The sequence below is a fragment of the Perlucidibaca sp. genome, assembly GCF_057084925.1.
Genome location: NZ_JBXMRC010000028.1, coordinates 1 through 57671 on the forward strand (window position 1 = coordinate 1; position 57671 = coordinate 57671).

The following is a 57671-nucleotide window of genomic DNA, read 5'->3' on the forward strand; positions in this document are numbered from 1 at the left end:
CTGCCGATGCCCGGCTTCATCATCTTGTCCAGCGGACCGCGTTCGGTGTGCTCCGGGGCAATCTTCAGGTAGCCGCCGACGTGGTGGGTGACCAGCTCCTTGACGTACTCCGGCGACTCCACCGCGAGGTCGTAGCGCAGGCCCGAGGCGATCAGGATCTTCTTCACCCCCGGCAGGGCGCGGGCCTTGCGGTACAGTTCGATCAACGAGCTGTGGTCGGTATTGAGGTTCTCGCAGATGCCGGGGAACACGCAGGACGGCTTGCGGCAGTGCTTCTCGATCTCCGGGCTCTTGCAGGCGATGCGGTACATGTTGGCGGTCGGCCCGCCGAGGTCGGAGACCACGCCGGTGAAGCCCGGCACCTTGTCGCGCATCTCCTCGATCTCGTGGAGAATCGATTCGTGGGAGCGGTTCTGGATGATCCGCCCCTCGTGCTCGGTGATCGAGCAGAAGGTACAGCCGCCGAAGCAGCCACGCATGATGTTGACCGAGAAGCGGATCATCTCATAGGCCGGAATGCGCGCATCGCCATAGGCGGGATGTGGCACGCGGGCGTATTCGAGGTCGAAGACATAGTCCATTTCTTCCGTGGTCAGCGGAATCGGCGGCGGGTTCAGCCAGACATCGCTGTCGCCGTGACGCTGCACCAGCGCGCGGGCATTGCCCGGATTCGTCTCCAAATGCAGAACGCGGTTGGCGTGGGCATAGAGTACCGGGTCGGCTTTGACCTTCTCGTAGGACGGCAGGCGGATCACGGTTTTGTCGCGCGGCGGCATCTTGAACTTGGCAGGCTGCAGCGTGACCACGGTGGTGTCTTCCGGCAGCGCGGTCAGCTCGCCCCAGGCACCCGGCGTGACTTCAATCGGCGCGCCAATGTCTTTCGCGGCTGGCATGGTCAGCCCCGTGCTGCTGCCATCCGAGAAACTGGCGCCGGCAAAGCTGGCACCGCCGACATATTCGGTAGGGCCTTTTTTCTGCTCGATCTCGCAGGCGTCGAGATCGGCCGTGTTCACATACGGATTAAGGATGCGGTCGACCTTGCCCGGCGCATCAACGCGCGTCGAGTCCAGCTCGAACATGCCCTCGGGCGTGTCGCGGCGCAGGAAGACGGTGCCACGGACATCGGTGATGTCGCGAATGTTCTCGCCACGCGCCAGACGGTGCGCGATCTCGACGATGGCGCGCTCGGCATTGCCGTAGAGCAGGATGTCGGACTTGGCATCGAGCAGGATGGAACGGCGCACCTTGTCCTGCCAGTAGTCGTAATGCGCGATGCGTCGTAGTGACGCTTCGATGCCGCCGAGCACCTGCGGTACGTCCGGATAGGCTTCGCGCGCGCGCTGGGCGTAGACCAGACTGGCACGATCCGGGCGACGGCCGCCCTCGTCATTGGGCGAATAGGCATCGTCGGAGCGGATTTTGCGATCGGCCGTGTAGCGGTTGATCATCGAGTCCATGTTGCCGGCGGCGATGCCGAAGAACAGGTTGGGCTTGCCCAGCGCCTTGAACGGCTCGGCCGACTGCCAGTCCGGCTGCGCGATGATGCCGACGCGGAAACCCTGGGCTTCGAGCAGGCGGCCGATGATGGCCATGCCGAAGCTGGGGTGATCGACATAGGCATCGCCGGTAATGATGATGATGTCGCAGCTGTCCCAGCCGAGCTGGTCCATTTCATCGCGCGACATCGGCAGAAACGGAGCTGTGCCATAGCACTCCGCCCAGTAACGGTCGTAGCCGAACAGCAGGGGCGCTTCCTGCGTGCCGACGGTGACTTTTTCTGAAGGCAGACTCATGACAGTTCTCCGGGGTTGCTTGGCTTACAGGCCTAGCAGGGGCATCAGTGCCAGAACAACTTCAGTGCTCATACCTGTTCGACTACCGATGCTAGCGGCTAGGCCAGTTTTCAGGTTGACTAAAGAATTATTGCGCAACACGGTGGCTGACTTCACGGCGGCTTGATCGGCAGCGGTTAGTTTTTTGCCGAGGCTGCTCTCAATTTTGGCAACCACTGCATTTTCGCTTAAAGGCTTGCCCGCCTCTGGAAAAAGTGCCGCAAGGATGGCGCCATCGAGCCCGACCTGAGCACCTACTTTGTTGAGGAAGTTGTTTTGAGCATTATTCAGACCAACCTTGGCAGTCCCAGTAAGGCCTTGAACCTGCAAGCGCTCTGCAAGGGTTAACGCACTGCCGCGCTTGGCTTCCATGGCTGCCAAAAACGATTGCGTTTGCGTAGGCGTTGCAGTGTTGCTAGCCGCGGGTGCTGTGCCATTACCGGCAGGTACTGTTGCGCAAGCTGCTAGCAAAAGGGTCAAAGTCAGTATCGATAAAACACGCATGAACAACTCCTTGATTAGTTAATGCGAGCGCGGGCGCGCTCAACGGCGGCACGGACTTGAGCCGGTGCAGTGCCGCCAAAATGGTTTCGGGCGCTGACTGAGCCTTCCAGTGTCAGTACCGTAAATACATCATCGGCAATGATGGACGAGAACTGTTGTAGCTCGGTCAGCGTCATTTCCGCTAAGTCTTTGCCGGTCTGCACGCCATACCCCACGGCTTTGCCGACAACTTCATGGGCATCACGGAAAGCAACGCCGCGCTTGACCAAGTAATCGGCCAAGTCGGTCGCCGTGGCGAAGCCACGACGGGCGGCTTCACGCATGATGTCGCGACGCGGTTGCAGTGCAGGCACCATGTCGGCAAAGGCGCGCAGCGAGCCACGCACGGTGTCGATCGCATCGAATAACGGTTCTTTGTCTTCTTGGTTGTCTTTGTTGTAGGCCAAAGGCTGGCCTTTCATTAAGGTCAGCAGCGCCATGAGATGCCCAAAGACGCGCCCGGCCTTGCCGCGAACCAGCTCGGGGACATCCGGGTTTTTCTTCTGAGGCATGATGGAAGAGCCGGTGCAGAAGCGATCTGGCAGATCAACAAACTGAAACTGTGCCGACGCCCACAGCACTAGCTCTTCGCTGAAGCGCGACAGATGCATCATGATTAGTGCGGCGGCGGAACTGAACTCAATCGCGAAGTCTCGGTCCGACACGGCGTCCAGCGAGTTTTCGCAGACGGCATCAAAACCCAGTAGCTCGGCAGTGTAATGACGATCAATCGGGTAAGTCGTGCCGGCCAGGGCAGCAGCGCCCAACGGCAGGCGATTAACGCGTTGGCGCAGATCCACGAGGCGCTCGTCGTCACGCTTGAGGTTTTCGAACCAGGCCAGCAGGTGGTGGCCAAAGGTCACCGGCTGCGCCGTCTGTAGATGCGTAAAGCCGGGCATGATGGTGTCGGCTTCTCGTTCGGCAAGGTCAATTAAGCCGGTCAACAGGCGCTTGAGTTCCGCGCGGATGGCATCGATTTCATCGCGCACATACAAACGAATGTCCGTGGCGACCTGGTCGTTGCGGCTGCGGCCGGTGTGCAGGCGCTTGCCAGCAATGCCGATGCGCTCAGTGAGCCGGTGCTCGATGTTCATGTGCACATCTTCGAGATCGACACGCCATTCAAATTGTCCGGCTTCAATTTCGCCGAGAATCTGTTCGAGACCCGCAATGATCAGATCACGGTCGGCCACGCTGAGTACGCCGACTTTGGCGAGCATGGTGGCGTGTGCGATAGAGCCGCGAATATCTTGGCGATACATGCGCTGGTCAAAGCGCACAGAGGCCGTAAATTCGGCGACAAACTGGTCGGTGGCCTCAGAAAAACGGCCGCCCCACATGGATGAGGATGTATTGCTCATGAAATAACCCGATGTTTCGCTAGCCTGCAGTTCAGCTAGCGGGTCAAAAAGTGCGCGCATTATAGCAGCTCGACAAGGCTTGCCGCGCTGCTCGTGTCCGTGCAGACTCGCGATATGTCAATAAAAACAACAAACCCACCCGTCGCAGCGACCAGCAGCGGACAAAAGAGTGACGAACTAAACGATTTTTGGCTGCCCGACTTTTGCTCGACGGCAGCGGCGCGTCGTTTAGCCAGTTTGGCCATCCTTATTGCACTCATTCTGTTAGTGGCTCAGGCGCCGAGTCTCTGGCCTCTCCCGCTGTGGGACTTTTTTCTGCTAGCAACGCTCTCCGGCGCGGTCATTGCCATTAGTTTTGCTCTGATTTGTCGTTGGCGCGTGGCTATGGCGTCTTGGTCGCACCTGACTATCGGCGTGGCGTCCGTTGCGCTCATTATGTTCAATTTGGTGTGGCTGAGTGTGCTGGGGATTTATCTGCTGGACTGGCTGCAGCTGCCCCTGATGTCGTTTGTCAGTAACGAATACAGCACGCTGGCCCGGCATTTAATTATTGTCGCGCTGTTTGCCAGTTTATTTTTGCGCTACTTAGCCCTGCAGGCGCAACTCAGAATACGTGAGAAAACGGCATTGCAAGCGCGATTGGAAGCGTTGCAGGCGCGTATTCAGCCGCATTTCTTATTTAACTCGATGAATATTATCGCCAGCTTAATTGCGGTTGACCCCGACAAGGCGGAGCAGGCAGTAGAGGACCTAGCTACGCTGTTTCGCGCCAGTTTGCGCGATACCGTCGATGTCAGTTTGGCAGAAGAAATTGCCTTATGCCGGCGATATGCCAATATCGAAGAATTGCGCTTGGGTGATAGATTGGCGATTGATTGGCAGGTGGGCGCGGGCGTGGAGTCATTACGAATACCCCACCTTTCTTTACAACCGCTTTTAGAAAATGCGATTAGACATGGTGTTGAACTTTCCGCCGTTCGCTGCGACATTACGCTAAAGGTGGTTTGTGGCCCTGAATGGGTTGATATTAAACTGACCAATCCAGTGGCTCAAGGCGCAACGCGCAGCGGCAATCAAATGTCATTGCGTAATGTGACGGAGCGGTTGAAAGCGCGTTTCGGTGAGCAGGCTAGTCTGCAAGCCAGCGCGAGCAACGGGATGTTTGTGACGCATTTGCGTTATCCGCACGGACAAAGTCCGGCACAACAAAAGAGCCGACGATAGGAAAACATCGGACATAAAAATAAAAACAGAGGGTAAGGCAGATGAAACCAAGAGTCATTATTTGTGACGATGAACGTTTAGCCCGCGAACGTTTAGTGCGGCTACTGGAAGACATTGGTGGCTATGAACTCGTGGGGTTGGCTGAGCACGGCGAAGCTGCCTTGAAGCTCGTACAAGACTATCAGCCAGACATAATCCTGATGGATATGCGTATGCCGGTGATGGACGGCCTGACCTGCGCCCGTCAACTCGGACTGATGGACGCTCCGCCCGCCATTATTTTCTGCACGGCTTTCGATGAGCACGCACTGGAGGCATTCTCGGTGCAAGCCTCGGGTTATGTGTTAAAGCCCGTGAGCCGTGAAAGTCTCCGCGAAGCACTGGCCCGAGCCTGCCGAGTAAACCAGCTGCAATTGGAAAGCATGCGCCAACAGCCGGTGGCAGCCGAGCAAGCGGCTTCGTGCCGCAGCCACATTACGGCGCGCACGCATCGCGGCATTGAATTGATTCCAATCGATGAAATTCGTTATTTCCTTGCGGATCACAAGTACGTCACGGTGCGTCATGAGCATGGTGAGGTCTTGATTGATGAAACGCTGAAAGAGCTCGAGGAAGAGTTTGGCGATCGTTTCATTCGTATTCACCGCAATGCCTTGCTGTCGCTTACCTATCTCGAAGGCTTAGAGCTGATTGCGACGGGTCAGTATCGCGTGCGTATTCGCGGCTTGGACGAGCGCCTCGTGGTGAGCCGCCGGCATTTGCCCGAATTGCGTGAGACGCTGCATCGCGTTTGATGCGCTTCTCGCGTTACACAAACCTCAGGGCTGGTTACACTGCGCGCAGTGGCCGGCCCTGAGGTTTTTATGACATCTTCTGCTTCTTCCCTTCCCGATCTTGACACCCTGCGAATTGCCACACGACAAAGCCCTTTAGCGCTTTGGCAGGCGCATTACGTGGCAGATGCCTTGCGTGCACATCATCCTGGCCTGAACGTCGAATTACTCACCATGGTGACTCGTGGCGATAAAATTCTCGACACGCCGTTGGCGAAAATTGGTGGCAAAGGCCTCTTCGTTAAAGAGCTGGAAGTGGCCATGCTCGAAGGCCGCGCGGACCTTGCAGTGCATTCCATGAAGGACGTGCCCATGGCCTTTCCCGAGGGCCTAGGCCTAACGGCCATCTGTGTGCGGGAAGATCCACGCGATGCTTTTGTCAGTAATCATTTTGCCAGTTTGGATGACTTGCCCCAGGGTGCCGTGGTCGGTACTTCCAGTCTGCGTCGCCAATGTCAGCTCCGCCGCCATCGCCCGGATTTAGTCATTAAAGATTTGCGCGGCAACGTGAACACGCGTTTGGCGAAATTAGACAACGGTGAGTACGACGCGCTGATTTTGGCGAGTGCCGGGTTGATACGACTGGGCATGCCTGAACGCATTCGTGCTGCGCTTAAAGAGGCCGTATTGTTGCCAGCGGTTGGCCAGGGTGCTGTTGGAATAGAGTGCCGCCTCGATGATGCTCGCACGCGCGCCTTGTTGGCGCCTTTAAATGATGCCGATACCGCGCTGTGTGTGACCGCTGAGCGCGCCATGAATACGCGATTGCAGGGTGGCTGTCAGGTACCTATCGCAGGTTTTGCCACCTTAAGTCAGGGGCAGTTATTCCTGCAGGGACGCGTCGGCAGTCTCGATGGCAGTCAGTTACTGGAAGCCAGCAGTGTCGCTCCGATTGGCGAAGCCGTCGCTCTAGGTGAGCGGGTTGCTGAGCAATTATTGACGGCCGGTGCAGCCGATATTCTGGCCGCCGTGTATGGTGAGCATGGGCATGTCACTCCCTAAGCCAGCACCGAGTCTATCGGGGGTTTGTGTGCTAAACCCACGGCCCGCGCGTCAGGCAGCGGCGCTGTCGCAGGCGCTCATCAGTGCCGGTGCTAACGTCTTAGCGTTGCCCTTATTGGAAATAGTACCGCTGGCGTTAGACGCCACAGCTAAACACTGTTTAATGGATCTTGATCGTTACCAAACGGTCGTGTTTGTTAGTGCCAATGCCGCGCGATTAGGTTTGGAAGCGGTCGCCGATTACTGGCCGCAGTGGCCAGTGGGTGTATCGGTCGTTGCCGTGGGCCCCGCCACGCAATCTTTGTTGAATGACGCCGGTTTGAATGCCATTGCGCCGGAACAAGAAGACAGTGAAGGTATGCTGGCATTGCCCGCATTAAGCCACGTCGCGGGCCATCGCGTGTTATTGTTTCGGGGCGATGCTGGACGAGAATTGCTCTCCGATACGCTGCGTGCACGAGGCGCTCACGTGGATGTGATGCCGCTCTATACGCGCAGGCTGCCTGAAGGCACCGATGCCATCTGGCGAAACCAAAGCCAGCGACCGGATGTGGTGCTGCTCTCCAGCACACTGATATGGCAGCATTGGCAGCAAGTAGCAGGTGACTTTGCCATTAAGCCCGTGTTAATTGCCGTTAGTCAGCGTTTGGCATCACATGTGCGTGCGGCCGGTGCAACTCGGGTGTTATGTAGTCACGGGGCTACACCAGACGCCTGGTTGCAGGCATTGCAGCAATGGCAGAATACAGCGGTGGAATTCAGGGCGTCATCTGAGTGTTAGGACGTTTAGTAGCCAACATAGGGAATGCACATGGTGGGTAGCAACAGTCGGCAATCGTTAGTGACGGCGGTGTCTATTAAGCGACCGTTAACGCCGGGCTTTAAGGTATTGCTCAGCATCGTAGCGATTTTGGCGATTGCAGCCGCAGCGGTGGCCTGGCATAGCGAAAAACAACACCGCCGCGCCAAGCAAGCGGTAAAAGTACTGAGCGCCGAGCATGGCGAGCTCAGTAAGCAAATGTCGGTGTTGCGGACCGAGGCCGGGCTTAATAAAGAAATGCTCAAGCTCCAACAAGCACGTTTGGATAGCCTGTTGGCACAGGGCCCGCAAGTACGTCAGCGCTGGCTCACCAGTCGCGTAGCAGACAGTGTGGCGGTGGCCGAGCAAGCGCTGATCATTAATCATGATGCGGCACAGGCTCAACAAGCCTTGTTAGCAGCGGACCGACTCCTGGCGGGTCAGGCAGACGTTTCATTGATGCCGTTACGACGCGCCTTACAGCAAGACTTGAGTGTGCTCTCCGGACTGCCGCGTGTGGATGTGGCCGGTATTTATCTGCGTCTGCAAAACTTAGATCGCCGCGTCACCACATTGGCGCTGCCTCGCGAGGCTGGGCGCCAAGTGCCGCAGGCAGTGAATGCTCAGGATCAAATGGAAAATCTGTGGCAGCAGGGCTTAGCCAAGTTTCGTGCCCTGATTGTGATTCGCCAGTATGACGAGCCCTTGCAGCCGCTTTTGGACGCCTCGCGACTCCAGCTGTTGCGCGATCAACTGAGCCTGCTGATCAATCAAGCCGAACTGGCCCTGTTGCGTGGCGATGGCGTGGTTTATCGCGCCGCCTTAGAAACGTTGAGTTTGCGTGTGCAGCAACAACTGTCGGCACTACCCAGCGCGACCCTCGTGCCACTCTTGGATGAACTGGCCGCCTTACAGGCTCTGCAAGTGCAGCTATCTTTGCCCTCTCTGAGCACACGCGCCGCGTTAGATTCGCTCATGCAGACAGCGGAGACGCGACTGTGAGCCGGCATTTGGGTGCGCTCTTCAGTATCTCCGTGCTGCTGATCTTAATGGCAGTCGCACTGCGACAAGATCCCGGTTATGTCTTAGTCAGTTGGGGCACGACCTCGGTTGAGCTGAGCCTCACGCTGGCGGCTTTATGCTGGTTTGCCAGTCTGTGGTTTGTTGTACAGTTAGTGCTCATTGAGCGCTGGTTGCTTCGCCTGTGGCGGCGTAATTGGCCAGGTTTCCCCGGCGCCTCTGCCTTAAAGAAGGTAAAAACTTCAGAAAAACCTACGCAACCCTCCACCAAGGCTTGACGCATCCACTTTGCCCCGCTTTAATACGCCCCTCCCGTGGCCGGGTAGCTCAGTTGGTAGAGCAGCGGATTGAAAATCCGCGTGTCGGCGGTTCGATTCCGCCCCCGGCCACCATTTATTTTTGTGCATAGAGCCTCAGCGAAAGCTGGGGCTTTTTGCATTCTGGGCCGGATGAATTTCAGCGCTGGGCTTCGGCCGTTTTGCAGGGTATATTTTCCGCGAAATCGGTCATTGGAGGCCAGTGGCAATGACCACGGCACGCAGGTTAACGGAAGAAACACTGTCGGCCCACTATCTCTTGCTGCTGTGTCAGCATTTGCACACGCGCGGTATTAGTTCTGAGCAGGTCTTGGCAGGTACGGAGCTAGGCTTAGCAGAGTTGGAGCAGCCTAATCGTCAAGTGCCTTTAGCGCTTTGCCTAAAGGTCTTTGCCAATACTCAGCGACTGCTGCCCGACCCAGGACTCGGGCTGCACCTGGGGCAGATGTTAAATATTCGCAGTCACGGCTTTTTAGGTTATGCCGTGTTGTCCAGTCGCACCATCGGTGAGGCGACCGATCTAGCGGTGCGTTACTTCCGCACACGCACTAGCTTGTTAGAAATTCGGCTGTTTCGCGAGGGCGAAATGGCGGTCATTCAGCTGGATGAGCGGGTGCCCTTAGGGTCCATCAAAGTCATGGTCCTCGATGCGATTATTAGTCTGTTTATGGTGTGCGGACAGCAAGTGACTGGTCGAAAGTTTAATGCGGAAATTCGCTTGAGCTACCCAGAGCAAGCTCATCACGCCGAGTTACGTGCCCAGTTGGGTGATCGCCTAAGTTTCGACTGTGCGTTTACGCAGGTGCGCTTTCCTCGTGCTGGTTTGCAGATTCCCTTAGGCCTGCCGGATCCTCAGTTGCTGGCGATGGCGAAGGTGCAATGCGAGGCAGAGTTACAGCGCCTCCATGATGAAGGCGGCCTGTTGCCGGATGTTCGCCGTATTATCAAGCTGCGTTTAGCTGAAACCGCTACGCTGGAGTCTGTGGCCAATGATCTGCATCTGTCGCCGCGCACCTTACGCAGACGCTTGGCCGAGTTAGGGACCAGCTTTCAAATGATTCTGGAGCAGTTACGGCGAGGCCGCGCCGTCGAGCTTTTGCTGCACAGCGGCTTGTCGGTCGATCAGATAGCCACGGAGTTGGGCTATCTTGATCCATCCAATTTTGGACGTGCCTTTCGCCGCTGGACGGGTCAGTCACCGCGCGCGTACCGCACTGCGCGACTGTTAAGCCCCAGTAACCCCAAGGCACCCGCCAGCGCGATGTAAGCGCCAACAGCCATCAGCCCCCAATGGGTAGCCAGCCATGTGGCGGTAAAGGGGGCAATGGATGCGCCCAGAATACCCGCGAGATTGAAGGCCAGTGATGAGCCGGTGTAACGCACATGGGTAGGAAATAAATCGCTGAGCAGAGTGCCCAAGGGGCCGTAGGTAAGGCCCATGCAGGTGAAGCCTAAGGCCAGAGTGGCGAGCACGCCGGCGATATGGCCCGATCCAAAGAGCACCGAGAAGCTGGCACCAAAGAGAATGATGATGATGGCGACCCAGCGCATGGTCACGGGCCAGCCAAAACGGTCGGCACAATACGCAGAAACCGGAATGGCTAGGGCAAAGAACACCACGCCAAAGAGCTGAAATTTTAGAAATTCCTCGCGGCTGTAACCGAGCTGACTGGTGCCCCAGCTCAGCGTAAACACCGTCATCAGGTAGAAAATTACAAAGGCGCTAATGGCGATGAGCGTGCCAGCGAGCATGGCGACTTTGTGATCTTTGAACACCTTGACCAAGGGCACGCCCACGGCCTCTTGCGTCTCTTTTGCCGCTAGAAAGGCTGGCGTTTCGGTGATGCGTAAGCGCACATAGAGACCGACCAAGACCAGCAAGCTACTGGCAAGGAAAGGAATACGCCAACCCCACGACATAAAGTCCTCGCTACTGAGCAGGCTAGTCAGCAGTAAGAACAGGCTGGTCGAGAGAATAAAACCAATGGGCGCGCCGAGCTGTGGAAACATGCCATACCAAGCGCGTTGGCCGGGTGGTGCGTTTTCGGTGGCCAGCAGAACGGCTCCGCCCCACTCCCCGCCAAGGCCGAGGCCTTGCCCAAAACGGCACAGGGCCAGCAGCAATGGTGCCCAGACTCCTATCAGCGCATAGGTGGGCAAGAGACCAATGGCAACGGTAGATAGGCCCATGGTTAACAGCGCAGCCACGAGAGTGGCTTTACGGCCTAACTTGTCGCCGTAATGACCAAAGACGGCAGACCCTAGTGGGCGAGCAAAAAAGGCGATGGCAAACGTGGCCAGCGACTGTAGCGTCGCCGCCGCAGGGTCATCGGCCGGGAAAAATAAAATGGGAAAAACCAGAACGGCGGCCGTGGCATAAATGTAGAAATCAAAAAACTCGATGGTGGTGCCAATCAAGCTGGCAAAAAGCACCCGATTTTTTGGGGTAACTTCTTGTGTTGATGGAAGCGTTTGCATGATGACCTGCCGTAAACTGTTCGTTCTGCATTATGGCATTTGGGGTTTCTTGTGGCGCTATCGAACGCACGAAAGGCCGACATCTTATTGATCTTGGTAACACTACTCGCGGCCATGAGTTGGCTTTTCTCGAAAGAAGCCATTGGGTTAATGCCGCCCTTTTTATTTATGGCCGTCCGCTTCTTATTGGCCGGGCTGTTTCTAGCACTTTGGGGCTTACCGCAGCTGCGTCGATTGAATGCCTTGCAGTGGCGCCGGAGCTTGCGCGTCGGCTTGTGCTTTGCTGCGGGGATGAGCGTGTGGATTTTGGGCTTGTTTCACGGCACGCATGTAGGGGAAGGCGCATTCCTGACCAGCTTAGGGGTAGTGCTGGTGCCCGTCATTGGTCGCTGGGTGTTTGCTGAGCAGGTGCCGATGAGTACCTGGGTCGCCTTGCCTATTGCGGCCGCAGGCCTTGCTTTGCTGTCCTTGCACGATGGCTTCACGCTGGCGTCGGGGCAGTGGTATTTCGTGCTGGCAGCGGCGCTCTTTGCGCTCTATTACACTCTCAACACGCGCGCGGCCAATCATCGAGCGAGTCATGCGGAAGGTGCGGTGACTAAAGTGCCTGCTTTAGCACTGACCACCATTGTCATGCTCACGGTGGGTGTGGTGACCGCCGTCTTGTCAGCAGTTTATGAACCTTGGCTGCCAACGCTCAGCACGGTGAGTGGCACGTTGGTGATGTGGGTACTGGCCAGTGCTTTGCTAGGCTCGGCTGCCCGCTTCTTGATTCAAACCTACGCGCAAAGCCTGTCCTCACACAGTCATGGCGTGGTCATCATGATTGTAGAACCGGTCTGGACGGCTTCGCTGGCGGCAATTTGGTTAGGTGAGCGCATGACATCGCAGCAGCTCGCCGGCTGCGTCGTCATCTTGCTGGCCTTGTTAGTGAGCCGCGCGTGGCCGTCGGCTTCGGCATCTGCATAAACGAAAAAACCGGCACAAAGGCCGGTTCTTTCGAGTTTTGCAAGGCTACTTAGGGCGGCATTAGCCCTTGGCGCGGCACTTGAACGTGGCATCGCGCGTATCAATTTCGATGCGCTCGCCAGATTCGATGAAGGCGGCAACCTGCAGTTCGAAGCCGTTGTTCAGCTTGGCCATTTTCATGACCTTGCCGGAGGTGTCGCCACGAGCAGACGGCTCGGTGTAAGCCACTTCACGGACGATGGTAGTGGGCAGTTCTACGGAAATGGCCTTGCCCTGATAGAGCACGACTTCGCAAACATCATCCATGCCTTCTTCGATGAAGTTGATGGTGTCGCCCAGGTTTTCTTTTTCCACTTCGTACTGGTTGAACTCTTCGTCCATGAACACGTACATGGGGTCAGCGAAATATGAGTAGGTGGCCTTCTTCTGTTCCAAGATGATTTGGTCAAACTTGTCGTCGGCTTTGTAAACCGATTCCTGCGCCTGCGCAGTGAGCAGATTTTTCATTTTCATCTTAACGACGGCAGCATTGCGGCCGGACTTGTTGTACTCGGTCTTGATGACGATCATGGGCTGACCATTGATGTCGATCACGTTGCCGGCGCGGAATTCCATTGCGGTTTTCATCGTGTGCTTCCGAAAATAGTGGAGTGCGGGATTATTTTGGCCGCGATTCTACCTGATCTGCATAAAAACGCATCAGCTGCGTAGCAAGATCGGGCTGCGTCAATAAATGGTCTCGCCAACTTCGCATGGCGTTACGGACGGCGGGTAAGTCGGCCAGCAACTGTGCCCAGTGATTTTCGGGTGGAGCGCTAGCGGTCTCGGCGTGGCAATTCCATGCCGCTAACGCCTGTGACCAACTGGGCGGCAGTGGCGTGCCGGACGCTGCAGCGACGCGCTCTACCCGTGCTTGCCAGGCAGCCAGTTTGATTAAATGCGCTCCATCTTCCTGCGGATATATATGCCAAAGCATGGGCGCACCCGCCCACTGGGCGCGCACAAAGGAGTCTTCACCGCGCACCAAATTCAAGTCGCTGCATGCCAGGAGGTGATCGTAATCGGCGTGATTGAGCAGGGGTAAAACATGGATGCTGAGCGCGCCGCGCTGGGCGGTATCGCCAATGACGAGCGGCTGACCTAGCCAGGCGCTGACGTCGGTCAGTGCGCGGCCGGAGAACACAGAGAGGGTGGTTGCAATGGAGTCGCTAGCCAGCGCCGTTAATAGCCCGGCAATAGCCTGGTTCTCATAGCTAAATAATGAAATATGACGACCGACTTTTGGCTGCTCATGAACCTTAGCGAACAGTTGCATTTCAAGCGGACTACGCAACAGCCCGCCGGTTGCTGGCGAAAAACCGGGGAACCAGAAAACCTTTTCCAGTCCCGTATGCGGATGCGTAGACGCCATGCCATGACACCCTTCGACCCAGTCTTCCGCGCTGAGATACTCCAGATTGATCCAGATGGGTGGCGGCGAACAGGCCGCCATGGCGAGGATGTAGCTATCAGGCAAGTGACAGGCAAAGCCCTCAATGACGAGGTCGGCCGGCGCAGCTGCGGGAAAGTCCGAAGACCAATGCTGGATGGTGATATCGCCCAAGCGTTGCACTGGCCGCTTGGGGTCAAGCGCGGGTGCAAGGTGTTGGAAGCTGTTCAGGTCATCCACAAATAGCGTCACGGCTGCAGCGTGCACTTGCGCTAAGTGCCGCGCTAAGCGCCAGCAAACACCGAGGTCACCATAGTTGTCGATGACGGTGCAAAAGATATGGCAGCGTAAGGGCTGGCCGCTGACCGTAGTCACACGCTTTTAGCTCGATGACCGTGCGGACTGCCGTTAATCGCGCTCATACACCACAAAGCTAAACCAGAGATCACTGGCTTCATCGTGATGCCGTTCGCGGCTGGTTTCGCGCCATTGGCTACGGTCAAAGTCGGGGAAAAAGGCATCGCCGTCTACCGTCGTTTCAACTTCCGTGATGTACATACGCGAGACCTGGCTCAGTGTCTGTGCGTAGATTTCCGCTCCACCAATAATCAATGCTTCGTCTTGGGCGTTGACCACGGCTACGGCTTCAGCCAATGCGAGAGCGGCTTCTAAGGAATGCACTAAACGGATACCGATGGGGCCATCCCAGGTTGGGTTGCGTGTGACCACGATATTCGTGCGATTCGGCAGCGGTCGCTCCAGAGAGTCATAGGTGGTGCGACCCATAACAATGGCTTTGCCACTGGTGATGCGCTTGAAATATTGCAGGTCAGCGGGCAGGCGCCAGGGCAAATTATTGCCTACCCCAATGCAGCGATTTTCAGCCATGGCAACAATCAGTGCTAGACGTACCGTATCGTCCGGTAGCGTGGCGTAATCATCTCCGGCAGTGCCGGTCAGCATGTGATCACTGGGCTGGCTCATACGGCCACCTTGGCAGCAATGTGTGGTTGGGGGTCATAACCTTCCAGCGTGAAGTCCTCAAAACGGAAAGCAAACAAATCGGTGATCTCGGGGTTGATGCGCATGACCGGCAAGGTACCGGGCTGACGTGTGAGCTGTAAATCGGCTTGTTCGAGATGGTTGCTATAGAGGTGGCAGTCGCCGCCGGTCCACACAAAATCACCGGGCTGTAAGCCGCAGACTTGCGCCACCATGAGGGTTAAGAGCGCGTAGGAGGCGATATTGAAGGGCACGCCGAGGAAAATATCGGCACTGCGCTGGTAGAGCTGGCAGCTGAGCTTGCCAGGCTCGCCCGGCACGGCCGAAGGAGCAACATAGAATTGAAACAGGGCATGGCAGGGAGGCAGCGCCATTTCATCGACCAAGGCCGGATTCCACGCACTGACAATGAGTCGGCGGGAGTCGGGGGTGCGCTTAATCATGTCCACGACGTTGGCGATTTGATCAATATGGCGGCCATCCGGTGCCGGCCAAGAGCGCCACTGGTAGCCATAGACGGGGCCTAAGTTGCCCTGCTCGTCGGCCCATTCATCCCAAATGCGTACGCCGTTTTCTTTCAGGTAACGGATGTTGGTGTCACCACTCAAGAACCACAGCAGCTCATGGACGATGGATTTCAAGTGCAGCTTTTTGGTGGTCAGCATGGGAAAGCCGTCAGCCAAATTAAAGCGCATCTGATGGCCGAATACGGAGTAAGTGCCGGTGCCCGTGCGGTCGCTTTTGAAGCTGCCTTCATGGCGCGCTCGCGCCAAAAGATCGAGATACTCTTGCATCTTATTTCACCATCGCCGCTTTGCGATAAGCCACTAGCATCAACAGAACACCGGCCACAATCATCGGCGCGGTGAGCATTTGCCCTTTGGTCATCCAATCAAATAAAACGAAACCTTGATCGGCGTCGGGCTCACGGAAGAATTCGACCGTAAAGCGAGCGCAGCCATAGCCGATGAGGAAGAGTGCTGAGGCTGCCATGCGGGGTCGTGGCTTCAGCGTAAACCAAATCATAACGATAAATAGGACTAAGCCTTCCAAGACGGCCTCGTAGAGCTGTGAGGGATGACGTGCCAGCGCATCAACATGAGGAAATACCATGCCCCAAGCGAAGTCGGGATCGGTGACGGGGCGGCCCCAAAGTTCGCCGCCGATAAAATTGCCGATGCGACCAAAAAATAGTCCCGGTGGCGTAATCACCGCCAGCAAATCGGTGATTTCTAACCAAGGCGTTTTGTACTGACGAGCAAATACAACGCCAGCAACCAGAACGCCCAAGAAGCCGCCGTGGAAGCTCATGCCGCCTTCCCAAATACGGAATAGCCAGAGCGGATCGTTGAGGAAGCGATCAAAACCGTAGAAAAATACGTAGCCGATGCGGCCGCCAAGAATCACGCCCATGGCGCCGTAAAAAATTAGGTCGGCGACTTGGTCCTGCGACCAGCCCATGCGTTTGGCGCGCCACAGGGCTAGGCCGTAGGCCGACGCAAAACCGAACAGGTACATGAGGCCGTACCAATGGATTTTCAGAGGCCCTAAGGCAAGAGCAACGGGGTCAATGTGGGGGTAGATCAACATAGTAGGCTCATAGATTCAGCATCACGAAGTTGAAAAGCGCTGACGCATCATAGCTGTGTCGGGCATGATCAGCGAGCCTCTTGGGAGATGACACATGTGCCTTTTAGCTTTTCATTGGCAACCACAATCCGACCTGCCGCTTCAGGTATGGGCTAATCGCGACGAATTTTTGGCGCGCCCGGCGCAGGCAACGCACCTCTGGCCTGAGGCACAGACCGTGCTGGCTGGGCGTGATTTACAAGGCGGCGGTACGTGGATGGGCGTCACGCTGCACGGCCGATTTGCGGCGCTGACCAATGTTCGAGATCCGAACATGCCGGCGGCTGCGCGTTCGCGGGGCGAGTTGGCGGCAGCGTATCTGTGTGGTGACCTGCCTGCAGCTGCGTTCGCACAGCAAGTCCACGCCGAACGCGAACGTTATGGCGGATTTAACCTGTTATTGGCAGATGCCGATACGCTGTGGTGCGTCGGGAGCCATCAGTCCGAGCCAATGGAAGTCGCCGCCGGCTGGCATGGGCTGTCCAATGCCACGCTCGATGCCCCTTGGCCGAAACTGATGCGCCTGTTGGGCGGCGCGCAGGCGCTCACTGAGCAGCAAGTGAATGTACCGGAAGCCCACCTCGCTCTGCTAGCGGACATAACGCCCGCGCCAGACACTGAGCTACCGAACACCGGCGTGGGATTGGCGATGGAGCGCGTGTTATCGCCCATTTGTATTCGTACGCCCGCCTATGGTACGCGCAATTCCACTTGGCTGCGGATTGCGCGCGACGGCGTGTATTGGCACGAACAGGACTATAACGAAGAGCGGCATCATCGGTTCGAGCTGACGCGCCTTAGCTAGTGCGCGCCCCTTGCGGCCGAATCAAATCGATCAGTCCCAGCGAGGTTAATTTCGCTTCAACGGTGGCCCGAATCTGCGCGGGGTTGTCGTAGGCCAGCACTTCATCGAGCAGTAATTTGGCTTCGGTGAGAGGTGTCATGCACACGGTTTTGCGGACTTTCAGCAGATTGCTGGCGCTCATCGACAGCGAATCAAAGCCCATGGCCATGAGCAGAATCGCCGTGCCCGGATCACCTGCCATTTCGCCGCAGATGCTCACCGTCTTACCCACGCGATGCACTTCGTTAACGACATAACGCACCGCGCGTAACACGGAGGGGTGATACGGCGAGTAGAGGTCGGCCACGCGCGTGTTGTTACGATCCACCGCCAGCAAGTATTGGGTTAAGTCGTTAGAGCCAATGCTGACGAAATCGGCGCGCTGAGCCAGGTCGGCAATTTGAATCACCGTGGCAGGCACCTCAACCATCACACCGATGCGCGGCAGCGACACCTCGAATTCGCCTTCTTCTTTCAACTCATGCACGGCACGATGAATCAGCGCCACGGCATCGTCGACCTCGCCCACCGTGGTGACCATGGGCAATAGAATTTGCAGGTTATTTAGGCCGGAAGCCGCTTTCAGCATGGCGCGAACCTGCACCATGAAAATTTCCGGGTGGTCGAGCGTGATGCGAATGCCACGCCAGCCCAGCGCGGGGTTGTCTTCCTCAATGGGGAAGTAGGGCAAATCCTTGTCGCCACCGATGTCCAATGTGCGCATGGTGACGGGTTTGGGCGCAAAGGCTTCGAGCTGCTGACGGTAAATCTTCCGTTGCTCCTCCTCGCCAGGAAAGCGTTCGCGCAGCATGAACGGAATTTCCGAGCGATACAGACCAACCCCTTCAGCGCCGCGATCTTTCGCGCGCGCCACGTCAGCCATCAGGCCCGTGTTCACACAGAGCGCCATGGCATGGCCATCGGGAGTGACGGCTTCGCGCTGTTTGTAGGCATCGAGGCCGGCAACGAGCTGTTGCTCTTCGCGGATGATGTCTTTGTAGCGCTTACGCAGCACGCGGGAGGGGCGAACAAAGACGCGGCCAAGGTAGGCATCGAGAATCATCTCGGCATCGTCTAGGGTGGTGACCGGAATGTCGCTAACGCCCACGACGGTGGGAATGCCCAGTGCACGTGCCACGATGACCATGTGCGAGTTCGCCGCACCGGTGGCGGAGACGACGCCGCAAACTTTATCTAACGGGGCTTCTAGCAACATGGCGGTGGAAATGTCTTCACCGACCAAAATGCTATTTTCTGGGAATTCGCGGATTTCTTCCGATTCTTGATCCTGAAGTTTCGCCAGCAAGCGCAGGCCGAGATCGCGCACATCCGACATGCGCTCACGCAGGTACGGATCTTCCATGGCCGAGAAGCTTTGCATGTGCTCGTCAATGACTTCGCGCAAAGCGCCTTGAGCCCAGTTGCCGGCCTCAATGCGTTCGGCAATCTCTCCGCCCAAGGCGTTGTCGTCGAGCATGCGCAGATAGACATCAAACAAGGCGCGCTCTTCGGGCATTAAGGTGCCAGCCATGCGCAGATCCAGCGCTTTCACTTCCTCGCGGACTGACTCTAGCGCCTTCTCCAGCAAGGCCAGTTCGCTATCAATGTCATCTACCGCACGATCGGGCACTTGCTCCAAATCGGCTTTCGGGTAGAGCACCACGGCGCGGCCCAGGGTGACGCCCGTGGCGCCGGTAATACCCTGATAAATCTGCGTGGGCGTGGCGCGGGAGCCACGCACCACTTCCAGTTGACCCATGACTTTGGCATGCGCCACGACGCCGGAGAGCTGAGCAGACAAGGTCACCAAAAACGCGACTTCACCTTCGTCAAAGCGGCGATTTTCCAGCTGCTGCACCACGAGAACGCCCAAGACCTTACGGCGATTCATGATGGGCACGCCGAGGAAGGCGTTGTAACGCTCCTCGCCGGTTTCCGGGAAATACACATAGCTCGGATGCGTGGCGGCATCCTGCAAGTTGATGGGCTCTTCGCGGGTGGCGCAGAGGCCGACCAAGCCTTCGCTGAAACCGAGACTGACCACGCCGATAGACGCTGGATTAAAGCCTTCGTTGGCCATCAGCACTAAGCGTTCGGTGCGGTCGTCGAGCAAATAGACGGAGCACACTTCGGTGTCGGTGGCTTCGCGCACGGACGCGACCAGCACATCGAGGGCGGCCTGAAAGCTGGGTGCGTTGTCCACTTCTTGGACGATGCGACGCAAGACTTCCAGCATGCTCGGTTCGGTCGGCGTTATGGGCATATCAACCTACCAACGCTGAACTGTTTTGAACGGGCAGACGCGGCAGCAGTTCCTTAAGTGCGCGACGATAGACTTCGCGTTTGAATGACACCACCTGATCCAGCGGATACCAATAGCTGACCCAGCGCCAGCGATCGAATTCGGCCGGCTTCTGGCAATCCAGCTTCACATGTGACTCCGGCCCCACCAGTTGCAGCAAGAACCAGCGCTGCTTCTGGCCGATGCAAATCGGTGGCTTATCGTGACGAATAAAGCGACGTGGCAGGCGATAGCGCAGCCAGCCGCGGGACTGGGCGAGAATTTTTACATCCTGCGGCTGCAGGCCAATTTCTTCGTGTAGTTCGCGATACATCGCCTGCTCCGGCGACTCGCCATCGGCGATGCCGCCCTGGGGAAATTGCCACGCGTCGTGGCCGTAGCGCCGTGCCCACAGAACTTGTCCGGCGGCATTGGCTACGATGATGCCGACATTGGGTCGGAAGCCATCCTCGTCAATCACGGTGATTCCTTAAAAAACAATTTGTTATTGCTGCCATTACTACCTGACGCCCCGAAGCGGGGCAAGCTAGACGGCGGATTTTTTCGTTATCTGTCGGTATCATCGCCATTTTCCGCCCCCCTTGGAGCATCTCGCGATGACGCTGGCCCTATTTGATCTTGATAACACCCTGCTGGGCGGCGATTCCGATCATGCGTGGGGGGAGTTCTTGGTGTCGCGCGGACATGTCGACGCCGAGGCGTATCGCTTGGCTAACGACGGTTTTTATGCCGACTACCGCGCTGGCACACTCGATATTCGAGCGTTCTGTGAGTTTGTTTTCGCGGTGCTGGCTCGAAATGAGTTGGCAACGTTGAAGCAATGGCGCGATGAGTTCATGGCCGAGTGCATCACACCCCTGTTATTGCCAAAGGCATTTGACCTGCTGGCGAAGCATCGCGACATGGGCCACACGCTGGTCATCATTACCGCGACGAATCATTTCGTCACTGAATTGATTGCAGAGCGCTTAGGCGTTGAGCACCTGATTGCGACCACGCCAGAGCAAACGCCAGATGGCCGTTTCACCGGCAAGCTCGCTGGAACGCCCTGCTTCCAAGCCGGCAAAATCACGCGCCTGCAGGAATGGATGGCCGAGCGCGGCGAATCGCTGGACGGTGCGTGGTTTTATTCCGACTCGCGCAACGACTTGCCGTTATTGGAAGTGGTGGCGCATCCGGTGGCGGTGGATGCGGATGAGGTCCTCACCCGCATCGCACAGGAGCGTGGCTGGCCCTGTATCAGCCTGCGCGCATAAAGCGTTCGAGCACGGCCGGCGCCCAACGCTTCAGGGCACCAACCAGCACAGCTTCTTTGCCTATGCCGGCCACGGCCTCATTGCGCAGAATTGCCTGCAGCGTACGCTGAGCCACTTGCTCGGGTGTCAGCGACGTCTTCTCGAAGTCTTTGGCGACGCGCGCACGCGCTTTCTCACTGCTTAGGCTGCCGACCAGCTTCACTTTGGTTTGAATTGGCGTATTCACGAAGCCAGGGCAGATCACGCTGACGCCAATCTTGTGGCGATGCAGTTCCAGCCGTAATGATTCCGACAGGCCAACGACTGCGAACTTGCTGGCACTGTAGGTGCTCATGCCGGGTGCGCCGAAAAAGCCGGACACCGACGCCATATTGACGACATGGCCGCCCTGGCCGCGCTCGATCATCTTCGGTACAAAGGCGCGAATGCCATAGACCACGCCCATGACATTGATGTCGTGCAGACGCTTCCAGTCGGAGGGTTCGACTTCCCAGGTAAAGCCGCCCATAACCACACCGGCGTTATTCACCAAGATGTCGATGGCGGGAAACTGCGCATGTACCGCATCGGCTAGCGTTTGCATCTGCGCCTCATCACTGACTTCGGCAACATAGACCCAGGCCTTGCCCCCGGCGCTGATGCATTTCAGGCGCACGGCGTCGAGCTTGTCCTGATCACGTGCAGTCAGAATGACGGTTGCACCGGCACTGGCCAGCGCAATGGCAATGGCTTCACCAATCCCGCTGCTGGCACCCGTTACTAAGGCCACTTTGTTCTTAAAATTTTTCACGGTATTGCCTCGCTGTTATTTCAGTTTTTGTTCGTACCAGATGGGCGATGCCCAGGCACGCTCTTCGATGGTGTTAAAGGTGTTGCGGCCCTTAAAGCTGCCGGTAGTGCCGGTGGTTGCGCAGCAGCCTTCATAGCCGCTGAAGCCTGTGCTGGCTGGGAACATGCCATTGACCGGATTGAGCAGGCTGCAATCGACCTTCTTATCGACATTGCACATGTACGACGACCAGCGGCAGGAAGGGACTTCGAGCGCACGGGCATAGTAATAAGCGTCTTGAGATGCATTGAACTCGGGGTCTTTCCAGATCGCACAGAGCTGCTCGGGGTGATTGCCAATTTCAACGCTGCAGTCCGTCATCGACGGACGCTTCACCGTGTCTTTGGTGCGCGCCACATTCTCAAATACTTTGACACGGGGTTTGCCACTGGCATCAACATAGCCTTTAACGATGTCGATGCGCTGCAGGGGATAGTTCTCCGGATCCTGTTGTGCCCACACGGCGATCTGCGGTGCGCCTATCGCCGGTAACGGCAGGTCGCCGCCCATCAGCGCGCCCGGTGTTTCGCCGAGGTCAACTGGGTTTTGCCCAGCGGCTAAACGATCACAGGTATTGGCGGGGAGTTTCCAACCCCCAATCGAACGGATTTTGATGCGTGGCCCAGAGGTGCCCCAGGACTCACCTCGATGAATCGCATCCCAAATCTCGTTACGCTTGTTTTGGGTTGCCCAGACGCCGGTGAGTCCGCCTGGATTGAGGCTGCGGGCAAAGTCTTGAAACTTGCGCCCTACACACTTCGTGGGGTCGGCAGGATCGCCGCCGCCGGTGCAATTCCAAAAGCCCAGCAATTCTTTGGGTTCATCGTCGAGCACACCGCCATGACCGACAAAGCCGCGCTCACCGACATTGCCGGAAATACCGTTATGCGTGTCGGACGCCGCCACAATATTGGCTTTGTAGGGGTTAATACCCAAGGTTTTGCGAATCGCCAAGCCTTCGGCCATGGCGTAGCGGTAATAGTCCAAGGCAGTTGTGCAGTTTTCGGTGCCGCTAGCAGAGGGATTTCTGGACGGTCGCGAGCGGCCATCGGGGCCCGGATTCAGGCAGGTATCAACAATATTGTCGCCCAAGCTGCGGTGGTTACAGAAATTCGGATCGGTGAGCGGGTCGCCTTTGCAGAACTTAGCGCAGGTCGCTGGATCATCCGCACGACCATGACAGACGGTTTTAAAGGTTTCGAAGGTGCAGGCAGTCTCCTCACCCTGAAGGTACGGTCCTTCTAGGCCAACTGCGCATTCGGACTGACCTTTATGTTGTGTCAATTCAACTGCCACATCCATGCTGCGGCGCAAGCTGGCATCGGCGGCAGTCATCGGCAGGTAAATATCGGTGGAATCAATTTTTCGGCCCAAGGGCACGCCATTGGCTTCCATGGGAAGCCACATTCGGCCGTCCGACAAGTTCCCGTTGTGCGGGATGGTCAGCACGTCGCAGCCAGGAATGGATTTGCAGACGATCTTCAAATGATCGAAAAGATCCCAGTCATCATTGCCATTTTGCGGGTTGAGCGCCGTGTCTGGCCGTACCGCCGGAAAGACGATGAGCGGAATGCGCGTGGTGTCGCCCTTAAAAATAACGTTGCGGTGGAACATCTGCGAGTCTTCATTTGAGGTGAACTCGTAGGCATGTAGCGTGGTGAATTTACAGGGGACGTACTCGTCATCGTTGATTTGTTTGGTGTTTTGCCAGGCGGAAATACTCGTAGGCGCAAATGCGACTAATGACTGCAGTAATTGCTGCTGAAGCGAGGTATTGCCCGCCGCAATGTTGATCACATCATCGCGAATGCCTTTACCGATGCGCTCGTCGCATTGCTTTTGCAGCATGCCGTTTCGTCCACAGGTGTTCGAGAAGCCACCTAAGAACTCGGCATGATCAGTGACGGCGTTGAAATCCAGCGGCCGGCCGATCGTGACGGCGCGCGCCGGGGTATAGGGGTCGTCGCTGCCAAGGGTCGGTAAGTGGCCATCCTTCCCTTGAGCAAATTCATGGGCTGCGCGGGGGTCATTGGTGGCATTAAAGAAATACGCGTCGAGTGAAAATGCGGTGTGCGTATGCAAATCGCCAAAGTAGGCTTGCTTGCGGTTGCCACTGGCGCCAACACAGGGTTTGTCGTCGTTGGCCACGGGGGTATTCGGAGGGTTGCTCACGCGCGGTTTTGAGGGCTGATCCTGGCCGCAGGCACTCACCATCAATGTTAGCAGCACGAAGAGTAGGACTTGAGGTTTCATTGCAGGCCTCCCAGCGACAGGTATTGGTAGTGGGTGATTAGCCAGTCTGACGTGCGATCAAGAAGCCAATAACACGCGATGCCACCCAAGGCGATGGCGGCCCCAGGTGAGAATGGATGGGTGTTGCCCCAACGAAAGCGCTTCATGCATTGCCAAAGCACCAGCACGAACGCGAGTTGACCTATTTCGACGCCGAGATTGAAGTAGAGCAAGGCCCAGGCCTTGGACTCTGCTGGTAGGCCGACTTCGCTCAGGGCTCCGGCAAAGCCAAAGCCATGGAGCAGGCCAAAGCCAAAGGCAACCCGCCACGGTTGGCGAAAACTGATGGAAGGCTTTGCGGGATCGTGAGTGAGTAACTCATAGGCTAGTAACAGAATGCTGCCAGCGATGAGTATTTCTACCGGCTTGGGCGGCAAGCCCCAAACGCCAAATAAGGCCAGTGCCAGGGTTAGGCTATGGGCAAGGGTAAATGCCGTGATGGCGGCAATCAGCGTGGCTGCGCCTCGGCGTTGAGCGGCAATAATCAGCATCAGGCCAAAGACAAAAAGCAGGTGGTCAGGGCCTAGCAAAATATGACTGATGCCAATCAGCACGTAGCGGCTGAGCGATTGATCGGCGTGATGCTCACCACTGCCTAAGCGCCGTACCGGATCATGACGATCCATGGCCAAGGTTTCTTGGGCGCCACTGGCAAAGTTGGCAATAACTAAGGCTTCCGGCATGCGCGGATCAAGGCCATGCAATTGTATGCGGGTGTTGGCTAGGCCGGACTGACAGTTCAATCGCCAGCGCCGCTCGATGGTTCCGCTGTCGCGCCGGGTATGCGCTAGGCCTTGTATCACGCAGCGATCATCAAATGCCGGCACCACGCTGTGTGGAGATTCTTCGCCCATTTGCGGTACGCGCAGCGTAGCGTCTGTCACCCCGTGAGCGAACTCATCGAAGCGCAGCGTGACCGTTTTCAACTCATGCGCTTGGCTAGCGAGACTGAGCAAAACTCCACTAAGTAGGCAAAGCGTTAGCGCTAACCGGCTCATGATTCGACCGCATCGAAATGAATTCGGTAACGCGCCTTGATCTCGTTTAAGGCTTTATCCGTGGCGAGTCGTTGCTGTTCTTGGCGGTAGTCCGTCAGAACTTGCTCGCGAACGTCATCTAATTGCACCGGATGAAAGGCGGAGCGGCTAATGACGCGAACAAAATGTAGGCCAAGATTAGAGGCAATAGGACCTTGCCAGCCTGTTTCTGTGATCGAAAAAACCGCTTGGGCAAAGTCTCGGCCAAAGTCATTACGTAAGCTGACTAAGCTGGCGCGATGAAAACTTAGGCCACTGACAAAGGGGTCACTTAAGTGTTGCCACTCCTTGGGATGAGCCTGAAGTTCAGCGTGGGTTTTACTCGCCACCGCCGGTAAGGCCTGCCCCTGTTTGCCGCGACTCAAAAAGACTTGCTCGAAATCTATGGCTGCCGGGGTTCCATAGCGTTGCGGATGGGTATCCAAATGCTGTTGCAGGGCTTCTTCAGAGACAGCTGTGGTTGCTGTGCGCTGGGTTAACAGCAGGCGCATTTTTTGTGCGAGCTGGCGACGAACAATGGTGTCAGAACGATCCAGATTGAGTGCCATGGCTTCGCGATAGAGCATTTGCTCATCTAGCCAGAACGCCAGTTTGGCCTGTAGCTCTTCTGGGCTGGGTGGGCGGCCATGCTCGGCCTGGAACGCCTGGCTAAGCGCCAGTTGTTGGGCGCTGGAAACATGAATGGTGTACTGATCGTCTGCGTAAGGATCGGAGATGCCTTGGATTAATCGATCGATGCCGAATAGCACAAGGCCAAGCACAATGAATATCGTCAGCGGAGAGCGACGTGCGTGTAGAAGCAAAGCGTGCATGGATTCAGGCCCAGTGGAGCACGAGAACTCACCGTCATGGCGGGAGCGTTTTTATTAGAGTGTTTTGAGGCTAACAGCCCGAAATCGCAGAAACAACCGCTGTCAGATAATCATAAAAGCGCGGGCTTACACCACGATGAGCGCATCCACTGCGCGGTCCCAGCTTGCTTTAGGCAGGCTGGCGACGTGTTGGCAGGCATGGGCTAGGCCCATCGTGTGTGGACGGCGAGGTGATTGGCTGAGCTTGGCAAGTAGCCTGTCGTAATAGCCTCCGCCCATGCCTAAGCGGTTGCCCTGAGCGTCAAACCCAACCAAGGGCATCAATACGATATCTAAAGCCTTGGCGGAGCGGGACTGACCTGAGATGGGCTCGGCAATACCATAGGCGTTCCGACGCCAGCCCCGTCGTGCATGCATCGCAGGGGCTTTAACAAAGCGCAAGCCGCCGCGATGCAATGAATGTGTGGGGGTAACGACCGGCAGCCAGAGGGTTTTCCCGTGGCGTTGGGCCCAACGCATAAAACGAAGCGGATTTATCTCCCCATCACTCGAAACATAGGCGGCAATGTGTTTTGCCTGGTGAATGCGGGGATTTTTTTGTAACGAGTGGCATAGCGTGCGCGCGGCAAGAGCTTGTTTTTGTGGGCTCAGAGCACGGCGTTGTTGCCGGAGTTGGCGTCTAAGCTGTTGTCGCTGTTGCTGAGTCGCGACGGATAGGGTGTCGCCCATCATCAGGAAGAGTTCTCCGAAGGTGCCGCTGTCCATCGTCGCCCTTGAACCCAGCGGGTTCAAGGGGGATGCGGCGCAATCATTTAAGGCTTTCCGACGGGCGGACATGCACACCACGAAAGACGAACGCATCCCAAAGGATGTAGCATCGGCTCAGGGGCTCTGAAAGACTGGCGAACACCCCAGAGAGGCGTTCATTATAAATCAGCTCGACGTAAATTGAACTGAACAATCTGTTATCAAGCGTCGTTCGCTTAGCGTAATTCTGTCTCAGAAGTTTCCGCAAGACCTGCTTCCATACGTTGCAATAACAGCGCGATATCGGCAGGACTCACCGCTTCACCCGAGGTTTGTTGGCGTAAGCTCAGCAATTCATGCGCAATGTTCAGGGCGGCAATGACGGCAATGCGCTCTAAGCCCAAGACTTTGCCAGAGCCTCGAATTTCGCGCATTTTGCGATCGAGGTATTGCGCGGCACGACGCAAATTGTCTTGCTCAGCCAAAGGGCTGGCAATTTTGTAGGCTTTGTCCAGGATGAAGACATCGAGGGTGCTGACTTCCGGATTCATGGCATCGCCTGTGAAAATAAATTAACGCGGGATTCGATTAAGACTGAGCTTCAAGCGCACGCAAGCGCAGAATAATGGCTTCAACACGGGCACGTGCTAGCTCATTTTTTCGCTGTAGCTCATCACGTTCGGCAAATAGATTTGACTGTTGCTGTTTGAGGCGCTGATTTTCGGCATGCAATGCACGCAGCTGTTTGAGCAGGGCATCTACTTGGCGAGAAATCGCGTGGAAGTCCTGTTCAAGCATGTCCGGTTCGCCGTGAAGTTGTCGAGCAGCTAATATAGGGCGATGCCCTCGCGATGCCAACAGGAGATTCCTATGCAAGCTGTAATTGTACCTACCCACGATACCTTGAGTTTGGCGCTGGATCAGGTGCAAGCAGACTGCTCGGCTGCCGAGCTGCATGGCGTGATGGTAGGTATGCTGGCGGGCGGTGCGCGCATGAATCGCAGTGCGCTAATGAAGTCGTTGGAGGCTCATGCCGATGTCAGCACAGCCTTTGCTGACGAAATGATCGCCTCGCTTTGGCAGCTGCAATTGAAAACCCTAGAAGACTTGGGAGCAGACGATCTGCTTTTTCAGCCGCTGCTGCCAGACGATGACGACGACTTGAACCTGCGTGTGATGGCGCTGGCAGATTTTGCGCGCGGGCTACTGGCTGGCTTTGGTTTGGCGGTGCAAGCGAATAACCCGGCGCTGGCCGGTGAGATTGTGCGTGAGACGCTGCAAGATATCGTCAATATCTCTCAGCTCGACAGTGTGGATGAGCCCGATGAAGAGAGCGAATTGGCCTATGCCGAACTGCATGAGTTTGTTCGGCTCGGAGTGATTCACTTGTTTGAAGAGTTGGCGCCGCGCGAAGAGCATGGTCATGATGCAGTAGATCTCCCGCCAACGGTGCACTAAGCCATGACTGCGACACTGAAGTCCTTAATTTCCGCTACGGAGTTCGCGCACCGTCGTGCCCAGCTGATGAGCAAGATGGGGAGTGATGCTGTCGCGGTGGTGCCTGCGGCACTGCACTACCGACGCAATCGCGATACCGAATACCGTTTTCGACAAGACTCTGATTTTTACTACCTCAGTGGGTTTGCTGAGCCGGAAGCGCTATTGGTGCTTTTGCCCGGCCGAGCAGAGGGCGAGTTCGTGCTTTTTTGTCGGCCTCGTGATCGCGAAATGGAAATTTGGAATGGCTACCGCGCCGGACCCGAAGGCGCAGAAAAGGATTTTGGCGCACAGCAAGCATTTCCTATCGCAGAGCTGGATGAGCGCCTGCCAGCGTTGTTGGCGGGGCGCGATCGCGTCTATGCGCCCATGGGTGTTCAGCCCGATTTTGATCAGCGCCTGTCGGGCTGGCTGAGTGCTGTCCGCGCCAAAACGCGCGCCGGTGTTCGAGCCCCCAGTGCCTTGCATCTCTTGAATACCGTGCTGCATCCCCTGCGCTTGATTAAGTCTGATGCTGAAATCGCCATCATGCAGCGGGTGGCGGATATCAGTGCCGAGGGCCATCGTCGTGCCATGGCATGGGCGCGGCCCGGACGCTACGAATATGAACTCGAGGCCGAGCTGCTGCATGCGTTTACCCGGCAGGGTTGCGCTGCCCCAGCCTACGGCAGCATCGTGGGCTCTGGCGCTAACGCCTGCATTTTGCATTACGGTGAAAATGACCGACGCATGCAGGATGGCGACTTGGTACTGATCGATGCGGGCGGCGAGTTAGACCATTACGCTGCCGATATCACGCGCAGCTTCCCGGTAAATGGCCGCTTCAGTGGCCCGCAAAAAGCCCTTTATGAAGTCGTGTTGGCTGCGCAATTGGCCGCGATTGCCACCGTGCGACCGGGAGCCAGTTGGCAGGCGCCTCACGATGCTGCCGTGCGCGTGCTAACACAGGGCTTGGTCGAGCACGGTTTATTGCAAGGCAGTGTGGATGACCTGATTCAAAGCAACGCGTTCCGCCGCTTTTATATGCACCGAACCGGGCATTGGCTGGGCATGGATGTGCACGATGTGGGTGACTACCAGGTGGATGACCAGTGGCGTCCATTGATGCCGGGCATGGTGCTCACGGTTGAGCCCGGTCTTTATGTCGCGCCCGACGATGAGACGGTGGCCGAGCATTGGCGGGGCATCGGCATTCGTATTGAAGATGATGTGGTGGTCACGGCTCAGGGTCATCATGTGTTGAGTGCGAATGCGCCCAAGACCATTGCGGAAATTGAAGCACTGGTGGGTACGGCATGACGGCGCTTCCGACGCAGGCGGACATCGCCATCATTGGTGGCGGCATGGTCGGCGTCACGTTGGCCTTGATGCTGGCCCGTGAGCTGCCGCAATTGCGCGTGGTGTTAATTGAAGGGCAACGTTTTCCGGTGCTTGATCTGAGCCAGCCCCTGCCCTACACCGCAGGCTTTGACGCGCGTAATACCGCACTATCTCGCCGGACGGTTCAAGCATTTACCGACCTAGGTTTATGGCAGCAGCTACAGCCGCATGCAACACCTATCCATCAAATCCATATTTCCGATCGGGGCCATTTCGGTTTGTCGCGCCTGCGTGCCGACGAAGAGCACGTCGAGAGCTTTGGTCAGGTCATGGAAAATGCCTGGTTGGGTGTTGTTCTCCTGGCGGCACTGAAAGCCTGCCCCTCGGTGACCTTATGTGACGGCGTGGCAGTCACGGCGCTAGCAACATCGGCTGAGGCAGCCACACTGACGCTGCAGCGCGGGGACGATGCGTCCACAACCCTATGTGTGCCGCTGGTGGTGGCTGCGGATGGCACGCAATCACGCAGTCGGGAGTGGTTAGGCTTGGGTGCTAGATGGCACGATTATGGCCAAACGGCCTTGGTCACGACCATCGCCACCTCCTTGCCCCATGAACATATTGCCTTTGAGCGCTTTACAGCGGATGGACCTATTGCCTTGCTGCCGCTGCCCGATGCCCGTGATCAGCCCGCTCAAACGCGACGCTCCTTGGTGTGGGCCTTAAAAACCGAAACAGCACAGCGCGTGCTGGCGTTGTCTGATGAGGAGTTTTTAGCGGAGTTTCAGCAAGCTTTTGGTCGTCGTGCAGGACGCTTTACCCGCGTGGGTCAGCGACATGCCTATCCCTTGCAGCTCATGGTCGCGCATCAACAAACCGTGCCGCGTGCGGTGATTTTGGGCAATGCCGCGCATAGCCTGCATCCCGTGGCGGGCCAAGGCTTTAACCTGTGCTTGCGCGATGTGCTGGTGCTCGTTGAAAGCCTGAGGGAGTCGATGCTTGCAGGGACTGACTTAGGAAACGCCCAGCACTTGCAGGCGTATGAAGCAAAGCGTACGGCGGATCAGCAGCAAATCATCCGCTTCTCAGATAGCCTCGTTCGTGGCTTTTCCAATGCCAACCCGCTGTTGCAGCTGGCGCGTAATATCGGCTTATTAGGGTTTGATTTATTGCCCGGTGCCAAGCCGCTAGTCGCTCGATACGCCATGGGGTTAAGTCATGTCTAAACGTGTCGATGTGTTAGTTGTGGGTGGCGGCATGGTGGGCAGTGCCTTTGCGCTGCTGCTGAAACTGGGTAGTCCTGCGCTTAATGTGGTTGTTGTAGATGCAGAGCGCAGTGAAACCCCGGCGCCGGAAGCGAACTTTGGCTTGCGGGTATCCGCGCTGAATCAAAGCAGCGAGGCGGTGATTGCTCAGGCAGGTTGTGCGCAAGGCTATGCTCGGTTGCGTCAGTGCCGCTTCCAGCATATGCAGGTTTGGGATGCTGATGGCACCGGACAGGTGCGCTTTAGTGCGGCGGATATTCAAACGACGCATCTGGGCACGTTGGTCGAAAATACCGCTGTTCAAGCGCTGCTCATGCAAGCGTTGGGCGATAGCTTGCAGGTCGCCCGCGTGCTGTCGATACAGCGTCTGCAGCAAGGTTGGCAGGTGGCTTTAGATGACGGCAGTGTCATAGAGCCCGCGCTCTTGGTCGGTGCCGACGGAGCGCTGTCGCGCGTTCGCGAAGCGGCCGGCATCAGTACAAGCGTGCAAGACTATGGACAGCACGGCTTGGTTTGCACGGTACGTACAGAAAAGCCCCACGACGCCACCGCTTGGCAGCGCTTTCTACCTCAGGGGCCCTTGGCTTTCCTTCCCCTCGCCGACGCACATCAATGCTCTATTGTGTGGACGCTGCCAACTACCCAGGCTGAGGCCATGCTGGCCGCGTCACCCAGCGACTTCGAGCAAGCTTTGGCAAAAGCCTTTGAAAACACCCTGGGCGCGGTCGAGTTGGTCGGCCCGCGTGCGGCATTTCCACTGATAGCTAGGCATGCGGAGCGTTATTGCGAGCCGGGCTTGGTGCTTATCGGTGATGCCGCCCATAGCATTCATCCTTTGGCGGGTCAGGGGGTGAATTTGGGTTTCCTCGATGCGGCATCGTTAGCACAAGAATTACTGGCTGCGCTTCAGGCGGGGCTGCCCATTGGCCATACACGGGCTTTGCGCAAATACAGTCGCCAACGGCGTGGCCATAATGCCTTGCTGCTCAATAGCATGACCGGGTTTGAATGGTTGTTTGCTCAGCAATCACCGGCGTGGCGGATTTTACGCAACCTAGGGATGCGCCATTTTGACAATAACCATTTGCTAAAACAGGCAGTTATGAGCGTGGCGATGAAACCTGCAGGGGTGCATACTTCCCTCCAATAAAAATAACAATGGACGGGTTGGGTCATGGCTAAGCGCCTTAATTTAGCGGATGCGTTTTTTCTTAACGCGGAATCTCGCGATGCCTATATGCATGTGGCCATGCTGCATCGTTACGAAATTCCCCGTGATGGCGGCGAAAATTGGGTTAGTGAGCAGCTTGAGCGGATGCGCCAATTCGCCGTCGATCAGCCTCCCTTTAATTTGCGTTTGAAGCCCGGTTTAGTCGGTAAGGTGGTTCCCGCTTGGGAGGTTGATCACGACATCGACATTGATTACCACCTGCGTCATGCGGCGCTGCCCAAGCCGGGTGGTGAGCGTGAGCTGGGTATTTTGGTGTCACGTCTGCACAGCCAGCCTTTAGATAAGAATCGTCCGCTCTGGGAATGCACCCTTATTGAGGGGCTGAATGACGGTACGTTTGCGCTCTATTTCAAAATCCACCACGCGCTCATGGATGGCATGTCGGGTTCGCGCACTATGAGTCGCTGCTTAAGCTCTAATCCAGACGAGCGTGGCATGCCGGCGTTTTGGGCTATGCCACCCTTGCCGCGCAGCAGCACCGGCATTCCGAAAGCAATCATCGAGTCGGCGCAGGCGTTAGCGCGACCCACCGTGCTTAATGTGCTGAGCCAGGCTTTTATGGCTTGGATGAGGATGTTACGGGCATCGCCGGCCAGTGGATTAATTGGTCCCTATCGCACACCGGCCTGCGCATTAAATGGCAGCATCAGCCCGCAACGCCGATTTGCTACGCAGAGCTTATCTATTGAGCGCATGAAGCGAGTGGCTGAAAAAGCGAGTGGCACGCTCAACGATATCGTTTTGGCGACATGCTCTTCCGCCTTGCGCCGCTACCTGCAGGAAATTAACGACCTACCGAAAAAGCCCTTGCTGGCGTCTATCCCGGTGTCATTGCGCACGCGTGAAGAAGCGGGAGAAGGCAACGGTATTAGCTTGGCGCTGTCATCACTGGCAAGTCATATCGAGGATCCGAAAGCTCGATTGGAGGCAATCAAGGCCTCCATGCAGGCCAATAAGAACTTATTAGCCACGCTTTCCAAGCCTGCCATGACACTCTATACCAATTTGCTGATGGCACCTTTCTTGATTGGCCAGATGACCGGTTTGGGTGCCCGAGCTCGCCGTCCGATGTACAACACCATGGTGTCGAATGTGCCGGGCCCATCCGAGGTGCTGTATATGAATGGCGCGCGCTTGGTCAGTGCCTACCCGGTTTCACTGATTTTTAATGGGCAGGCGCTCAATATCACGATCTTGTCCTACGATGGCCAAATGCATTTTGGCTTCACGGCTTGTAGAGTCGCCCTGCCGAGTGTGCAAAAACTCGCCGTCTATTTAGGGGAAGCGCTGGATGAACTCGAGCAGGTCTATGGCGTGACAAGCGAGTTGAAAAGTTGACGCTAGACGCATAGGCCGCATTTGGAGTCTGGAAATTAGGCGCTTCAACGAGTATCCTGCGCCCCATTCATTGGGTGAGTCGGCTCTTTTGGGTCTGGCACTCCGCCGCGACGTATTAATAGGAGTTCGCCATGACAACGGGCGTTACTGAAGTTGCCAGCTATTGGGCCTTTGGTGCCTTCTTGGTCGGCATCGTGGGCATATGCTGCTTCATGCTGTTTGTGCCTTGGTTGCTGGGTGGTCGCGATTGGGGTCGTGCTAAAAACGAGCCTTTCGAATCAGGCATCGTCTCTCGTGGCGGTGCACGCCTGCGCGTGTCGGCTAAGTTTTATTTAGTGGCGATGTTCTTCGTGATCTTCGACGTTGAAGCGTTGTATCTCTACGCCTATGCCATTTCGGTAAAAGAAGTGGGTTGGGTCGGCTTCTTTGAAGTCAGCTTCTTTGTTTTTGTCCTGCTGGCCGGCTTGTTCTACCTCTGGCGCATTGGCGCATTGGATTGGGCACCGGAAGCTCGTCGACGTCGCGCTGCGCGCCGTGCGGCCGAACCTTCTGATCACTGAGGCTGTGGTTCATGAAATATACCCTGACACGCATTGACCCCAACGCCGCCAACGACAGCTACCCGATTCAGCAGACTCAAACGGGCGTGATGGATCCCGTAGAAGAGCAGGCTAATAAGAGTATTTTTCTCGGCCGTCTTGAAGACATGATTCATGGCGCAGTGAACTGGGGTCGCAAAAACTCGCTTTGGCCGTACAACTTTGGTTTGTCCTGCTGCTATGTGGAAATGGCCACGGCTTTTACTGCGCCGCATGACGTAGCGCGCTTTGGCGCCGAAGTGATCCGCGCCTCGCCGCGTCAGGCCGATGTCATGGTGGTGGCCGGCACCTGCTTTATGAAAATGGCTCCCGTGGTGCAGCGTCTATACGAACAGATGCTGGAGCCGAAATGGGTTATTTCCATGGGTGCTTGTGCGAACTCCGGCGGCATGTACGACATCTACTCTGTGGTTCAAGGTGTAGATAAGTTCCTGCCTGTCGATATTTATATTCCCGGCTGCCCGCCGCGACCGGAAGCCTTCCTTCAGGCACTTATGCTCTTACAGGAGCAAGTGGGCAAAGAGCGTCGCCCGCTGTCTTGGACGGTCGGTGATCAGGGCGTGTACAAACCAGAATTGGAACCGATGCGCGAGCGTAAACACGACGAACGCATTCAGGTCGTCAATCTACGTACGCCAGACCAGGTCTGATAATTTTCTGTTGAGCGCCTCGCGCTCAACGCAAGCATTCACTTTTTGCTGACGACGAGACTGATGGCTGACGACGTCCTTGCACAACAAACGGCCCCCGGCGCCGAGTTCACGGTAGTACGCGAACTTGGCGAGCGTTTTGGCGCGGAAAATCTGATTTTCCAGGCCACGCTCGACAAAGTGCCGACACTCTGGGTCAAGCGCGAACAGATTTTGGATGTGCTGCGTTTTCTGAAGCAGCTGCCCAAGCCTTATTCCATGCTGTATGACCTGTCGGCCGTTGACGAGCGTCTGCGTAAGCACCGTTACGGCCTGCCAGCTGCAGATTACTCGGTGTTTTATCACCTGATTTCGATTGATCGAAACTCGGATGTGCGCATCAAGGTCGCGCTTTCCGAAGGTGACCTGAACCTGCCGACATCGATCCCGGTTTTCGCCAACGCGAACTGGTACGAGCGCGAAGTGCTGGATCTGTTCGGCATCAATTTTGCCGGCCATCCGCAGCCGTTCCGTCTGCTCATGCCGCGTACCTGGGTCGGTCATCCGCTGCGTAAAGATTATCCGGCGCGCGCCACCGAATTCGATCCGTTCCACCTGACCGCACTGCGTCAGGATGCCGAACAGGAAGCGCTGCGCTTCAATCCGGAAGAGTGGGGCATGAAGAAGCATTCGGATGAGTCCGACTTCATGTTCCTCAACCTCGGTCCCAACCATCCGTCCGCTCACGGTGCCTTCCGTATCGTGCTGCAGCTCGATGGCGAAGAGATTCTCGATTGCGTGCCTGACATCGGCTACCACCATCGTGGTGCCGAAAAGATGGCCGAGCGTCAGACCTGGCACAGCTTCATTCCCTACACCGACCGTATTGATTACCTCGGTGGCGTGATGAACAACATGCCCTATGTGCTGGCGGTCGAGCAGCTGGCGGGCATTCAGGTGCCAGCGCGTGTGCAGACCATTCGCGTCATGCTCTCTGAATTCTTCCGCATCACGTCGCACTTGTTGTTCCTGGGTACTTATATTCAGGACTTTGGCGGCATGACACCGATCTTCTTCATGTTCTCCGACCGCAAGCGCGCCTACGATGTCATCGAAGCCATCACCGGTTTCCGCATGCACCCGGCCTGGTTCCGCATCGGCGGCGTTGCCCACGACCTGCCGCAGGGTTGGGATCGTCTGGTGCGCGAATTCCTCGACTGGATGCCGTCGCGCCTGAAGGAGTACGAGAAGGCTGCGATGCGTAACAGCGTGCTGAAGGCGCGTGCCATCGGTGTGGCTCAGTACAATAGCGCCGAAGCCATCGAGTGGGGCGTAACCGGTGCTGGTCTGCGTGCCACCGGTATCGATTTCGACCTGCGCAAGGCGCGTCCGTATTCGGGCTACGAAAACTTTGAATTTGATGTGCCGCTGGCAGTAAACGGCGATGCCTACGATCGTGCTGTGGTGCGTATCGAGGAAATGCGCCAGTCGCTGCGCATCATCGAGCAGTGCCTGAAGAACATGCCGTCCGGCCCATACAAGGCTGATCATCCGCTGGCCGTGCCGCCCAACAAGGAGCGCACGCTGCAAGATATCGAAACGCTGATTCACCACTTCACCAGCGTGTCGTGGGGGCCGGTGATGCCGGCTGGCGAGGCCAGCTTCATGGTCGAAGCCACCAAGGGCATCAACAGCTACTACCTGACGTCCGACAAGAGCACGATGAGCTATCGCACGCGTATTCGTACGCCGTCGTTCGCGCATTTGCAGCAGATTCCTTCGGTGATTCGCGGATCCATGATCCCGGATTTGATTGCTTACCTGGCGTCCATTGATTTTGTGATGGCCGATGTCGACCGATAAGTGTTGACCGATAAATGTTGACTGATATGACTACAGCAAACTCGACAGCGAGCGCCCCACTCATCGCGACCAGCAAATTCCAGCTGTCGCCCCAAGAGCGTCATGACATTGAGCATGCCATGTCGCATTACCCGGACGCGCGCGCGGCCAGCATCGATGCGCTCAAAATCGTCCAGGCCAACTATCGCTATGTGCCTGATGGCGCGATCCCGGCCATTGCCGAGGTGCTCGGCATCCCGGCACCGGATGTCGAAGGTGTGGCGACGTTCTACAGCCAAATCTTCCGTGTGCCGGTTGGCCGTCATGTGGTCCGCCTTTGCGACAGCATGACCTGCTACATCAATGGTCATGAGCAAATACTCGAAAAACTCAGCGCCGAACTGGGCTGCGGCTTGGGTCAGACCAGTGCCGATGACCGCTTTACGCTGCTGCCCGTGTGCTGCTTGGGCAATTGCGATAAGGGTTCGACGATGATGATCGACGATGACACCTACGGCGGCATGACCCCCGATCAGATCCCGGCACTGCTGGAGAAATACAAATGATCCTGTCCTCATTCGGTCCGGCCAACCGCATCGCCCGCACGGCCGAGACGCATCCACTGACCTGGCGCCTGCGGGATGACGGTGCCACCGTCGGCCTCGCCGAATACCAGAGCAAGAACGGCTACGCCGGCCTGCGCAAGGCGCTGAAAGAGCTGAGCCCGGCCGAGATCGTCGAGCAGGTCAAGGATTCCGGCCTCAAGGGGCGTGGCGGTGCCGGCTTTCCGACCGGTGTGAAGTGGGGCCTGATGCCGCCCAGCGACGGCAAGTCACCGCGCTATCTGCTCTGCAACGCCGATGAGATGGAGCCGAACACCTGGAAGGACCGCCTGCTCATGGAGCAGCTGCCGCATCTGCTGATTGAAGGCATGGTCATCAGCGCGCGTGCCTTGGCAGCGACCACTGGCTACATCTTCCTGCGTGGCGAATATGTGGATGCGGCGCGCATTCTCAATGCCGCACTCGATGAAGCCCGCGCTGCCGGTCTCGTTGGCAAGAACATCATGGGCTCCGGCTTTGATTTCGAGCTGTATGTGCATACCGGCGCCGGTCGCTACATCTGCGGCGAAGAAACCGCGCTGATCAACTCGCTCGAAGGCCGTCGCGCCAATCCGCGCGCCAAGCCACCATTCCCAGCGGCGGTCGGTGTGTGGGGCATGCCCACCTGCGTGAACAACGTGGAAACGCTGTCCAATGTCTCGGCCATCGTGGCTAATGGCGTGGACTGGTTCAAATCGCTGGCGCGTCCCGGCAGCGAAGATCACGGCACGAAAATGATGGGCTTCTCCGGCAAGGTGAAGAACCCCGGTGTCTGGGAACTGCCCTTCGGCATCAGCGCGCGTGAACTGTTTGAAGACTATGCAGGCGGCATGCGCGACGGTTTCACGCTGAAGGCGTGGCAGCCGGGCGGAGCCGGCACCGGCTTCCTGCTGCCAGAGCACCTTGACGCGCAGATGTATGCCGCCGGTATCGGCAAAGTGGGAACGCGTATGGGTACCGGTTTGGCGCTGGCAATTGACAACAGCATCAGCATGGTCTCGCTGCTGCGCAACATGGAAGAATTCTTTGCGCGCGAGTCCTGTGGCTGGTGTACGCCCTGCCGTGACGGCCTGCCTTGGAGCGTGAAGATTCTGCGTGCGCTGGAGCGTGGCGAGGGTCAGGCTGGCGATGTTGAGACGTTATTGCAGCTGGTTGGTCACTTGGGTCCGGGTAAAACGTTCTGTGCGCATGCGCCAGGTGCGGTCGAGCCGTTGGGCAGTGCCATCAAGTATTTCCGCAGCGAGTTCGACGCCGGTGTCGTCTCGCAGCCCGCTCAAGCCTTGACGGCCTGAGCGCTCTCATTTCGCGAATTTGAAGACGGTCTGAAATGGCAACGATCCATGTAGATGGCAAGCAGTACGATGTAGACGGCAGCGACAACCTGTTGCGTGCCTGTCTTTCGCTCGGCCTCGATATTCCCTATTTCTGCTGGCATCCGGCGCTGGGCTCCGTGGGTGCCTGCCGCCAGTGCGCGGTCAAGCAGTACGCCAACGCCGATGACAAGCGCGGTCGCTTGGTGATGTCGTGCATGACGCCGTCCACCGACAATACCTTCATCTCCATTGATGATGCTGAAGCCAAGGAATTTCGCGCTTCGGTGGTCGAGTGGTTGATGACCAACCACCCGCACGATTGTCCGGTGTGTGAGGAAGGCGGCCACTGCCATTTGCAGGACATGACGGTGATGACGGGCCATAACACCCGTCGCTATCGCTTCCAGAAGCGTACGCACCAGAATCAAGATCTCGGTCCGTTTATCGGACACGAAATGAACCGCTGCATCGCCTGCTACCGCTGTGTGCGTTTTTACAACGACTACGCCGGCGGCCAGGATCTCGGCGTTTTCGGTGCGCACGACAACGTCTATTTTGGTCGTGTTGAAGACGGCACGCTGGAAAGCGAATTCTCCGGCAACCTCGCCGAGGTCTGCCCAACCGGTGTGTTCACCGATAAAACCCACAGCGAGCGTTACAACCGTAAGTGGGACATGCAGTTCGCGCCTAGCATCTGCCAAGGCTGCGCGGCCGGTTGCAACATCAGCCCGGGCGAGCGTTATGGAGAGCTGCGCCGTATCGAAAACCGCTTCAACGGCGCCGTGAACCAGTATTTCCTGTGTGACCGTGGTCGTTTCGGCTATGGCTTTGTTAACCGCGAAGACCGCCCACGCCAGCCTTTGCAGCGCACCGTTGCCGGTCTTGAAAAGCGTGGCATGGATGCGGCATTGGATGGCATCGCTGCCGCCGTCAAAGCCGCTAAACGCACCATTGGTATTGGCTCGCCGCGTGCCAGCCTCGAAGCCAATTTCGCGCTGCGCGAGCTGGTCGGCGCCGACAATTTCTTTGCCGGTGTTAATGCTGCGGATCAAGCACTTGACCAACTCGCTCTGAGCATTTTGCAACGCCACGCTGAGCGCGTACTGGGCATGCGTGATGTTGAAGCCTGCGATGCCGTTTTTGTGCTCGGTGAAGATGTGACGCAAACCTCTGCGCGCCTCGCGCTCGCACTGCGTCAGTCAGTCAAGAACAAGCCGGTGCAGATGAGTGCGGACAAGCGCATCCAAGATTGGAATGCCCTTGGGGTGCGTGACATTGGCCAGCGTGCCCTGTCGCCGCTGTTTATTGCCAGCGTCAGCGCGACGCGTTTGGATGATGTGGCACTGACGACTCACCGTGCCGCGCCTGAAGACATTGCGCGTTTAGGCTTTGCCGTGGCGCACGCCATTGATGCCACGGCGCCTGCGGTCAGTGGCCTCGATGCGGCTACGCAGACACTGGCACAGGCCATCGCGAATGAATTGTTAGCAGCTAAGAAGCCGCTGGTCGTCTCCGGCGTCGGTGCAGGCGATGCCGCTGTGCTGCAGGCTGCCGCCAACATCACTCAGGCCTTGTTGAAGCGTGAAAAAGACGCTGGCATCGTGCTCGCTTTCAGCGAAGTCAATTCCGTGGGCAGCACCCTGATCGGCGGCGAATCGCTGGATCAAGCGCTCAGCTTGCTCGCCAGTGGCGCGGCAGACACGGTGGTGGTGCTCGAAAATGATCTCTACCGTCGCGCCGACACCGCTGTCGTGGATGCCGCGCTGAATGCCGCAAGCACCGTGATTGTGGTGGACCATCAGCAGACTGCCACCACCGATAAGGCACACTGGGTGTTATCGGCGGCGACCTTTGCCGAAGGCGATGGCACTGTGATCAGCCAAGAAGGGCGTGCACAGCGCTACTTCCAGGCATTTGATGCCAGCTATTACGACGCAGCCGTACTGGTTAAAGAGTCGTGGCGCTGGCTACATGCCCTGCACAGCACGCTGTTAGACAAAGACGTGCAGTGGACCTTGCTCGATGATGCCGTAGCTGCAACAGCCGCCGGCATCCCTGCACTTTCCAGCATTGTCGCGGCAGCACCGAATGCAAACTTCCGTATTCACGGCCTGAAAATTGCCCGTGAGCCGCGTCGTTACTCGGGCCGCACCTCCATGCGTGCCAATATTTCCGTGCATGAGCCACGCGCCTCGCAAGATCCAGACTCGGCCTTGGCGTTCTCCATGGAAGGCTATGCCGGTCCGAATGAGTCGTCGCCCATCGTGCCGTTTGCTTCGGCGCCGGGTTGGAACTCGCCATCTGCATGGAATAAATTCCAAGATGAAGTTGGTGGCAGCCTGAAGGCAGGTGACCAAGGCGTTCGCGTCTTCACAGCAGGTCAGGCCATGAGCTACTTTGGTGATGTGCCCGCAGCCTTTGCTGTGCGTACCAATGAGCTACGTGTGTTGCCGATCTACCACCTCTTTGGTAGCGACGAAATGGCCGCAAAAGCGCCTGTCACCGAGTCGCGTAATGCAACCGCGTATGTTGCGTTGAGCAGTGCCACTGCCGCGCAGCTAACCGTGGGTGCAGATGCCATGGTCCTAGTCCGTGCGGGTGCGGGTGCTGCCAAACTACCTATCCGCATTGATGACAGCCTGCCTGTGGGTACGCTCGGTCTGCCTGTGGGCTTGGCCGATCAGCCTTTGGTCGCGCGTCAGGGTTGGGCGACGATTGCCTTGCAGGGAGGCCTCTGAGCATGAGCATGGCTTGGCTAACACCTGATCTCGCCGAGATCCTCCTTGCGGTCATGAAAGCACTGGTCATTTTGCTTGCGGTCGTGCTCGCCGGGGCCTTCCTGAGCTTCGTCGAGCGTCGCTTGCTGGCGCTCTGGCAGGATCGTCATGGTCCTAATCGGGTGGGCCCGTTTGGCCTGTTCCAGCTCGCTGCCGACATGTTGAAGATGTTCTTTAAGGAAGACTGGACGCCCCCGTTTGCCGACAAGTTCATTTTCTGGTTAGCCCCCGCAATTGCGTTTTCATCTTTGCTGGCAGTGATGGCCGTCATCCCCATCACCCCAACCTGGGGCGTGTTTGACCTCAATGTCGGTATCTTGTTCTTCCTCGCCATGGCTGGACTGGCGGTCTATGCCGTGTTGTTTGCCGGCTGGTCGAGTAATAACAAGTACGCCTTGCTCGGTGCCATGCGCGCCTCCGCTCAAACACTGTCTTACGAAGTGTTCATGGGCATCGCGCTCATGGGCGTGGTCATTCAGGCCGACTCGTTCAGCCTGCGTGACATCGTGCTGGCACAGCAGGATATGTGGTTCATCGTGCCGCAGTTCTTTGCCTTCTGTACCTTCCTGGTGGCCGGCATTGCGGTGACTCACCGTCATCCCTTTGACCAACCGGAAGCCGAGCAAGAACTGGCCGATGGTTATCACATCGAATACTCCGGCCTGAAGTGGGGCATGTTCTTCGTGGGTGAATACGTTGCGGTGGTGGTCATTTCAGCCCTGCTCGCCACGCTATTCCTCGGCGGCTGGCTACCGCTGCCAATTCCCTATCTGGAAAATATTCCACCGTTCTTCTGGTTCGCCGCCAAGACAGGTTTTTTCATCATGATTTTTGTGCTCGTGCGCGGTGCGCTCATGCGTCCACGCTACGACCGCGTGATGACCTTTGGCTGGATGGTGTGCCTGCCGCTGTGTTTGTTGAATATGTTGGTGACGGCTGCGGTTGCCTTGCTAAACGCCCCGGCCGCCTGAGGAACTGAAGATGACATTGACTGGAATTATCGTCGGCGCGTTCACCCAGATCCGCAGCATGGTGATGGTGTTCTCGCACGCGTTCCGTAAGCGCGACACGCTCATGTATCCGGAAGTGCCGATCTACGTGCCGCCGCGTTATCGTGGCCGTATTGTGCTGACTCGCGATCCCGATGGCGAAGAGCGTTGTGTGGCTTGCAACCTCTGTGCAGTGGCCTGCCCCGTAGGCTGCATCTCGCTGCAAAAAGCCGAAACAGACGATGGCCGCTGGTACCCCGAGTTTTTCCGTATCAATTTTTCGCGCTGCATTTTCTGCGGTATGTGCGAAGAAGCCTGCCCAACCACGGCAATTCAGCTCACGCCCGACTTTGAAATGGCGGAATTTAAGCGTCAGGATCTGGTCTACGAAAAGGAAGATCTGCTGATTTCTGGCCCAGGCAAAAACCCGGATTACAACTTCTACCGTGTCGCCGGTATGTCTATTGCTGGCAAGCCGAAAGGCGCGGCGCAGCATGAAGCCGAGCCGGTCAGCGTTAAGGGTCTGATGCCGTAATCGGCGGATAACAACGGCGCCGGCTTCGGTTGGCGCATGAAGAGAGTGAATGCCGTGCTATATGCCTTCTACATTGCTGCTGCTGTTGCCATCCTGGCTACGCTGCGCGTGATCACGCACACCAATCCGGTGCATGCGTTGCTCAACCTTATCGTATCTTTACTGGCGGTGGCGGTGATTTTCTTTGCCCTCGGCGCGCCATTTGCTGGCATGTTGGAAATCATCGTCTATGCCGGTGCCATCATGGTGCTGTTTGTGTTCGTCATCATGATGCTGAATATGGACGATGCCGCCATGGCCCAGGAAAAGGCCTGGATGACGCCGCGTGTGTGGCTGCTGCCCTCTTTGCTGGCCTTGGCTTTACTCGGCACCTTGGGCTATGTATTGAGTGGCATGGGTCAGCACCCGGCGGGCTTGACGCCAGTGTCCGCGAAAGAAGTGGGCGTGGCCTTATATGGCCCCTACTTGCTCGCGGTAGAGCTGGCCTCTTTCTTATTGTTGGGCGCTATGGTGGCGGCATACCACCTAGGCCGTTCGGATGATCAGCCGTAATTGGCTGCTACAGGTTTTGACGGGATGGACAGTGTAATGACCGGAATACCCATGGAGCATGGCTTGGCTCTTGCCGCCATTTTGTTTGTACTCGGCCTGACCGGCTTGCTGGTGCGCCGCAATATCTTGTTTGTGCTGATGTCACTGGAAGTCATGATGAATGCCACCGCATTGGCCTTCGTCGTGGCCGGTGCACGCTGGGCGCAGGCAGATGGTCAAGTCATGTTTGTTTTTGTCATCACTTTGGCCGCCGCCGAGGCCTCGGTAGGCCTAGCCATCGTGCTGCAGTTGTACCGTCGCTTCAAAACCCTCGACATTGATGCTGCCAGTGAGATGCGCGGATGAACCTGCTCTTTCTGACCTTTGTATTTCCCCTCTTAGGCTACATTCTGCTGTCGCTTTCGCGTGAGCGTATCTCAGAAAATGTGGCGGCACTCATTGGCGTGGGTTCGCTCGGTCTGTCGGCGGCCACCACGGCATGGGTCGGCTACGATTTTCTGACCAACACACCAGAAAGCGGCGCATTCACTCAGGTGCTATGGACGTGGCTGGCGGTGGATGGCCTGAATGCCGAGTTCGCCCTGCGTCTAGACGGCCTATCCCTGACCATGATGGGTGTTATCACCGGTGTTGGCTTTCTGATTCATATCTTCGCATCGTGGTATATGCGCGGAGAGGATGGCTACGAGCGCTTTTTCTCGTACATGAACCTGTTCGTTGCTTCCATGATTTTTCTGGTACTCGGCGACAACCTGCTATTCCTATACTTCGGCTGGGAAGGTGTGGGCCTTTGCTCTTACTTGCTTATTGGCTTCTATTATAAAGATGCGGCCAACGGTCTGGCCGCACGCAAGGCCTTCATTGTGACCCGCGTTGGCGACACCTTCCTCGCCATCGGCATGATGATTTTGTTCCGTGAACTCGGCACATTGAACATTCAGGAACTGATGGTGCTGGCACCGCAACACTTTGCCAGCGGCTCGTTCTGGATCAACATGGCGACGCTGATGTTGCTCGGCGGTGCTGTCGGCAAATCTGCACAGCTACCGCTGCAAACGTGGTTGGCGGATGCGATGGCAGGCCCAACCCCTGTCTCCGCACTCATCCACGCCGCTACCATGGTTACTGCCGGTGTGTACTTGATTGCCCGTACGCACGGATTATTCGAGTTAGCTCCCGATGTACTGGCACTGGTGGGCATCATTGGCGCGATTACGCTGGTGCTGTCGGGCTTTGCCGCGCTGGTTCAGACAGACATCAAGCGTATCCTCGCCTATTCGACCATGAGCCAAATTGGCTATATGTTCCTGGCCCTGGGTGTCAGCGCGTGGTCGGCCGCTATTTTCCATTTGATGACGCATGCCTTTTTTAAGGCGCTGCTCTTCCTCTCGGCGGGTGCGGTCATCATTGCTGTGCATCACGAGCAGAACATTTTCAAGATGGGTGGTCTGCGTAAGAAGATTCCCTTCGTGTACGCCTGCTTCCTGATCGGTGGCGGTGCGCTGGCGGCCCTGCCATTTGTGACCTCTGGCTTCTTCTCGAAAGACGAAATTCTTTTCGAGGCTTATGCTGGCGGCCATTCGAACTTGCTGCTCGCAGGCTTGCTAGGTGCCTTCCTGACCTCGATTTATACCTTCCGCCTGATTTTTATCGTGTTTCATGGTGAAGAAAAAACTCATGCGAATGCCCTAAAAGGCGTGTCGTACTGGTTGCCCTTGGCCATTCTGCTGGTACTTTCCACGGGTGTTGGCGCACTGATTCAACAGCCACTGGCCGATGTATTGCCAGCCATGCCATCGGCAACCGCGGGTGAGCACGGCAAGCATGAGCTCGAAATGATTTCTGGCGGTATCGCGATTCTCGGTATCGTCTTAGCGGCCTTCCTATTCTTGGGCGAGCGCCGCTTCGTCACCGCGTTAGGCGAGCTCGCACCGGCACGTGCCATTAGCAAACTTTGGTACAACGCCTGGGGCTTTGATTGGCTCTACGACCGAGTTTTCGTGAAGCCATTCATGTTCTTGGTGCATGTGCTACGCCACGATCCGGCAGATCAGGGCATCGGTCTATTGCCGCGCCTGACCCGACTAGGTAACCGCCTCTTGGTGCCGACTGAAAACGGTCAGATTCGTTGGTATGCCGCGTCATTTGCTGTGGCTGCCTTGATCATTCTCTCTTTGCTTGTGTTGGTGTAAGCCATGGTCACGTTTGATTCATCCATATTGCTCTGGCTACTGCTGATTCCTTTTGCGGGCGGTTTGCTGGCTTGGCAGGCTGAGCGCCTCAGCCCCAACACGCCACGCTGGATCGCCTTAATCACCATGGTGGCGTTCTTTGGTCTGACTGTGTTGGTGTGGCTGCAGGGTGACTATCACGGTGAGGCGTTATCCACCGCCATCAGCGGAAGCCCGCAATGGCAGCTGGAGTTCCAGCGTGACTGGATTCCCCGCTTTGGTATTAGCTTCCACCTCGCCTTAGATGGCCTGTCGATGTTGATGCTGTTGCTCACCGGTTTCCTCGGTGCGTTGGCGGTTGCCTGCTCGTGGCGCGAAATTGAAAACCATGTTGGCTTCTTCTACCTAAACCTGCTGTGGAATTTGGGCGGTGTAGTAGGTGTATTCCTCGCCGTTGACCTCTTCCTGTATTTCTTCTTCTGGGAAATGATGCTGGTCCCGATGTTCTTCTTGATCGCCCTCTGGGGTCACAAGGGGGCTAACGGCCGCAGCCGCATCAGTGCCGCCACGAAGTTCTTCATTTACACCCAGGCCAGTGGTTTGCTGCTCTTACTTGCCATCATTGGTCTCGTGTTGGTTCACGCACAAAACACCGGCGTACTCACGTTTAGCTACGATGATCTGCTGGGAACCAGCATGGCGCCGGCCGTTGAAATGGTACTGATGTTGGGCTTCTTCATCGCCTTTGCCGTGAAACTGCCCGTTGTGCCATTTCACTCGTGGTTGCCTGATGCTCATGCGCAAGCGCCCACTGCGGGCTCGGTCGATCTCGCCGGTGTGCTGCTGAAAACTGCAGGCTACGGTCTGCTGCGTTTTGGCGTACCGCTGTTCCCCAATGCCTCTATTGAGTTTGCACCCATCGCCATGTGGCTCGGCGTCTTCGGCATTTTCTATGGCGCGATTTTGGCCTGTGCCCAGACCGACATTAAACGCCTCATTGCCTATACCTCGGTATCGCACATGGGCTTCGTCCTGGTCGGTATCTACTCCGGCAATATGGTGGCTTTGCAGGGCGTTGTCGTGCAGATGTTGGCGCATGGTATTTCGGCCGGCGCGCTGTTCATCCTCTGCGGTGAGCTCTATGAGCGCTTGCATACCCGCGACTTACGCGAAATGGGTGGCCTCTGGTCGCGCATGCGCTTCTTGCCACCGATCATGTTGTTCTTTGCGGCCGCTTCGCTGGGCTTGCCGGGCATGGGCAACTTTGTGGGCGAAATCATGATTCTGCTCGGAAGCTTCAAGGCGAACGCCGTGGTCGCTACGGTGACGGCGGGCGGTCTGATTCTGGCGGCTATTTACGGCCTACTGATGATGCAAAAGGCCTTCTACGGTCCGGCTAAATCCGATCACGCGTTGGCCGACCTGAATGGTCGCGAAAAGCTCATCATGCTTAGCTTAATTGTTTCTCTGCTCTGGCTCGGGATATACCCGCAGCCCGTGTTCGACACGTCAGTGGTGAGCATGCAGAACCTCCATTTCTTGTTCACACAGGCTGCACTGCCTGTGCAACCGGCCTTGTAATCCGCCATGACGATCACGACTCCAATGATTCTTGCGATGCTGCCCCTCCTCATCACAGGGGCCACGGCTATTTTGGTGATGCTCTCCATCGCCATACGTCGTCAGCATGACCTTAATGCCACCCTGACAGTAATTGGCCTGAACTTGGCGCTGTTTTCCGTGCCTTTCGCTCACGCCGTGGGTCCGCAGCTCATTACGCCCCTGTTGCAAATGGATGGTCATGCCAGCTTCTTTATTGGCTTAGTGCTGTTTGCCACACTGGCCTGTAGCACGCTGATGCATGCTTATTTAAAGGGCTACAACGGCAATCGCGAAGAAATGTATTTGCTGCTAGTGCTGTCGGCATTGGGTGCGATCGTACTGATCATGTCGCGTCACTTGGCCTCGCTCTTTATTGGTTTGGAGTTGATGTCGATTCCTGTATACGGCTTGGTGGCCTACACCTTCCGTAATCGACGCTCACTCGAGGGCGGCATTAAATACCTCATACTGTCAGCAGCGGCATCTGCATTCATGTTGTTTGGTATGGCTCTGCTCTATGCCGAATCTGGCGCACTGAATTTCGGTGGTCTGGGTGCTCAACTGGCCTCCGCAGGTATTATTAGCCCGTTCGCGCTGGCTGGCTTTGCAATGATTTTGATGGCCTTGGCTTTCAAGCTGTCCTTGGCCCCTTTCCACTTGTGGACACCCGACGTATACGAGGGGGCGCCAGCGCCAGTGGGTGCTTACCTGGCCACGGTCAGCAAGGTGGCCGTGTTTGCGGTGCTATTGAGATTGTTTGTGGAAGTCCCTGTGGCTCATACGGGAATTTGGGTCAATTTCTTAACGGTACTGGCATTCTTGTCCATCGCTCTGGGTAACTTGCTAGCGCTGAATCAGAGCAACCTGAAACGATTGCTGGGCTACTCCTCCATCGCGCATTTTGGCTACATTTTGGTCGCAATTATTGCCGGTGGCGCGTTGTCGCTTGAAGCCATCAACATGTATTTGCTCACTTACGTGGTCACTACCATTGGTGCCTTTGGCGTCGTCGCACTGACCTCCAGTCCTTATAACGGTAAAGATGCCGATGCGATCTTTGATTACCGTGGGCTGTTCTGGCGTCGTCCCTACCTAACGGCAGTGCTTACGGTCATGATGTTGTCTTTGGCAGGCATTCCGTTCACGGCAGGTTTCATCGGCAAGTTCTATATTGCCGCCATTGGTGTTGATGCCAAGCTCTGGTGGCTGCTCGGTGCACTGGTTATCGGTAGCGCCATTGGTCTGTTCTACTACCTGCGTGTCGTCGTGGCGTTGTTTATGCCTACGCCGGGCATGCGTCGCATGGAAGCCGATACTTTCTGGGGCGTTCGTCTCGGCGGCATCATGGTCATCGCCATGGCCGTGTTGATGTTTGCGCTCGGTATTTACCCAGAGCCCGCAATTGAATTAGTGCAAATCGCCAGTGTGGCCGTATTTCGCTAAGCCACAGTGCGTGTGAAAAAAGCCTCCTTCGGGAGGCTTTTTTATGGGCAGTTTACAAAAACGGTACACGCGTTAACTGGCAAGATGACCACAAGGTCGAGTAACTTCTCGACAACATAAAAATACATGTCGATCACGAATCGATAGCATATAAAAAAATGAGGGTGGTTCCATGAAACAACTCACAATACGTCTCGGCGTGAGCTCCTTATTGTTACTGAGTGCCTCGGTAGCCCAGGCCAGCCTAGGCCATATTGGCTCGAATTTTGGTTTATTGCCGAATGACGTGGCCTCAGCTCAGTCCTTATCGATGTTCTCCAACCAGCCTTCAGCGGTGTACTACAACCCGGCGTATCTGGCACGCGACCGAAAAGGAGCGATGAGTGCAGGGATGTTGTTTACGGAGCAATCACTGACCGCAAAAGGCTGGAACACGCCAGACAATGTTGTGAAAGACGATGTTATTGAAGACGATTCGAATTACAACATCCTGCTCGGCTTCAAGACCGATCTGAGCACAATGCTCAAAGATGATCGCGCCATTGTGCTGGGTTTTATGTTGGGTGCAGAGCGAACAGGCACCAACCTGCTGGCTTTTAGTTCCACGTCGGATCAAACCGCGCAGTCCTTAAAATATGGTCAGCAATCGTTATTTCTGAGTTTAGGTGCGGGTTTAAATCTCTTTAAAGGCGTTGACGTCGGTGCATCGACACGCATTACGTTGAATGCCAGTGCAAACCTCGGCGCTCAAGCTCAAGTCAGTGGCCAGACGGGTTTTGAGAGCCTGCAAGTCACTGCGGCGCCATCGATTCAACCGATTCTGTCGGCGAACTTAAATTGGGGCGATATTCTCTGCCCGGATCAAAAATACTGTTGGGCGAAAGGCTTGGAAACGGCCGCGAGCTGGCGCTATGAGTCCAAATACAACACCACCGTTAACGCGAATGCCGTTGTACCCAACCTGATTACGCAGCTGCCCTTAATTGTGAATACTTTAGATGGCTATCAGCCAGAAACGTTCACGGCCGGCATTCAATACAATATGCATAAGTTGCGCTTAGGGGCCTCCATGGACTACGCACTCTGGTCAGGTGCTAATGAGCAGTTTAAAAATGACACGATTAAGGATGTTGGTCAGCTCAAATTCAAAGACGTATTAATCCCACGTGCAGGCTTTGAGTACCGTCTTAATCGTGAATTCAGCGTGCTGGGTGGCGTGAGTTACGAACAGTCACCGCTGGAGAGCACCGAGTCGCTGAATGTTAACTACGTCGATAATGACAAAGTGGTTATGGGTGTTGGCTTTTCCTATTTAATTGAAAAGGCCTTGTTCTTGTCTCAGCCGGTACGACTGGACTTCGCCTACCAATACCATTTACTCCAAGAAAGAGACTTCTTAATCAGCACAACAGCACCGGCAGGTAACCAAGGTGGCACAGCAAGCTGTGGAAGTGTTCCAAATAATTCGGGTGGAACTTCTAATGTGCGTTGTGAAAATGCAACGACGGGTGGTGATGTCAGCGTGCTTAACGCCGCAATTCACCTCACCTTCTGATGAGTAACGATATGAAAAAACTTATTGCGAGTAGTTTGATCGTTCTGCTCAGTGCGTGCAGCGGCGGTAGTGGGCGCCAGCAAACGCCAGTGGTACCGACCATGCCAGGGCCATCGGCGGAGATTACGGATATTGAGCGTAGTCTAGTTTATGCCTATCCCATGCTGGGGCAGACGGATGTGGTGCCTTCTGCGCCCATCGTGCTGCGCTTCTCGCACCCATTGATGCTAGCGCAGGGTCAAACCCTAAAGTCTCTTTTTGCTATTAGAGCTGCGGGCAGTAGCGTGGGCGAAGACTTTGATGTAAAGGCTGTGGATGAAGGTAAAGGTGTGGTGATAACACCAAAAGCACCGCTACAGCCGAAAACGCAGTACACCATTGTTGGCCAAACCATTCCACTCACCAGTGGCAATGTGGCGTTGCAGCCCCCATCCTATCCGCCGCTGACCTTTACCACGCGTGCCGCCTTTGAAGGCCCCACCGACCTGCAATCGCTAACACCCGATTTTCAGGTGGCACAATTCACGCCTGCGCCAACGAATTTTCTAATTGGTAGTAAGCCACTCGGACTTATCGACTTTTCTACGATACGCTTGTTGATGACCCAGCCCATCGACAGCAAGACGGTGCAATACGGCACCACCATACGTCTGGTACAAGGCACAACGTTGGTGCCTGCTCGCGTGTTAGTGCAGGGCAACCACCTCAGTATAGATCCGGAAGCTGACTTAAATCCCAACCTAAGCTACACGCTGTCATTAACGAGCGGCCTGAAAAGCACGCTCAATAAAGCCTTAGTGCCGGGACAGTTCGCGGCGTATAACTTCATGCCGTTGAGCTCTGGAATCGACGCCGATCCAGATTTGAATAAAGCCTCACGGATTGAGGTTCAGGTGTTGACCTCAAATCCGGACGAAAGTGGCAATCAATGTACGCTACGTTCCCAGTTGACCAATGCGTGTATCAACCAAGTGCCTGTGGCGTCGCCGTTATTGGGCCAGAAAGACCGTGCTCCCAAGCCACAAGCCGAAGGTAAGTTGTTTGCAGACTTGGCCTTACCCGCTAACTTCGCCCAATTTCCTGGTATCACACCATTGCGTGTGCCTCGCGGCAATATTCTGAAAGCCGGCAATTTATCGGTAAAACTCGATGGCGTAGTGCCCGCAAACTTAAACACTGGCGCGTTGACCATCACGCTGATTTCCGATGCCAATGGCTTGCTCCTGCCAAACCGTTACAGCACCTCGCTAGCGGCTCCCGCATTGGTGACGCTGGAAATGGACATCAATGTGTCGGCGCAAAACGGCACCTCGAATGGCGCCTTTACCCAAGATATATCACATGTTCAGGTGGTCGGGCTGGCGACCCTTGATCAGATGACACAAGAACTCACCATCGAAGCCGTAGGCACGATTGAGCTCAAAATTCTCGGCGTGGATAACGCGGTAGGTGTGCTAGCGCTGAAACTAAAAACAGAGCTAAAGAGACCGGCTGGTAGTGCCGTTGCCGATATCGTGCCTCCCGAAGTCCAGTCCTGGGTTCCAGGAGAAACCGTTAATGGCTTGCCCGGTGGTGAGTTCATCCGCCCAGGCGACCCTCTGCTGGTCAACTTCAACGAAGCCATGGACATCAAGTCTTTTCAGCCTGCCGGTGTCGTATCGCTGCTTAAAAACAATGTGCCCGAGCCATTCACCTGGCGATTAGACGGCGTGTCGTTAATTGTCACGCCCAATGCGCCTTGGGAGCATGGTAAGAATTATCGCTTGGCATTAGCGCCTAGCGTGAAAGACTTTGCTGGTAATGCCTTGAAAGGCGGGTTATTGCAGAATTTCGATTTTAGTATTCCAGGCTTAGACTCAACTAAAATTCGTCCGCCGATCGTGCTCTCAAACTATCCGGGCTACCCTTGCCCAATTGCAGCAGGAACACGCAATGTGTCGGCAGGAATACAGGGTAAATGTGCCGGTGGTCGGTTAAGTGCGAATGGCAATGGCCCTGCAGATGATGATTTGCCGCTACCGTTGATCGAGCCTAATCGCGCGATTGAGGCCGTTTTCTCGCAATCGATTAATCCGAACAGTGTGACTCGTGCCGTGCTTTGTAATGGCATCGGCAGTGTTAGGGTAGAGCGGGTAGATGCATCCGGTAATTGTCTGGGAGTGGTGCAGGGAACACTGAAGACACAGCCACGCACATTGCAATTTATCCCCGCTCAACCTTGGGTCGTGGGGCAGCTATACCGCTATGTCCTGCATTCGAATAATGACCTGAACAGCTCGGCAGCAAACTGCACGGGTTCGCAGGCGATTTGTGGCTTGAATGGCCTGCCCTTGCAGACGCAGCTCATTGCACAAACATTAGCGGATGCGAGGAACCCACAACGAGGCGGCCCGCCGTTAGAAGTGTTTTTCCGTGGCGGTCCCGAAGTCGGTGGTAGCACCATTGGTTTGCGCGTGCTGCCCGTCTTGGATGTGAATGCTAACTTCCGCCTGGATCCCAGCGAACGACGTTCCGCCAAATTTGGTGAGCCGGGCTTGTGTAACTCAGGGCGAGATGATGGACCAGTCACTACGGGTCGATGCTTGGCTTCGAATGGTGCGCTGCTTCAGCCTGACCGCATCACCACCGGTAGTTCATTCTCTGGAGCTGCCACCCGGTTTCGACTGGGTTGCGATAATGGAGTCGGCTCAGAAGATGAAGGTCCCGTAAACGTTGGTCGTGACTGCCAAGGCAATCAGTTCCTGTTGATTTCAGCGGCGCTTAATGCGCGCTTGAATGGCAATTTGGACGATATGCGCGAAGGAAATCTCGAAGGTAAAGCGATTCGCGTGCTGGTCAGCCCCTCCATTGTAGTGACGTCAGGTGCTTATATCTTTGCTGACTTGGGGATTACGCCCGATGCCAGTCCACTCACCCAAGCACTTTTTGGTGCGCTCGGTGCCATACCGGGGTTGGGGGGGCCTTTATCGGCATTGATCAATACCGGCGCAGGGTTAGTGGATGGACTGCTCCCGATTGGTGCTAAAGACGCAACCAACACCGAATTGCCGGAAGGCCAGATCTACACGGGACCATTGGTTTTCCGCATGCGCTACCCTGTGGACAAGGGCCCTATTGAAGGGCGCATTTTCTCCATTACTGAAAATGGCGTGAGTAAGCTCATGCTAGAAGCCAAGCTGGATTTGTACACCGATATTCCAGAACTCAATGCTCAGGCGAGCGTATTGGGTATTGGCTTGATTCCCATTGAGCATAAAGTCAGAAGTAATGATGACTTAAGCTCAACGGCCACTCTCACCAATGGTTCGCGTTCCATCGTGGCGCAAGGCGAGGTCAAATTCTTGCCTGATGGTCGTTTAACGGTACAGCTGTCGAACAAGGATCCTGTTCGACTGACCGCCAAACTAGGAGCGTTGGGCGGATTGTTGGCCGGTGAGCTAAAGGTTCGCGTGCCTGCCGGCCGATTTATCATTGACGCTTCTTTGGCGCCGCTAAAGCGTTAACGGCGAGCGTCAATTGAAGGGCATAAAAAAACGGGCTTAGCCCGTTTTTTTATGCGTCAACGTTGCGTGAGCTTACGATGCCAAACGCTCAGCCAGTGCTGCCTTTGCTGCTGTCAGCTCGGCTGGTAGGTTGTGCGCCAGCTTCTCGAACAGCTCATCGTGTAGCTTCAGCTCTTCAGCCCAGTCAGCAGCATTGATATCACTGACCAGATCAAACTGCTCGGCCGAGAAGTCCAGACCATTCCAGCGTATGTCTTCATAGCGCGGGCTGATGCCGACAGCGTGCTCTACGCCTTGGGCTTCGTTTTCGATACGGTCAATCATCCACTTCAGGATGCGTGTGTTCTCACCAAAGCCCGGCCAGATGAACTTGCCGTTGGCATCTTTGCGGAACCAGTTGGTCTTGTAGATACGCGGCAGCTTGGCACCGGCAGCTTCGAGCTTGGCGCCCAAGTTCAGCCAATGCTGGAAGTAGTCGCTCATGTTGTAGCCGGCGAACGGCAGCATGGCAAACGGGTCGCGACGTACAACGCCCTGCGCACCGAAGGCTGCAGCGGTGGTTTCTGAACCCATGGTCGCGGCCATGTAGACGCCTTCGACCCAGTTGCGGGCTTCGGTCACTAGCGGCACGGTGTTGGAGCGACGTCCACCGAAGATGAACGCATCAATGACGACGCCTTCCGGGTTGTCCCACTCGCTGTCTAATGCCGGGTTGTTGGTGGCGGATACGGTGAAACGGGAGTTGGGATGGGCAGCTTTGCGGCCGGCCTTGCCATCTTCCGGCGTCCAGTCTTTGCCCTGCCAGTCGACCAGATGCGCTGGCGCATCGCCAAGGCCTTCCCACCAGACATCGCCGTCATCGGTGAGCGCGACGTTGGTGAAGATCACGTCCTTGTTCAGCGACAGCATGCAGTTGGGGTTGGTCTGCATGTTGGTGCCAGGCGCAACACCGAAGTAACCGGCTTCCGGGTTGATGGCGCGCAGGTTGCCCTGGGCATCCGGCTTGATCCAGGCGATGTCGTCGCCGATGGTGCTGACGCTCCAGCCCGGCATGCCGGCCGGTGGGATCAGCATGGCGAAGTTGGTCTTGCCGCAGGCCGACGGGAAGGCGGCCGCAACATGGTACTTCTTGCCCTGCGGGTTGGTCACGCCGAGGATGAGCATGTGTTCGGCCAGCCAGCCTTCGTCGCGACCCATGGTCGAGGCGATGCGCAGCGCGAAGCACTTCTTGCCAAGCAGGGCATTGCCGCCGTAGCCGGAGCCGTAAGACCAAATTTCGCGGGTTTCTGGGTAGTGCACGATGTACTTAACGGTGGGGTTGCACGGCCACGCCACGTCGTGTTGACCAGCAGCCAACGGCGCACCAACGGTGTGCATGCAAGGAACGAACTCGCCATCGGTGCCGAGTACGTCGTATACGGCTTGGCCCATGCGCGTCATGTGCTTCATGTTGACGGCGACATAGGCACTGTCGGATAGCTCAACGCCGATATGCGCGATAGGCGAACCCAGTGGACCCATGGAGAACGGCACAACATACATCGTGCGGCCTGCCATGCAACCGTCGAACAGTGGGTTTAGCGTGTTGCGCATGTCAGCCGGATCCATCCAATTATTGGTGGGGCCAGCGTCTTCTTTCTTTTCAGAGCAAATGTAGGTGCGATCTTCTACGCGCGCGACGTCAGAAGGATCGGTCCACGCTAAATAGGAGTTAGGGCGTTTTGCAGGATTCAGTTTTTTGAATGAGCCGGCATCAACCAACAGTTGGCAAAGACGGTCGTATTCGGCTTCTGAGCCATCACACCAATGAATGGCTGCGGGCTTACACAGGGCGGCCATTTCGGCTACCCAAGCAATCAGGCGTGGGTGTTTGACAAAGGCGGGAGCTTGCACTGCAGCGTGGGTCATGACAACTCTCTATAGGTGAAATAGGGGATTGCTAGCCGGTGCGTAAACAAAAGCCATTAATATAATCAGGCACTTACGGCGGGCTTGGTGAGCAATTTGCGGGCATTATATGTCAAATTATGTCGAAAATCGACCGCTAGCTGTCGCTCGCCATGAGCGGTCGTGCCCATGTAAAATGCGCATCAATTTTGCTCATCCAACCGCTTTGGAGCCGACATGGGACTGCGTACGTCGCTACACAATGAGCATGTCGCGTTGAATGCGCGCTTGGTCGATTTTGGCGGCTGGGATATGCCCGTACAGTACGCCTCGGTCTTGGAAGAGCATCATGCCGTGCGTCGCTCCGTGGGCATGTTTGATGTATCGCACATGACACTGCTTGAGCTGACGGGGCCAGATGCGGTGATTTATTTGCAGCGCCTGTTGGCCAATGATGTGGCTAAGCTGACGTTGCCCGGCAAAGCGCTTTACTCCGTGATGTTGAATGAGCGCGGCGGGGTTATTGACGACCTGATTGTTTACGCACCGACACCAGAACAGCCCGAACTATGGCGCGTGATTGTCAATTGCGGCACGCATGACAAAGATTTGGCGTGGATGCAGGCGCAAGCCGCAAGTTTTCGCGTGGCGCTCATCGAGCGAACCGATTTGGCCATGGTTGCAGTACAAGGCCCGCAGGCGCGCGCTGTTGTGCATGCCGTCCTGCCTGAACATGCCGAGACGCTGCAAGGGCTTGCGGTGTTTCAGGGTGCTGAAGTGGCCCAGGACTGGTTTGTTGCGCGCACCGGTTACACCGGCGAAGCGGGCTATGAAGTGATTTTGCCCGCCGAGCAAGCGGCCACCTTTTGGCAGAGTTTATTGGCCGCTGGCGTGACGCCCTGTGGTTTGGGTGCGCGCGATACTTTGCGCTTAGAAGCCGGCATGCCGCTGTACGGCAATGATATGAACGACGATACCTCGCCGTTGACCTCGAATCTTGGGTGGAGCATCGCCTGGGAGCATGACTTTATCGGCAAGTCGGCGCTTCTGGCTGAGCGTGAGGCCGGGGTCAGTCATCAGCTGGTCGGTTTGGTGCTAGAAGGTCGGGGAGTCTTGCGTTCACACATGCGTGTGGTGATTGAGGGAGTTGCCGACGGCGAAACGACATCGGGCACTTTCTCACCCACGTTAGAAAAGGCGATTGCCTTTGCGCGAGTGCCGGTCACGAATGCGACCTACGCTTTTGTTGATATTCGCGGCAAGCTATTGCCTGCCCAAATTGTTAAACCCGTCTTTGCTCGAAATGGCAAAGCGCTAATCTAACGTTAACCCTGTGAGCGGTTTTTGCCGCCTGAGTGATCACCATGAGCAACACACCCGAAGAATTGAAGTACGCCAGCAGCCACGAATGGGCGCGTCTTGACGGCGATATTGTGACCGTCGGTATTTCGGATCATGCCCAGGAAGCCCTAGGTGACCTCGTGTATGTCGAGCTGCCCAGCGTTGGCGACTCTGTGCAGGCTGGCGACGAAGCCGGTGTGGTCGAGTCCGTGAAAGCGGCATCCGATATTTATGCACCGGTGTCTGGTGAGATTGTTGAAATTAACGAAGCGCTCGCAGACACGCCTGAAACGGTTAACAGCGCGCCTTACACGGATGGCTGGCTCTATCGCATCCGCATCAGCGACGCTAGCGAGCTCGACAAGCTGCTGACGGCGGATGAATACGCTGCGCAAGCCCACTGATTTGCGCGTGGTCGGTACCCGCCGACCACGCTAACGCCCTTTGAGCTGAGTCTGATATGCCTTTTATCCCCCATACGCGCGGTGATGTCCGCCGCATGCTCGACACCCTCAACGACGGTGCCGGTGCCGACACGCTTGATACGCTGTTTGACGAGATTCCTGCCGCGATCCGTTGCCAGCCATTGACCGGTGTGCCGGACGGTCTCTCCGAAATGGATGTGACGCGTCTGATGCGCGAGCGCAGCGAGCAAGATGCCGGTGCACTGTGCTTTATCGGTGCCGGTGCCTACGAGCACCATATTCCGGCAGCCGTATGGGATCTGGCGTCGCGTGGCGAGTTCCTCACCGCTTACACGCCGTATCAGGCAGAAGCGTCGCAAGGCACGCTGCAGGTCATCTACGAATTCCAATCCATGATGGCGCACCTGACCGCCATGGATGCTAGCAATGCCTCGGTCTACGACGGCGCTTCTGGTTTGGCAGAAGCCGTGCTGATGGCCATTCGTGCCAACAAGAAATCGAAGTCGCGCCGCATCTTGATGCCGCGCACGGTTTCGCCGCTGTATCGCTCGGCGGTACGGGCGATTGTTGAAGGCCAGGACATCGAGCTGATTGAGCTGGATTATCACCGTCAGGGTGGCCATCTCGATCCGGTCAGCCTGAAAGCCTATGAGGGCGAGGATTTCGCTGCGCTGGTCATTCCGCAGCCGAACTTCTTC

Annotated in this window: 52 protein-coding genes, 1 tRNA gene and 1 other RNA gene (1 of these 54 running past the window's edge); 34 read left to right on the plus strand and 20 right to left on the minus strand. The window is 56.5% G+C overall.

The window, feature by feature from the left end; translation table 11 throughout:
- From AC14IB_RS09130 to argH, 3 genes are all read right to left on the minus strand, one after another.
- Positions 1-1793 (minus strand): YgiQ family radical SAM protein (locus AC14IB_RS09130; RefSeq protein ID WP_484231588.1); only part of this gene is annotated, 1793 nt, incomplete at its 3' end.
- A 24-nt stretch (positions 1794-1817) separates the two neighbouring features.
- On the minus strand, positions 1818-2336 hold the full coding sequence (locus AC14IB_RS09135) for a hypothetical protein (protein WP_484231589.1): 519 nt from the start codon (positions 2334-2336) through the stop codon (positions 1818-1820).
- Between the two features lie 14 nt (positions 2337-2350).
- Complete coding sequence (gene argH / locus AC14IB_RS09140) at positions 2351-3736, minus strand: argininosuccinate lyase (protein WP_484231645.1); 1386 nt, start codon at positions 3734-3736, stop codon at positions 2351-2353.
- Between the two features lie 114 nt (positions 3737-3850).
- On the opposite strand from argH, the gene AC14IB_RS09145 reads away from it, so the two are divergent.
- The 8 genes from AC14IB_RS09145 (at position 3851) to AC14IB_RS09180 (ending at position 10198) form a co-directional block, all read left to right on the plus strand.
- Positions 3851-4960 carry a sensor histidine kinase gene (locus tag AC14IB_RS09145; RefSeq protein ID WP_484231590.1) on the plus strand — a complete coding sequence of 370 codons (1110 nt, stop codon included), beginning with the start codon at positions 3851-3853 and terminating at the stop codon, positions 4958-4960.
- 41 nt (positions 4961-5001) lie between these two features.
- A complete protein-coding gene (locus AC14IB_RS09150) occupies positions 5002-5754 on the plus strand; it encodes a LytR/AlgR family response regulator transcription factor (protein ID WP_068857630.1) in 753 nt (250 codons plus the stop codon).
- A 69-nt stretch (positions 5755-5823) separates the two neighbouring features.
- Positions 5824-6795, plus strand: coding sequence for a hydroxymethylbilane synthase (hemC, locus tag AC14IB_RS09155; protein ID WP_484231591.1), 972 nt, complete (start codon positions 5824-5826; stop codon positions 6793-6795).
- A complete protein-coding gene (locus tag AC14IB_RS09160) occupies positions 6782-7576 on the plus strand; it encodes a uroporphyrinogen-III synthase (RefSeq protein ID WP_484231592.1) in 795 nt (264 codons plus the stop codon). Before hemC ends, AC14IB_RS09160 begins: the two co-directional genes overlap by 14 nt.
- A 30-nt stretch (positions 7577-7606) precedes the next feature.
- Positions 7607-8596: a uroporphyrinogen-III C-methyltransferase gene (locus AC14IB_RS09165; RefSeq protein ID WP_484231593.1), complete on the plus strand. Its 990-nt coding sequence runs from the start codon at positions 7607-7609 to the stop codon at positions 8594-8596.
- On the plus strand, positions 8593-8892 hold the full coding sequence (locus tag AC14IB_RS09170) for a hypothetical protein (protein ID WP_484231594.1): 300 nt from the start codon (positions 8593-8595) through the stop codon (positions 8890-8892). The genes AC14IB_RS09165 and AC14IB_RS09170 overlap by 4 nt, the downstream gene beginning before the upstream one ends.
- Before the next feature lie 38 nt (positions 8893-8930).
- Positions 8931-9006, plus strand: a tRNA-Phe gene (locus AC14IB_RS09175).
- A gap of 133 nt (positions 9007-9139) precedes the next feature.
- A complete protein-coding gene (locus tag AC14IB_RS09180) occupies positions 9140-10198 on the plus strand; it encodes an AraC family transcriptional regulator (protein WP_484231595.1) in 1059 nt (352 codons plus the stop codon).
- Here the strand turns inward: AC14IB_RS09180 and AC14IB_RS09185 are convergent.
- Positions 10123-11409 carry an MFS transporter gene (locus tag AC14IB_RS09185; protein ID WP_484231596.1) on the minus strand — a complete coding sequence of 429 codons (1287 nt, stop codon included), beginning with the start codon at positions 11407-11409 and terminating at the stop codon, positions 10123-10125. The genes AC14IB_RS09180 and AC14IB_RS09185 overlap by 76 nt on opposite strands.
- 51 nt (positions 11410-11460) lie before the next feature.
- On the opposite strand from AC14IB_RS09185, the gene AC14IB_RS09190 reads away from it, so the two are divergent.
- Positions 11461-12378 (plus strand): DMT family transporter, encoded by a 918-nt coding sequence (locus AC14IB_RS09190; RefSeq protein ID WP_484231597.1) that lies wholly within the window; start codon positions 11461-11463, stop codon positions 12376-12378.
- Positions 12379-12438: 60 nt separating this feature from the next.
- Here AC14IB_RS09190 and efp read toward each other — a convergent pair whose 3' ends face one another.
- Genes efp through lgt form a run of 5 tightly spaced genes read right to left on the minus strand, consistent with a single transcriptional unit; the run spans position 12439 to position 16399 of the window.
- The gene (gene efp, locus AC14IB_RS09195; RefSeq protein ID WP_484231598.1) at positions 12439-13005 is read right to left on the minus strand and encodes an elongation factor P; all 567 of its coding nucleotides are present in this window, start codon (positions 13003-13005) and stop codon (positions 12439-12441) included.
- A 31-nt stretch (positions 13006-13036) separates the two neighbouring features.
- Positions 13037-14182, minus strand: coding sequence for an elongation factor P maturation arginine rhamnosyltransferase EarP (gene earP, locus AC14IB_RS09200; RefSeq protein ID WP_484231599.1), 1146 nt, complete (start codon positions 14180-14182; stop codon positions 13037-13039).
- Positions 14183-14215: 33 nt separating this feature from the next.
- Positions 14216-14791 carry a dihydrofolate reductase gene (locus AC14IB_RS09205; RefSeq protein ID WP_484231600.1) on the minus strand — a complete coding sequence of 192 codons (576 nt, stop codon included), beginning with the start codon at positions 14789-14791 and terminating at the stop codon, positions 14216-14218.
- Positions 14788-15603 (minus strand): thymidylate synthase, encoded by an 816-nt coding sequence (locus AC14IB_RS09210; protein ID WP_484231601.1) that lies wholly within the window; start codon positions 15601-15603, stop codon positions 14788-14790. Before AC14IB_RS09210 ends, AC14IB_RS09205 begins: the two co-directional genes overlap by 4 nt.
- Position 15604: 1 nt before the next feature.
- Complete coding sequence (gene lgt, locus AC14IB_RS09215; RefSeq protein WP_484231602.1) at positions 15605-16399, minus strand: prolipoprotein diacylglyceryl transferase; 795 nt, start codon at positions 16397-16399, stop codon at positions 15605-15607.
- Between the two features lie 94 nt (positions 16400-16493).
- On the opposite strand from lgt, the gene AC14IB_RS09220 reads away from it, so the two are divergent.
- The gene (locus tag AC14IB_RS09220; RefSeq protein WP_484231603.1) at positions 16494-17243 is read left to right on the plus strand and encodes an NRDE family protein; all 750 of its coding nucleotides are present in this window, start codon (positions 16494-16496) and stop codon (positions 17241-17243) included.
- On the opposite strand, the gene ptsP is transcribed toward AC14IB_RS09220, so the two are convergent.
- A complete protein-coding gene (gene ptsP, locus AC14IB_RS09225; protein ID WP_484231646.1) occupies positions 17236-19518 on the minus strand; it encodes a phosphoenolpyruvate--protein phosphotransferase in 2283 nt (760 codons plus the stop codon). The genes AC14IB_RS09220 and ptsP overlap by 8 nt on opposite strands.
- Positions 19519-19546: 28 nt before the next feature.
- Positions 19547-20044, minus strand: a complete 498-nt coding sequence (gene rppH / locus AC14IB_RS09230) for an RNA pyrophosphohydrolase (protein WP_068857617.1) — start codon at positions 20042-20044, stop codon at positions 19547-19549.
- 136 nt (positions 20045-20180) lie between these two features.
- On the opposite strand from rppH, the gene AC14IB_RS09235 reads away from it, so the two are divergent.
- A complete protein-coding gene (locus tag AC14IB_RS09235) occupies positions 20181-20840 on the plus strand; it encodes a histidinol-phosphatase (RefSeq protein ID WP_484231604.1) in 660 nt (219 codons plus the stop codon).
- On the opposite strand, the gene AC14IB_RS09240 is transcribed toward AC14IB_RS09235, so the two are convergent.
- The 8 genes from AC14IB_RS09240 to AC14IB_RS09275 all read right to left on the minus strand — a co-directional run bounded on the left by AC14IB_RS09240 (position 20824) and on the right by AC14IB_RS09275 (position 27355).
- Complete coding sequence (locus tag AC14IB_RS09240) at positions 20824-21630, minus strand: SDR family NAD(P)-dependent oxidoreductase (RefSeq protein ID WP_484231605.1); 807 nt, start codon at positions 21628-21630, stop codon at positions 20824-20826. The two genes, AC14IB_RS09235 and AC14IB_RS09240, sit on opposite strands and share 17 nt — an antisense overlap.
- A gap of 15 nt (positions 21631-21645) precedes the next feature.
- On the minus strand, positions 21646-23922 hold the full coding sequence (locus AC14IB_RS09245; RefSeq protein ID WP_484231606.1) for a DUF3604 domain-containing protein: 2277 nt from the start codon (positions 23920-23922) through the stop codon (positions 21646-21648).
- Positions 23919-24959, minus strand: coding sequence for a HupE/UreJ family protein (locus AC14IB_RS09250; protein WP_484231607.1), 1041 nt, complete (start codon positions 24957-24959; stop codon positions 23919-23921). The genes AC14IB_RS09245 and AC14IB_RS09250 overlap by 4 nt, the downstream gene beginning before the upstream one ends.
- Positions 24956-25810, minus strand: coding sequence for a peptidyl-prolyl cis-trans isomerase (locus AC14IB_RS09255; RefSeq protein ID WP_484231608.1), 855 nt, complete (start codon positions 25808-25810; stop codon positions 24956-24958). The genes AC14IB_RS09250 and AC14IB_RS09255 overlap by 4 nt, the downstream gene beginning before the upstream one ends.
- Positions 25811-25936: 126 nt before the next feature.
- Positions 25937-26542, minus strand: coding sequence for a 5-formyltetrahydrofolate cyclo-ligase (locus tag AC14IB_RS09260; protein WP_484231609.1), 606 nt, complete (start codon positions 26540-26542; stop codon positions 25937-25939).
- A gap of 6 nt (positions 26543-26548) precedes the next feature.
- Positions 26549-26731: non-coding RNA, 6S RNA (ssrS, locus tag AC14IB_RS09265), on the minus strand.
- A gap of 62 nt (positions 26732-26793) precedes the next feature.
- Positions 26794-27108, minus strand: a complete 315-nt coding sequence (locus tag AC14IB_RS09270; protein ID WP_484231610.1) for a cell division protein ZapA — start codon at positions 27106-27108, stop codon at positions 26794-26796.
- 37 nt (positions 27109-27145) lie between these two features.
- Positions 27146-27355: a TIGR02449 family protein gene (locus AC14IB_RS09275; RefSeq protein WP_484231611.1), complete on the minus strand. Its 210-nt coding sequence runs from the start codon at positions 27353-27355 to the stop codon at positions 27146-27148.
- Positions 27356-27427: 72 nt separating this feature from the next.
- On the opposite strand from AC14IB_RS09275, the gene AC14IB_RS09280 reads away from it, so the two are divergent.
- From AC14IB_RS09280 to AC14IB_RS09375, 20 genes are all read left to right on the plus strand, one after another.
- Positions 27428-28015 (plus strand): UPF0149 family protein, encoded by a 588-nt coding sequence (locus AC14IB_RS09280; protein WP_068857608.1) that lies wholly within the window; start codon positions 27428-27430, stop codon positions 28013-28015.
- A gap of 3 nt (positions 28016-28018) precedes the next feature.
- Complete coding sequence (pepP, locus tag AC14IB_RS09285; protein ID WP_484231612.1) at positions 28019-29353, plus strand: Xaa-Pro aminopeptidase; 1335 nt, start codon at positions 28019-28021, stop codon at positions 29351-29353.
- A complete protein-coding gene (gene ubiH, locus AC14IB_RS09290) occupies positions 29350-30600 on the plus strand; it encodes a 2-octaprenyl-6-methoxyphenyl hydroxylase (protein ID WP_484231613.1) in 1251 nt (416 codons plus the stop codon). Before pepP ends, ubiH begins: the two co-directional genes overlap by 4 nt.
- On the plus strand, positions 30593-31789 hold the full coding sequence (locus AC14IB_RS09295; RefSeq protein WP_484231614.1) for an FAD-dependent monooxygenase: 1197 nt from the start codon (positions 30593-30595) through the stop codon (positions 31787-31789). Before ubiH ends, AC14IB_RS09295 begins: the two co-directional genes overlap by 8 nt.
- Before the next feature lie 24 nt (positions 31790-31813).
- Positions 31814-33208: a WS/DGAT/MGAT family O-acyltransferase gene (locus AC14IB_RS09300; protein ID WP_484231615.1), complete on the plus strand. Its 1395-nt coding sequence runs from the start codon at positions 31814-31816 to the stop codon at positions 33206-33208.
- Between the two features lie 131 nt (positions 33209-33339).
- On the plus strand, positions 33340-33768 hold the full coding sequence (gene ndhC / locus AC14IB_RS09305; protein ID WP_484231616.1) for an NADH-quinone oxidoreductase subunit A: 429 nt from the start codon (positions 33340-33342) through the stop codon (positions 33766-33768).
- A gap of 11 nt (positions 33769-33779) precedes the next feature.
- Positions 33780-34457 carry a NuoB/complex I 20 kDa subunit family protein gene (locus AC14IB_RS09310; RefSeq protein ID WP_484231617.1) on the plus strand — a complete coding sequence of 226 codons (678 nt, stop codon included), beginning with the start codon at positions 33780-33782 and terminating at the stop codon, positions 34455-34457.
- A 63-nt stretch (positions 34458-34520) separates the two neighbouring features.
- On the plus strand, positions 34521-36299 hold the full coding sequence (nuoC, locus tag AC14IB_RS09315) for an NADH-quinone oxidoreductase subunit C/D (RefSeq protein ID WP_484231618.1): 1779 nt from the start codon (positions 34521-34523) through the stop codon (positions 36297-36299).
- A gap of 26 nt (positions 36300-36325) precedes the next feature.
- Positions 36326-36844 carry an NADH-quinone oxidoreductase subunit NuoE gene (gene nuoE, locus AC14IB_RS09320; protein WP_484231619.1) on the plus strand — a complete coding sequence of 173 codons (519 nt, stop codon included), beginning with the start codon at positions 36326-36328 and terminating at the stop codon, positions 36842-36844.
- Entirely contained in the window at positions 36841-38172 is a 1332-nt protein-coding gene (nuoF, locus tag AC14IB_RS09325; RefSeq protein ID WP_484231620.1) for an NADH-quinone oxidoreductase subunit NuoF, read from the plus strand. The genes nuoE and nuoF overlap by 4 nt, the downstream gene beginning before the upstream one ends.
- Positions 38173-38207: 35 nt before the next feature.
- Positions 38208-40931 carry an NADH-quinone oxidoreductase subunit NuoG gene (gene nuoG, locus AC14IB_RS09330; RefSeq protein ID WP_484231621.1) on the plus strand — a complete coding sequence of 908 codons (2724 nt, stop codon included), beginning with the start codon at positions 38208-38210 and terminating at the stop codon, positions 40929-40931.
- Between the two features lie 8 nt (positions 40932-40939).
- Positions 40940-41941: an NADH-quinone oxidoreductase subunit NuoH gene (nuoH, locus tag AC14IB_RS09335; protein WP_484231647.1), complete on the plus strand. Its 1002-nt coding sequence runs from the start codon at positions 40940-40942 to the stop codon at positions 41939-41941.
- Positions 41942-41951: 10 nt separating this feature from the next.
- Positions 41952-42494, plus strand: a complete 543-nt coding sequence (gene nuoI / locus AC14IB_RS09340) for an NADH-quinone oxidoreductase subunit NuoI (protein ID WP_484231622.1) — start codon at positions 41952-41954, stop codon at positions 42492-42494.
- A gap of 36 nt (positions 42495-42530) precedes the next feature.
- Positions 42531-43046, plus strand: a complete 516-nt coding sequence (gene nuoJ / locus AC14IB_RS09345) for an NADH-quinone oxidoreductase subunit J (RefSeq protein WP_406609577.1) — start codon at positions 42531-42533, stop codon at positions 43044-43046.
- Positions 43047-43082: 36 nt separating this feature from the next.
- On the plus strand, positions 43083-43391 hold the full coding sequence (gene nuoK / locus AC14IB_RS09350; protein WP_484231623.1) for an NADH-quinone oxidoreductase subunit NuoK: 309 nt from the start codon (positions 43083-43085) through the stop codon (positions 43389-43391).
- Positions 43388-45238, plus strand: a complete 1851-nt coding sequence (gene nuoL / locus AC14IB_RS09355) for an NADH-quinone oxidoreductase subunit L (protein WP_484231624.1) — start codon at positions 43388-43390, stop codon at positions 45236-45238. The genes nuoK and nuoL overlap by 4 nt, the downstream gene beginning before the upstream one ends.
- A 3-nt stretch (positions 45239-45241) precedes the next feature.
- Entirely contained in the window at positions 45242-46798 is a 1557-nt protein-coding gene (gene nuoM / locus AC14IB_RS09360; protein WP_484231625.1) for an NADH-quinone oxidoreductase subunit M, read from the plus strand.
- Between the two features lie 6 nt (positions 46799-46804).
- A complete protein-coding gene (nuoN, locus tag AC14IB_RS09365) occupies positions 46805-48262 on the plus strand; it encodes an NADH-quinone oxidoreductase subunit NuoN (RefSeq protein WP_484231626.1) in 1458 nt (485 codons plus the stop codon).
- Positions 48263-48434: 172 nt separating this feature from the next.
- A complete protein-coding gene (locus tag AC14IB_RS09370) occupies positions 48435-49817 on the plus strand; it encodes an OmpP1/FadL family transporter (RefSeq protein WP_484231627.1) in 1383 nt (460 codons plus the stop codon).
- An 11-nt stretch (positions 49818-49828) separates the two neighbouring features.
- Complete coding sequence (locus AC14IB_RS09375; protein ID WP_484231628.1) at positions 49829-53320, plus strand: Ig-like domain-containing domain; 3492 nt, start codon at positions 49829-49831, stop codon at positions 53318-53320.
- 72 nt (positions 53321-53392) lie between these two features.
- Here the strand turns inward: AC14IB_RS09375 and AC14IB_RS09380 are convergent, their stop codons facing one another.
- Complete coding sequence (locus AC14IB_RS09380) at positions 53393-55228, minus strand: phosphoenolpyruvate carboxykinase (GTP) (RefSeq protein WP_484231629.1); 1836 nt, start codon at positions 55226-55228, stop codon at positions 53393-53395.
- A 216-nt stretch (positions 55229-55444) separates the two neighbouring features.
- Here AC14IB_RS09380 and gcvT point away from each other — a divergent pair, with 216 nt between their 5' ends.
- The 3 genes in view from gcvT to gcvPA are tightly spaced (at most 56 nt apart) and all read left to right on the plus strand, a layout consistent with a single transcriptional unit that may run on beyond the window.
- Positions 55445-56530 carry a glycine cleavage system aminomethyltransferase GcvT gene (gene gcvT, locus AC14IB_RS09385; RefSeq protein ID WP_484231630.1) on the plus strand — a complete coding sequence of 362 codons (1086 nt, stop codon included), beginning with the start codon at positions 55445-55447 and terminating at the stop codon, positions 56528-56530.
- 41 nt (positions 56531-56571) lie between these two features.
- Positions 56572-56952 (plus strand): glycine cleavage system protein GcvH, encoded by a 381-nt coding sequence (gene gcvH / locus AC14IB_RS09390; RefSeq protein WP_484231631.1) that lies wholly within the window; start codon positions 56572-56574, stop codon positions 56950-56952.
- A gap of 56 nt (positions 56953-57008) precedes the next feature.
- A protein-coding gene (gene gcvPA, locus AC14IB_RS09395) for an aminomethyl-transferring glycine dehydrogenase subunit GcvPA (protein ID WP_484231632.1) crosses the window boundary here: on the plus strand, positions 57009-57671 show its beginning. Its footprint extends 714 nt past the window's final position; only the first 663 of its 1377 coding nucleotides appear in the window; its start codon is at positions 57009-57011; its stop codon lies beyond the right edge, outside the window.

What these genes read in the sequence shown, in the direction of transcription:
- AC14IB_RS09135 (WP_484231589.1), bottom strand. Translation starts at nt 2,336, where the DNA reads ATGCGTGTTTTATCGATACTGACTTTGACCCTTTTGCTAGCAGCTTGC.
- argH (WP_484231645.1), bottom strand. Translation starts at nt 3,736, where the DNA reads ATGAGCAATACATCCTCATCCATGTGGGGCGGCCGTTTTTCTGAGGCC.
- AC14IB_RS09145 (WP_484231590.1), top strand. Translation starts at nt 3,851, where the DNA reads ATGTCAATAAAAACAACAAACCCACCCGTCGCAGCGACCAGCAGCGGA.
- AC14IB_RS09150 (WP_068857630.1), top strand. Translation starts at nt 5,002, where the DNA reads ATGAAACCAAGAGTCATTATTTGTGACGATGAACGTTTAGCCCGCGAA.
- hemC (WP_484231591.1), top strand. Translation starts at nt 5,824, where the DNA reads ATGACATCTTCTGCTTCTTCCCTTCCCGATCTTGACACCCTGCGAATT.
- AC14IB_RS09160 (WP_484231592.1), top strand. Translation starts at nt 6,782, where the DNA reads ATGTCACTCCCTAAGCCAGCACCGAGTCTATCGGGGGTTTGTGTGCTA.
- AC14IB_RS09165 (WP_484231593.1), top strand. Translation starts at nt 7,607, where the DNA reads ATGGTGGGTAGCAACAGTCGGCAATCGTTAGTGACGGCGGTGTCTATT.
- AC14IB_RS09180 (WP_484231595.1), top strand. Translation starts at nt 9,140, where the DNA reads ATGACCACGGCACGCAGGTTAACGGAAGAAACACTGTCGGCCCACTAT.
- AC14IB_RS09185 (WP_484231596.1), bottom strand. Translation starts at nt 11,409, where the DNA reads ATGCAAACGCTTCCATCAACACAAGAAGTTACCCCAAAAAATCGGGTG.
- efp (WP_484231598.1), bottom strand. Translation starts at nt 13,005, where the DNA reads ATGAAAACCGCAATGGAATTCCGCGCCGGCAACGTGATCGACATCAAT.
- AC14IB_RS09205 (WP_484231600.1), bottom strand. Translation starts at nt 14,791, where the DNA reads ATGAGCCAGCCCAGTGATCACATGCTGACCGGCACTGCCGGAGATGAT.
- AC14IB_RS09210 (WP_484231601.1), bottom strand. Translation starts at nt 15,603, where the DNA reads ATGCAAGAGTATCTCGATCTTTTGGCGCGAGCGCGCCATGAAGGCAGC.
- lgt (WP_484231602.1), bottom strand. Translation starts at nt 16,399, where the DNA reads ATGTTGATCTACCCCCACATTGACCCCGTTGCTCTTGCCTTAGGGCCT.
- AC14IB_RS09220 (WP_484231603.1), top strand. Translation starts at nt 16,494, where the DNA reads ATGTGCCTTTTAGCTTTTCATTGGCAACCACAATCCGACCTGCCGCTT.
- ptsP (WP_484231646.1), bottom strand. Translation starts at nt 19,518, where the DNA reads ATGCTGGAAGTCTTGCGTCGCATCGTCCAAGAAGTGGACAACGCACCC.
- AC14IB_RS09235 (WP_484231604.1), top strand. Translation starts at nt 20,181, where the DNA reads ATGACGCTGGCCCTATTTGATCTTGATAACACCCTGCTGGGCGGCGAT.
- AC14IB_RS09245 (WP_484231606.1), bottom strand. Translation starts at nt 23,922, where the DNA reads ATGAAACCTCAAGTCCTACTCTTCGTGCTGCTAACATTGATGGTGAGT.
- AC14IB_RS09250 (WP_484231607.1), bottom strand. Translation starts at nt 24,959, where the DNA reads ATGAGCCGGTTAGCGCTAACGCTTTGCCTACTTAGTGGAGTTTTGCTC.
- AC14IB_RS09255 (WP_484231608.1), bottom strand. Translation starts at nt 25,810, where the DNA reads ATGCACGCTTTGCTTCTACACGCACGTCGCTCTCCGCTGACGATATTC.
- AC14IB_RS09260 (WP_484231609.1), bottom strand. Translation starts at nt 26,542, where the DNA reads ATGATGGGCGACACCCTATCCGTCGCGACTCAGCAACAGCGACAACAG.
- AC14IB_RS09270 (WP_484231610.1), bottom strand. Translation starts at nt 27,108, where the DNA reads ATGAATCCGGAAGTCAGCACCCTCGATGTCTTCATCCTGGACAAAGCC.
- AC14IB_RS09275 (WP_484231611.1), bottom strand. Translation starts at nt 27,355, where the DNA reads ATGCTTGAACAGGACTTCCACGCGATTTCTCGCCAAGTAGATGCCCTG.
- AC14IB_RS09280 (WP_068857608.1), top strand. Translation starts at nt 27,428, where the DNA reads ATGCAAGCTGTAATTGTACCTACCCACGATACCTTGAGTTTGGCGCTG.
- pepP (WP_484231612.1), top strand. Translation starts at nt 28,019, where the DNA reads ATGACTGCGACACTGAAGTCCTTAATTTCCGCTACGGAGTTCGCGCAC.
- ubiH (WP_484231613.1), top strand. Translation starts at nt 29,350, where the DNA reads ATGACGGCGCTTCCGACGCAGGCGGACATCGCCATCATTGGTGGCGGC.
- AC14IB_RS09295 (WP_484231614.1), top strand. Translation starts at nt 30,593, where the DNA reads ATGTCTAAACGTGTCGATGTGTTAGTTGTGGGTGGCGGCATGGTGGGC.
- AC14IB_RS09300 (WP_484231615.1), top strand. Translation starts at nt 31,814, where the DNA reads ATGGCTAAGCGCCTTAATTTAGCGGATGCGTTTTTTCTTAACGCGGAA.
- ndhC (WP_484231616.1), top strand. Translation starts at nt 33,340, where the DNA reads ATGACAACGGGCGTTACTGAAGTTGCCAGCTATTGGGCCTTTGGTGCC.
- AC14IB_RS09310 (WP_484231617.1), top strand. Translation starts at nt 33,780, where the DNA reads ATGAAATATACCCTGACACGCATTGACCCCAACGCCGCCAACGACAGC.
- nuoC (WP_484231618.1), top strand. Translation starts at nt 34,521, where the DNA reads ATGGCTGACGACGTCCTTGCACAACAAACGGCCCCCGGCGCCGAGTTC.
- nuoE (WP_484231619.1), top strand. Translation starts at nt 36,326, where the DNA reads ATGACTACAGCAAACTCGACAGCGAGCGCCCCACTCATCGCGACCAGC.
- nuoF (WP_484231620.1), top strand. Translation starts at nt 36,841, where the DNA reads ATGATCCTGTCCTCATTCGGTCCGGCCAACCGCATCGCCCGCACGGCC.
- nuoG (WP_484231621.1), top strand. Translation starts at nt 38,208, where the DNA reads ATGGCAACGATCCATGTAGATGGCAAGCAGTACGATGTAGACGGCAGC.
- nuoH (WP_484231647.1), top strand. Translation starts at nt 40,940, where the DNA reads ATGGCTTGGCTAACACCTGATCTCGCCGAGATCCTCCTTGCGGTCATG.
- nuoI (WP_484231622.1), top strand. Translation starts at nt 41,952, where the DNA reads ATGACATTGACTGGAATTATCGTCGGCGCGTTCACCCAGATCCGCAGC.
- nuoJ (WP_406609577.1), top strand. Translation starts at nt 42,531, where the DNA reads ATGAAGAGAGTGAATGCCGTGCTATATGCCTTCTACATTGCTGCTGCT.
- nuoK (WP_484231623.1), top strand. Translation starts at nt 43,083, where the DNA reads ATGACCGGAATACCCATGGAGCATGGCTTGGCTCTTGCCGCCATTTTG.
- nuoL (WP_484231624.1), top strand. Translation starts at nt 43,388, where the DNA reads ATGAACCTGCTCTTTCTGACCTTTGTATTTCCCCTCTTAGGCTACATT.
- nuoM (WP_484231625.1), top strand. Translation starts at nt 45,242, where the DNA reads ATGGTCACGTTTGATTCATCCATATTGCTCTGGCTACTGCTGATTCCT.
- nuoN (WP_484231626.1), top strand. Translation starts at nt 46,805, where the DNA reads ATGACGATCACGACTCCAATGATTCTTGCGATGCTGCCCCTCCTCATC.
- AC14IB_RS09370 (WP_484231627.1), top strand. Translation starts at nt 48,435, where the DNA reads ATGAAACAACTCACAATACGTCTCGGCGTGAGCTCCTTATTGTTACTG.
- AC14IB_RS09375 (WP_484231628.1), top strand. Translation starts at nt 49,829, where the DNA reads ATGAAAAAACTTATTGCGAGTAGTTTGATCGTTCTGCTCAGTGCGTGC.
- AC14IB_RS09380 (WP_484231629.1), bottom strand. Translation starts at nt 55,228, where the DNA reads ATGACCCACGCTGCAGTGCAAGCTCCCGCCTTTGTCAAACACCCACGC.
- gcvT (WP_484231630.1), top strand. Translation starts at nt 55,445, where the DNA reads ATGGGACTGCGTACGTCGCTACACAATGAGCATGTCGCGTTGAATGCG.
- gcvH (WP_484231631.1), top strand. Translation starts at nt 56,572, where the DNA reads ATGAGCAACACACCCGAAGAATTGAAGTACGCCAGCAGCCACGAATGG.